Source organism: Streptomyces sp. NPDC052109 (assembly GCF_040680195.1).
GTDB lineage: Bacteria > Actinomycetota > Actinomycetes > Streptomycetales > Streptomycetaceae > Streptomyces.
This window is the reverse complement of sequence record NZ_JBFAWF010000001.1, coordinates 846,564-900,639: the sequence shown is the minus strand read 5'-3', so window position 1 is coordinate 900,639 and position 54,076 is coordinate 846,564. Positions and strand designations below refer to the sequence as shown.

Here is a 54,076-nt window from a genome sequence, read left to right as displayed (position 1 = left end):
ACGACGACGTGTCCAGCTTCACACGAGCAGCCACCGGCAGGTGGTCGCTGCCGGTGCGCGGCAGCGTCCAGGAGCTCTCCGGCTCGATGCCCCGGACCATGATCTGGTCGATCCGCGCCATCGGGAACGAGGCCGGCCAGCTGAACCCGAAGCCGCTGCCCACCGCGCCCTGCGTGGAGCGCATCTGGGAGGTGACCGCGTTCAGCGAACGGTCGTTCATCGTACCGTTCAGGTCGCCGAGCAGGACGACCCGCTTCAGGGGCTCGTCGGCGATGGCCTCACCGAGCGCGTCGGCGCTCGTGTCGCGCTGCCGTGCGGTGAAGCCGGCCTCCATCTTCACCCGCACGGAGGGCATGTGGGCGACGTACACCGCGATCGGGCCCTCGGGGGTCGTCAGGGTGGCGCGCATCGCCCGCTTCCAGCCGAGCTTGATGTCGACGGCCTCGACGTCGCTCATCGGGTACTTGCTCCACAGGCCGACCGTGCCGACGACCGCGTGGTACCTGTACGTCGGCGCGAGCGCCTTCTCGTAGACCGCGACGGCGGTGCCCGGGACCTCCTCCAGCGCGAGGACGTCGGCCCCGGAGGCGGCCACGTCGCGGGCGGTCCCGGCCGGGTCGGGGTTCTCGGCGTTGACGTTGTGGGTCGCGACCATCAGGTCACCGCCCGCGCCCGTCTTGTCGGTGAGCAGCCCGCCGAAGAGGTTCAGCCACACGGTCGCCGGGAGGAGCACGGCGATCAGCGCGGTCGCCGACCTGCGCAGCAGACCGAGAAGCAGCAGCACCGGGATCGCGAGGCCCAGCCAGGGCAGGAACGTCTCGGTGAGGCTGCCGAGGTTGCCCACCTGGTTCGGGATGCGCGAGTGCAGCAGCATCACCAGGGCCAGGAGCAGAGCCAGCACCGCCAGGACGATGCCGCGGCGCCAGATACGGGGATCGCCGCGCCACCCGGCGAAGAGCCGGTGCAGCAGGCGCCGAAGCCGGGATCCAGGTCGCTCGGGCCCCGAGCCGCCGTCCGCCGTCTCCGTCATGTACGCCTGCTGCGCCATACCGTCTGCCTCACTGCCTGCCGTGCACACCGTCGTTCCCCCGTGTTCTTCCGACCCTAGGGGATGATCGGTCCTGTTCCCGCCGTCCCATGACGGCCGTACGGAAGACGAGGACGAACGGGGCAGGGCGGCGAGTTCCGTCCACCCCGGGACGCGTGGGGTCTGTGACAAAACGCGCACATGAGTGCTACGAGGCTGTCGAGCTGACGGGTCGTAGGCCTTCCAGGACCGTGTCGACGATCTGTTCCGCCAGGTCCTCGGGCAGATCGGCGTCGGGGCGCATGATGCTGCGCACGAGCATGGGGCCGACGAACATGTCGTTGGCCAGGTCCAGGTCGACGTCCGGCCGCAGTTCGCCGTTCTCACGCGCCCGGCGCAGCACCTCCATGGCGAGGGCGCGGCGGGGCGCGACGACGCTGGCGTGGTACTCCGACCAGATCCTGGGGCTGTGCTTCATCTGTGCGTACACGTTGTGCAGGATCGCCGAGGAGCGGCTGGCGAGACCGCGCTGGCGAAGGGACTCCAGCAACACGACGAGGTCGTCGCGCAGGGAGGTGCCGGGGAGCTCGGGGTCGGGGGGTTCGGCGGCGCGTACGACGTCGACGAACAGCTCCTCCTTGCCGCTCCAGCGGCGGTAGATGGTGGCCTTGCCGACTCCGGCCGTGCGCGCGACGCGCTCGATGGAGAGTTCGGCGAGCGGTACGCCGTCCTCCAGGAGCTTCATCACGCCTTCCAGAATGGCCCGTTCCACGGCCTCGCTGCGGGGTCGCCCCCGCGCGGGCCCGTCCGGTCGCGGCCGGCTTTCGGCAAGGCTCACGTCGTTCCGTCCTCTCACTGCGCTGCGGGCATTGTCCCGCAGCGACCTCCTTCCCCCGTGCGGCCGCGGTCGGTTCGCGTCAGTCCGCGACCGCGACCAACTCCGTTTCCTTCTCGCCCCCCTGGGCGGCCGGCGGCCTGCCCGGCAGGAACAGGGCCGTCACCACGGCGCCGATGAGCGCGATGCCCACCCCGCACAGGGCGGTGACGTGCATGGCGTGCAGGAACGCGTCGTTGGCGGGGGTGACCAGGGCCTTGCCCCGGGGGCCGAGCCTGCCGGCGATGCCGAGGGTGGCCTCGATGGACTCGGCGGCCTTGTCGCGCAGCGCGGGCGGCAGCATGCCGAGCTTGTCCTGGATGCCGTTGCGGTACGAGGTGGCGAGCACCGAGCCGAGCACGGCGATGCCGAGCGCGCCGCCGACCTGGCGGAAGGTGTTGCTGAGCGCGGAGGCGGAGCCGGCCTTCTCGCGCGGCAGCGCCTGCATGATGACGACCGAGGTCGGCGTCATGATGTGCGCCATTCCGGTGCCCATGAGGAAGAAGACGACCTCGAGGATCCAGATCGGCGTGTCGGCCTCGAAGGTGGCGAACGCGGCCAGCGTGGCGGCGATCAGCACCAGGCCGGCGGTGGTGGTGGCCTTGTTGCCGAACCGGTCGACCAGCAGCCGGGCGCGCGGCGCGAAGATCAGCTGGGCCAGGGCGAGCGGCAGCATCAGCACACCGGACTCCAGCGGGGAGTACCCGCGCACGCTCTGGGTGTAGAAGACGCCGAAGAACGTGACGCCCATCAGCGCGAAGAAGACCAGCGCGATGGCGCTCATGGCGGCCGAGAAGACCTTGTTCTTGAAGTAGGTGACGTCCAGCGAGGGGTGGTCGCTGCGCCGCTCGAAGACGACGAAACCGGCGAGGACCACGAGACCGGCGATGATGGTCGCCAGCACCTTGGCGTCGGTGAAGTCGGCCAGTTCGCCGCCCTTGATGATGCCGTAGACCAGCAGAACGAGGCCGACGACGGACAGGACGACGCCGACGGGGTCGAGGCGGCCGGGCCGGGGGTCGCGGGAGTCGGGCACCAGCCAGGCCATCAGGACCAGCGCGACGATCACGATCGGCACGTTGACGAAGAAGACCGAGCCCCACCAGAAGTGGTCGAGGAGCGCGCCGCCGGTGATCGGCCCGATGGCGATGGCGAGGCCGACGCCGCCCGCCCAGATACCGATGGCCTTGGGCTGCTCCTCGCGCTCGAAGACGTTCATCAGGACGGCGAGGGTGGCCGGCATGACGAACGCGGCACCGAGGGCCATCAGGGCGCGGTAGGCGATCAGCTGCCCGGGCGAGCCGGACTCGGCGGCCAGGGCGGAGCCGATGCCGAACACGGCGATGCCGCCGAGCAGCACCTTCTTGCGGCCGAGGCGGTCGCCCACGAGGCCGGCGGTGAACAGCAGGCCGGCGAAGACGAGGGTGTAGGCGTTGATCGCCCACTCGATCTGGCCCTGGCTGGCACCGAGGCCGACGGGCGCCGGGGTGGAGATGGTCTTGATGGCGACGTTCAGGATCGAGTTGTCGAGCACCACGATGAGCAGGCTCAGCATCAACACACCGAGGATCGCCCAGCGGCGGCGGTCCACCGCTTCCGGTATCCGGGGGGCAGGGACGGGACTTGTCATGTGTTCGATCGTATGGTCATTTCAATACGGAACCGTCTCGTATCTGAATTCCTTTACCGAGGCCTTACACAGCTCGGTCTCAGCCAGGTAGGTGGATCACAGGGGGTACCCCTGGCCCTGAATGGCACGAGGTGCCACCATGGAGGCGATCCGGGGACGCCGTCAGGGCGCCTCGAGATGACTTGAAGGAGCCGTTGCCATGACGCAGCTTCCGGCTGCCCAGACTGTGCAGAACGGGCCCTCCGACGGCAGCAAGGCGCTGTACGGGGGGAAGGGCACCCGCCGCATCACCGTCCGCGACATCACCCTCGCCAAGGACCGGGGCGAGAAGTGGCCCATGCTCACCGCCTACGACGCGATGACCGCGTCCGTCTTCGACGAGGCCGGGATCCCGGTGATCCTGGTCGGCGATTCGGCGGGCAACTGCCATCTCGGGTACGAGACGACCGTGCCCGTCACCCTCGACGAGATGACCATGCTGTCGGCGGCCGTGGTCCGCGGCACGCAGCGCGCCCTGATCGTCGGTGACCTCCCCTTCGGCTCCTACCAGGAGGGCCCGGTGCAGGCGCTGCGCTCGGCGACCCGGCTGGTGAAGGAGGCCGGGGTCGGCGCGGTCAAGCTGGAGGGCGGCGAGCGGTCGCACGAGCAGATCCGGCTGCTGGTCGAGTCCGGCATCCCGGTCATGGCCCACATCGGCCTGACCCCCCAGTCCGTCAACGCGATGGGCTACCGCGTGCAGGGGCGCGGCGAGGAGGCGGCCCAGCAGCTGCTGCGCGACGCGAAGGCCGTGCAGGACGCGGGTGCCTTCGCCGTCGTCCTGGAACTGGTCCCGGCGGAGCTGGCGGCCGAGGTGACACGGGTGCTGCACATCCCGACGGTGGGGATCGGCGCCGGTCCGGAGACGGACGCGCAGGTGCTGGTCTGGACCGACATGCTGGGGCTGACCTCGGGCCGGGTCCCGAAGTTCGTCAAGAAGTACGCGAACCTGCGTGAGGTCATGGGCAACGCGGTGAAGGAGTTCGCCCAGGACGTGGTCGGCGGAACGTTCCCGCTGGAGGAGCACTCCGTCCACTGAGCCATTGCGGCAACACCGGGCAGCCCGCCGATCTTCCCCCGTCGGCGGGCTGCCGCTTTGTGTGGGCTGCCGCCCCTGCGGGCTTCGTCCCCCAGCGGCGTCGGTATGGCGTCGGTGGGCTGTCGGTGGCTTGTCGGTGGTTTGTCGGCAGCCCCTGGCACTGTCTTCGGCATGACGCGAATCGATGACATCCCCACCGGCGCGAGCCACGCCGTGACGGTACGGGGACTGGTCAAGCACTACGGCGAGACCAAGGCGCTGGACGGCGTCGACCTGGACGTGCGCGAGGGCACCGTGATGGGTGTGCTCGGGCCGAACGGCGCCGGCAAGACCACCCTCGTACGGATCCTGTCCACCCTGATCACCCCGGACGCCGGCCGGGCCACCGTGGCCGGCTACGACGTGGTGCGCCAGCCCCGGCAGCTGCGCCGGGTGATAGGCCTCACCGGGCAGTACGCCTCGGTCGACGAGAAGCTCCCCGGCTGGGAGAACCTGTACATGATCGGCCGGCTGCTGGACCTGCCCCGCAAGGACGCCCGCGCCCGCGCCGACGAACTGCTGGAGCGGTTCTCCCTCACGGAGGCGGCCAAGCGGCCCGCGAGCACGTACTCCGGCGGTATGCGGCGGCGGCTCGACCTCGCCGCCTCGATGATCGGCCGCCCGGCCGTGCTGTACCTCGACGAGCCGACCACGGGGCTGGACCCCCGTACCCGCAACGAGGTGTGGGACGAGGTGGAGGCGATGGTCGGCGACGGCGTGACCGTGCTGCTGACCACCCAGTACATGGAGGAGGCCGAGCAGCTCGCCTCCGAGCTGACCGTGGTGGACCGCGGCAAGGTCATCGCCACCGGCGGCATCGACGAGCTGAAGGCCCGCGTCGGCGGGCGCACGCTCCGGGTCCGGCCGCTGGATCCGATGCAGCTGCGCCCGCTCGCCGCGATGCTGGACGAGCTCGGCATCACCGGGCTCGCGAGCACGACCGTGGACCCCGACTCCGGGACGCTGCTGGTGCCGATCCTCAGCGACGAGCAGCTGACCGCCGTGGTCGGCGCGGTCATCGCGCGCGGCATCACGATCTCCTCCATCACCACCGAACTGCCCAGCCTGGACGAGGTGTTCCTGTCCCTCACCGGCCACCGCGCCGGTGCCCCGCAGGACACCTCGCCCGCCGACGCCCGCCAGGAGGTCGCCGCATGAGCGCCACCACCCTCGCCGCCCCCGTGTCCGCCGACGCCGACGTCCGTATCCCGCTGCGCGGGCACCTGCGGCACACCGGCGCGCTCATCCGCCGCAACCTGCTCTGGATCCGCCAGGACCCGGAGTCGATGTTCGACGCGCTGCTGATGCCGATCGTCTTCACGCTGCTGTTCGTGTACGTCTTCGGCGGCTCGATCGGCCAGGCCCTGGGCGGCGGCCAGGAGAAGTACGTCCAGTACGTCATCCCCGGCATGCTGGCGATGATGAGCATGACCCTCTCGCAGGGCGTCGGCACCGGCTTCAGCCAGGACTTCAACAGCGGTGTCATGGACCGGTTCCGGTCGCTGCCGATCGGCCGCGGGTCGGTGCTGTTCGCGAAGATCGCCGTCGAGCTGGGGCGGATGCTGTTCGCCACGGTCATCCTGATGGTCGTCGCCGTCCTGGTCGGGTTCCACATCCACCACTGGGGCGGGCTGTTCGCGACCGTGGGCCTGTCCGCGCTGTTCGCCTCCTCGATCATGTGGGTGTTCCTCACCCTCGGGGTGATGCTGAAGAGCGCGCAGTCGGTGCAGGGGGTGGGCTTCCTGGTGCTGTTCCCGCTGCAGTTCGGGTCGTCGATCTTCGCGCCGACCAAGTCGATGCCGGGCTGGCTGCAGCACTTCACCGACTACAACCCGCTGTCGACCCTGGCGGACGCGGCCCGCGGCCTGATGATCGGCGGGCCGGTGGCGCACGACCTGTGGGTGACCGTGGCCTGGTCGGTGGCGATCACGGCGGTCATGGGACCGGTCGCGATCCACAAGTTCCGCACGAAGAGCTGACGTTCGCCGTGCGTCAGAGCAGGGCGGTGGCCTCCGCGAGGGAGAGGCCACCGCCCTCGGCGTACGCGGCCCGGTAGGCCGGCCCGTCCAGGGACTCCTGAATCCTTTCCTCGGCCATGTCGTGGCACCGGCGCTCGACACCGGAGAGGATGTGCCCGGGCGGCAGCAGGGCGTGGGCGGCGCCCAGGCAGCGGGCCGCGTCGGCGGCACGGCTGCCGCCGTCGAGGCGGGCGAGGGCCATCGCGGCGGCGTAGAGGCAGACGGAACCCAGGTGCGGGGCCACGGCCTTGGACAGCGGGTCCTCGGCGAGGCGCAGCGCACTCCGCGTCCGGTCCAGTGCGTCCGCCGCACGGCCGTCCAGGGCGTCCAGCCAGGCCTCCTGGGTGAGGATCATGGAGTCGAAGACGACGAAGTGCGCGATCTTGAACTCCTCGCGCAGCTGCCGCAGTTGTTCCCGGGCCTCGGCGGTGCGGAAGGTCAGACCGAGCCAGCAGGCGAGGAACAGCCGGGCGGCGGGCATGGCTTCGTTGTGGGAGCCGTCCCTGCTGGCGATGACGTCCCGGAGCAGCTGCTCGCCACGCTCCATCTCCCCCGCCTCCATGAGCACGCTGCCGAGGCGGGCGCGCAGGACGGCCATCTGACCGCGGGCGCCGAGGCGTTCGGCGTGCGCGATGGCCGCCTGGTAGTCGGCGGCGGCCTCGCGGTTGGCGCCCTGGCGTTCATGGGCCTCGCCGCGCGCGGACAGCGCCTCGGCGGTGCCCCAGGCGTCACCGAGGCGGCGGAAGATCTCCAGGGCCTCCTCGGCGTCACGGGCGGCGTTGCCCGCCCAGGCGGTGCGGTTGGCGAGCAGGCCGGCGCGCATCTGCAGGGCACCGGCCAGCTCCCACTCGAAGCCGGGGGTGTTCCGGCAGGTCTCCACGGTGGCGTCCATGATCGTGCGCAGCCGGTCCATGCCGCCGGTCAGTATCTCGGCGAAGAACCACAGCATGCCCGGGGCCCGGCAGGTCTGCGGCAGACCGGGCTCGTACACCTCGGTGACGGCCCGCAGTTTGGCCTGCGCCTTGGGGGTCTGCCAGGCCTCCAACTCGGTTTCCATGCAGGCGAGATGGGCCAGATGGACACCGCGCCTGGCCTCAGCGAGGACCTCCCCGGCGTACGGGGGCGGGGCGTCGGTGCAGCGCTGCCGGACCGGGCGGGCCGGGCGGATCGGTGCGGCGAACGGGTCGGGGCCGAGCCCCATGACCTCCCGGCACCAGGTGCGGGTCTCGATGCGCTGGTCGCGCATCTGCCAGAACCACAGCAGGGACAGCACCAGGCACAGCGCCTCCTGCTCGTCGTGGCCGGCGACGGCGTGCCGCAGGGCGGTGCGCAGGTTCTCGTACTCCGCCTCGAACCGGTCGATGGCGGTGCGCTGTTCGGGCCCGCGCAGCAACGGGTCGGTGGTGCGGGCGAGTTCGCGGTAGTACGTCAGATGGGCGCGCTCGGCCGCGGCGCGGTCCCCGGTCTCGTCCAGCCGTTCGCCCGCGTACTCGGCGACGGTCTCCAGGAGCCGGTAGCGCATCCCGCCGGCGGCCGAAGGGGCGGCCACCACCAGGGACTTGTCCACCAGGGAGCCGAGCGCGTCGAGGGCCACGGGGCCGCACACGGCCTCGGCGGCGGCCAGGTCGCAACCGCCCGCGAAGACCGACAGGCGGGCGAGGACGTCCCGTTCGTCCGCGTCGAGCAGCTCCCAGGACCAGTCCACGACGGCGCGGAGGGTCTGCTGGCGGGGAAGCACGGTGCGGCTGCCGGAGGTGAGCAGCCGGAAGCGGTCGTCGAGCCGGTCCGCTATCTGGCGCGCGGTCAGCATACGCAGCCGGGCGGCCGCCAGTTCGATCGCGAGCGGGAGGCCGTCGAGCCGCCGGCAGATCTCGGCGCACGCCTCCGGATCGTCCCCGGTACGGAACCCGGGCCGGGCCGCCGCGCCCCGCTCGGCGAGCAGCCGCAGCGCGACCGGCTCCGGCAGCGGCTCCACCGGCCGCAGCAACTCCCCCGGCACACCGAGCGGTTCACGGCTGGTGGCGAGGACGACCAGCCCCGGACAGCGCTCCAGCAGCCGGACGGCCAGCTCGGCCGCGGCCGCCACGACGTGCTCGCAGTTGTCGAGGATGATCAGCATCCGGCGCCGGGCGCAGTGCTCCACGATCCGTTCGAGGGGGTCGTCGTGCCGGTCGGTGACCGCGCGGATGCTCTCGGCGCCGGCGCCGTGCAGCACCGTCTCGCGGGCGCCGATCGCGGTGAGCACGGCCTGCGGTACGGCGTCGGGGTCGTCCACGGGGGCCAGCTCGGCCAGCCACACCCCGTCCGGGACGGTGTGCCGTACGGCCTCGGCGGCCTCCTGGGACAGCCGGGTCTTGCCGGCGCCCCCGGGGCCGAGCAGGGTGACCAGGCGGGCGGAGGTCAGGTCGGCACCGATGGCCTCGATGTCGGCTTCCCGGCCGACGAAAGAGGTGAGCCGGGCGGGCAGGTTGCCCACGGCCGGCCGAGTTTCCCGCGGCTGCTGCGGCTGCCGCGGCTCGGACCCCTGGGCGGTCAGCAACTCGGCGTGCAGGGCGCGCAGTTCGGACCCGGGGTCGGCGCCGAGCCGGTCCGCGAGCAGCCGCCGTACGTCCTCGTAGGCGGCGAGCGCCTGGGCCGGGCGGCCGGTGTCGCGCAGGGCGCGCAGCCGCAGCGCCTGCAGCGGCTCGTCCAGCGGGTGTTCGTCGCACAGGGCGGTCAGCTCGGGCAGGGACTGCTCGGCTTGGCCGAGGGCGAGGGCGGCGGTGTGCCGGGCGCGAACGGCGTCGCGGCGGCGGGTCTCCCAGCGGGCCGCCTCGGCGGTGTGCTCGGGCAGGTCGGCGAGGGCGGGGCCGCGCCACAGGGCGAGCGCGTCGTCGAGGACGGCGGCGGCCTTGGCCGGGTCGCCGTCGGCGAGCGCGGCGAGGCCGTCGCCGGTCAGCCGCTCGAAGCGGGTGAGGTCGACGTCGTCGGGCGCGGCGGTGAGCCGGTAGCCGCCGTCGGCGGAGGCGACGGCGTCCGCGCCGAGGGTGCGGCGCAGCCGGCCGACGAGCGCCTGGAGTGCCCCGGCGGCGTCGGCGGGCGGGTCGGCGCCCCACACCTCGTCGACGAGCACGCCCGCGGGCACGGTCCGTCCCGCCCGGAGCGCGAGCACGCCCAGCAGGGCACGCAGCCGCGCCCCGCCGACCGGGACGGCCGTACCGTCGGGGCGGAGTACCTGGGTGGTGCCGAGCAGCCGATAGCGCACGGGGACCATTGTCGCCGGTGCGGTCAGCGGAGGTCACCGGGATTGCCGTCGGGCACCTCCAGGGTGACGAGGGCGCCCGTGGTGCGACGGATACGGTGGGGTCCCCGGTCCCTGCCGGGTTCCTCCTTCCCGAACCACTTCGGGCAGGTGCCGACGGCCTCCAGGGTGTGCGCGCCGGCCACCGGTTCTCGGCGGTACGGGGACGGGAGGACGACCAGCCGCGGTGGTTCCGCGGCCGGCTCGAGGGCGCGGCCGACGCGCTCGAGGGCGCGCGGATCCGTGTGCACGAGGTACTCCTGGCGCACCAGCTCGATGGCGTGCACGCGGCCGGCGGTCGCCTCGTCCGGGCCGCCGTGGTTCTCCACCCACGCCTCGGCGCCGTATCCGCGCTCCTGCGGTACGTCCTCGGCGTCGTACGCCACCAGCGTCCAGGACACCTCGTCGCCGACCCTGAACGGCGTGCCGCAGCACTCCATCTGCCAGTCCTCGTAGAACACCCTCATCCGTGGCATTCCCCCAGGGTCCAGGAACCGGACGGCGAGCGCGAGACGTTTCCCCCACGAGTCCGCGGCCGGTACGGTCGCACTCCGACCCTCCCCGCCCCGCACAGGAGCCCGCCGATGACCACCGCCACCACCCGCCGCGGCGACCGCGGGGTCAGCCCCGTGTTCGTGGGGATCCTGACCGTGACGGCGGTGACCGGCTGGGCCACCTGGACGGGCTGGGCGGCGCGGCCGGGCGTCGCGGTGTTCGTGTTCGTGACGGCGGCCTGGATCGTCTCCCTGTGCCTGCACGAGTACGCGCACGCGCGCACGGCCCTGCACGGCGGTGACATCACGGTCGGCGCGAAGGGCTACCTCACGCTGAACCCGCTGAAGTACACGCACGCGCTGCTGAGCATCGTGCTCCCGGTGATCTTCGTGATCATGGGCGGGATCGGGCTGCCGGGCGGCGCGGTGTTCATCGAGCGGGGCCGGATCCGGGGCCGCTGGCGGCACAGCCTGATCTCAGCGGCAGGCCCGCTGACGAACGCGCTGTTCGCGGCCGTGTGCACCGCCCCGTTCTGGCTGCACGCCCTGGACGGCGTACCGGACGACTTCCGGTACGCGCTCGCCTTCCTGGCCCTGCTGCAGGTGACGGCCGCCGTGCTGAACTTCCTGCCGGTTCCCGGCCTGGACGGCTACGGCGTGCTCGAGCCCTGGCTGTCGTACAAGGTCAAGCGCCAGGTGGAGCCGTTCGCGCCGTTCGGCCTGCTGTTCGCGTTCGCGCTGCTGTGGGTGCCGTCGATCAACATCGCGTTCTTCCACATGATCGACGCGATCCTGAGCGGACTGGGAGTCAGCGTCCAGGACACCTCGTCCGGCTGGAGCCTCTACCGCTTCTGGGCCTAGGTGTGTCTAGGCCGCCCGGCCGCGCTTGATGTAGTACCAGGTCATGTTGGACGTCAGGCCCGCCAGCAGCACCCAGATGATCCCCAGCCAGCTGCCCTGGGCGAAGGAGACGACGGCGGCGGCCACGGCGAGGACGCAGACGACGAGGGTGTAGAGGGCGATGCGGGGCATGACGGGGGGCTCCTGTCGGGGACACTGCTCGGGACTGCTTCGCCGACCAGTGTCCCCCATGGGCTCAGACGTCAGTGACGCGGAGCCCGGCGTGTGCCTTGTAGCGGCGGTTGACGGAGATCAGGTTCGCCACCAGCGACTCGACCTGGTGGGCGTTGCGCAGCCGCCCGGCGAAGACGCCTCGCATGCCGGGGATGCGCCCGGCGAGGGCCTGCACGATCTCCACGTCGGCGCGCTCCTCGCCGAGCACCATCACGTCGGTGTCGATCTGCTCGATCTCCGGGTCCTGGAGCAGGACGGCCGACAGGTGGTGGAAGGCGGCCGCCACACGCGAGTCCGGCAGCAGGGCGGCGGCCTGCTCGGCGGCGCTGCCCTCCTCGGGCCTGAGGGCGTAGGCGCCCTTCTTGTCGAAGCCGAGCGGGTTGACGCAGTCCACGACGAGCTTGCCGGCCAGTTCCTCGCGCAGGGCCTTCAGCGTGTCGCCGTGGCCGTCCCACGGTACGGCGACGATCACGATGTCGCTGCGGCGCGCGGTCTCGGCGTTGGCGGCGCCCTCGACGCCGTGACCGAGCTCCTCGGCGGCGGCCTGGGCGCGCTCGGCCGCTCGCGAGCCGATGATCACCTTCTGGCCGGCCCGGGCGAGCCGGTAGGCGAGGCCCTTGCCCTGCGGTCCGGTGCCGCCGAGCACGCCGACGACGTACCCGGAGACGTCGGGCAGGTCCCAGGGGTCCTTGGCGGGGGCCTTCGCAGGGGTCTGTGCGCTGTCGGTAGAGGTCATGGGGCGACTCTACGTCGGTGACGGACACGGCACCGGTTCAGGCGAGCCGGTGCACCGGGATCCGGCGGAAGGTGATCGTCTCGTAGGCGGTGAAGTCCCCGGTCTCGTAGAGGAGTCCGACGGTGTCCGCGTCGACGCGGACCAGGTCGGAGTAGGCGGCGGGCAGCCCGTCGACGGTGAACGCGGTGTGCCAGGTGGTGCCGCCGTCGGTGGAGGCGCGGATCGTCATCAGTGCGCGGAAGGCGGGGTCGGCCGGGCCGGAGTAGAGCAGCAGGTCGGGGGCGCGGAGCTGGAGGACGGACGCCTCGCAGACGGGCGCGGCGAGCCCGGCCTGCGGCCGGAACGGCTTGACCAGGGACTTCCCGCCGTCCTCCGAGTGGGCGTCGGCGCGGTTGCCGGGCGCGGGCGAGTCGTTGCGGGTGTTGAAGTAGACGCGCCCGTCGGTGAGTTCGGCGGCGGTGGTCTCGTTGACGTTGACGTACCCGTCGGTGTTCTCGTCCAGGTAGCCGAGGTACCAGGTCTCCCCCCGGTCGTCGCTGAGCAGGCAGTGGCCACTGTTGTACCGCGGCTCGGCGCCGGTGTCGGTGCCGGTGGGCGGCAGAGTGTGGTTGGCCGGGACGAGGACGCGGCCACCGCCGAGCTGGACGGCGTGTCCGGGGGTGGTGGCGTACCAGCGCCAGCCGGGCTTCTTCACCTGCGCGGTGATCTCCGTGGGCGCGGACCAGCTGACGCCGTCGTCGTCGCTGTGCTGCACCCACACGCGCCGTCCGTCGGCGTCCTTGACCTGGCCGCGCAGGATGGCGGCCTCGGTGGCGCCGGCGGCGGCCCGGATGTGCACGAGCAGGATCCGGCCGGTGTCCAGGACGACGGGGGCCGGGTTGCCCGCGAGATCCGTGCCGTTGCTCGCGGCGACCTGGAGCGGCTCCCAGGTGCGGCCGCCGTCCGTGGACCGCTTGAGCACGATGTCGATGTGCCCGTGGTCGGCGGCGGAGTCGACCCGGCCCTCGCAGAAGGCGAGCAGGGTGCCCGCGCCGGTGGCCACGATCGCCGGGATCCGGAAGCTGGCGTAACCCTCGTGTCCGGCGCGGAAGGGGACGGTGACCTCGGTCATCGGGCGGCTCCTCGGGATGCGTACGGGACCGGTTCGCACGGGGACGTGTTCGCACCGTGACCGGTGAATGTCCCCGGGGTGGGCGAATTCCGGGTGAACTGCGCGTCACGAGTGGCCGGTTGCGGCAGGATGCGGACGCATGGACGCCGTACGGGTCGCGCTGCTGCGGGAAGTGCTCGCCGGGACCGAGTGGCTGGGGGCCACCCGTCGATTCGCGGGGGTGCTGCGCGGGTCGGTGGTGGCGCACGGGGGCGGGCTGCTGCTGGTGGGCACGCCGGAGGACGAGCCGTGGCATCTGGCCGCGCACCTGGTGGACGAGGCCGCGTGGTCCGGGACGCCGGAGCTGGCCCCGACTCTCGTACGCCATCACGCGCGCCCCGGCGCCCCGCCCCACCTGGCCGTCGGGCCGGGCCGCATCGAGGCGGCGCGGCGCGGTGAGACCCTGCTGGTCGTGGCGCCCAAGGAGCCGGAGCCGCTGCTGCAGCGGGTGCACGACGCCCGCCGGGCCGGGGTGACCGTGCTGGCTCTCGGCGCGGGCGGGGGCGAGCTCGCCGCCATGGCTCACGACACGCTGGCCGTGCCCGAGGACGCGGAGCTGGACCTGGACACCGTGCAGCATCTGGTCAGCGCGGCGGCCGGGGAGAACGCGGGCTCTTTGAGGGTTCGGCGGGGTTTCCGGGACCGGTTGGCCAGACTGGCGGAGGCTCTGACGGCACCGCCACCCGCCCCCTGGTGACGTCGTGGAAAAGCGGTTGCCTCCTGATCCCGCCCGGCCGAACATGCCTGAGGTGACCCGCGCCCTGCTCCCCGACCTCTCCCCCTGGAAGGCCTCCGCGGACTTCCGTCGCCTCTGGAAGTCCGGCCTTATCAGCAACTTCGGCAGTTTCCTCACCTTCGTCGCGCTGCCCGTCCAGCTGAAGGACATCACCGGCTCGGCGGCGGCCGTGGGCGCGGTCGGCGCCGTGGAGCTGCTGCCGCTCATCGTGTGCGGACTGTACGGCGGCGCCCTCGCCGACGCGTTCGACAAGCGGAAGCTCATCGTGTGGACGGAGGCCGGTCAGGGCCTGCTCAGCGCCGCCCTGCTGCTCAACGCCCTGTTCCCGCGCCCCGCGGTATGGCCCCTGTACGCCGTCGCCGCCCTCTCCTCCGCCCTGGTCTCCGTGCAGCGCCCGGCGCTCGACTCCCTGTGGCCGCGGATCGTCGCCCACGACGACATGCCCGCCGCGGCCTCGCTGAACTCGCTGCGCTGGACCGTCGGCGGAGTGGCGGGCCCGGCGGTCGCGGGCGTGGTCGTCGCCTACGCGGGCCTGGGCTGGGCGTACGCCGCCGACCTGCTGACCTTCGCGGTCTCGCTGGCGTACATCGTGCGGATCGCCCCCTCCCCCGCCTCCCACGAGGCGTCGAAGCCCTCGGCGGCCGCCGTCCTGGAGGGCGCCCGGTACGCCTGGAGCCGCAAGGAGCTGCTCGGCACCTACGTCGTCGACCTCGCGGCGATGTTCCTGGCCATGCCGGTCGCGGTGCTGCCGTTCCTCGCCGACGAGCTGCACGCCGACTGGGCGCTCGGTCTGATGTACGCCACCGTCCCGGCCGGGGCGATGCTGGTGAGCCTGACCAGCGGCTGGGCCTCCCGGATCCACCGGCACGGGCTGATGGTGGTGCTGGCGGCCACCGGCTGGGGCCTGGCCGTGGCGGCGGCCGGCGTGTGCGGGAACGTGTGGCTGGTCCTGGTCTTCCTGACCGTCGGCGGGGGCTTCGACATGGTCAGCGGGATCTTCCGGGCCGCCATGTGGAACCAGACGATCCCGGACGAGCTGCGCGGGCGGCTCGCCGGGATCGAGCTGCTGTCCTACTCGGTCGGCCCGCAGCTGGGTCAGGTCCGGGCGGGTGGCCTTGCCGCCTGGGCGGGCGTACGCACCTCCGTCGTCTCCGGCGGGCTGGCGTGCGCGGGCGCCATGGGGCTGCTCGCCCTCTGCCTGCCGGGACTCATGAGGTACGACGGCCGCACCAACGAACACGCGGTGCGGATGCGCGAGCGCCGCGCCGCCGTACCGCTCTGACCGGTGCGCTCACCGCTCCTGGCCCTCGCCCTTCGGCGCGTCGTGCCAGCGGGGGTCGTTCTCCCACTGGAGGTTGCGCTCGGCGGCGGTCTCCATCGCGCGCTGGGCCTCCTGAGGAGAGGTGTACGGCCCGAAGCGGTCCTTGCCCGGGCAGTCCGGGCCCTCCTCGACCTTCTTGTGTTCCAGGCAGTAGTACCACTCGCCCGGTTTGCCGACGGTGCGCTTCTTGAACAGGGGCATGGACAGCTCCTCTCGCCAACGACATGTTCCCCCATGTCCGCTCGATAGACTCGCTGGCATGTCTGGCCAGTCGCTGCTCGTACCAGGGGAACTGTCCCCCACCCGTTCGGTCCCCGGAAACATCCGCCGTCCCGAGTACGTCGGCAAACCCGCGCCGGCGCCGTACACCGGGCCGGAGGTGCAGACCCCGGAGACCATCGAGGCGATGCGGATCGCCGGCCGTATCGCCGCGCGGGCGATGGAGGAGGCCGCGAGAATCATCGCGCCCGGGGTCACCACGGACCAGCTGGACAAGGTCGCCCACGCGTACATGTGCGACCACGGCGCCTACCCGTCCACGCTCGGCTACCGCGGCTTCCCGAAGTCGCTGTGCACCTCCGTCAACGAGGTGATCTGCCACGGCATCCCGGACTCGACGGTCCTCAGGGACGGCGACATCGTCAACCTGGACGTGACGGCGTACATCGGCGGGGTGCACGGCGACAACAACGCCACCTACCTGGTCGGGGACGTGGACGAGGAGTCCCGGCTGCTGGTGGAGCGGACCCGGGAGTCCCTCAACCGCGCGATCAAGGCGGTCAGGCCGGGCCGGCAGATCAACATCATCGGCCGGGTCATCGAGTCCTACGCCAAGCGCTTCGGCTACGGAGTCGTCCGTGACTTCACCGGTCACGGCATCAACTCCTCCTTCCACTCCGGCCTGATCATCCCGCACTACGACAGCCCGCACGCGACGACGATCATGCAGCCGGGCATGACGTTCACGATCGAGCCGATGCTGACGCTGGGCACGCACGAGTACGACATGTGGGACGACGGCTGGACGGTCGTGACGAAGGACCGCAGGCGGACCGCCCAGTTCGAGCACACGCTGGTGGTGACGGAGACGGGTGCGGAGATCCTCACCCTGCCCTGACGCCGCCCACTCCCCCGGCCCGCTCTCTTCGGAGGGCGGGCCTTCCTCGTGCTCCGGATGTTTTCCCGACGCCCTGTCGGTAAACTTACCGACAGGGCGTCGGCAAACCGAGGAGTGTCCATGGAGTCGTTCTCGACCCTGATCCGCACCGCGTCCCACGAGCAGCACAGGGCCGCGGAGACGTCGTCGTTCATGACCGACCTGCTCGGCGGCCGGCTGGGCGTGGCCGCGTACGCGCGCTACACCGAGCAGCTGTGGTTCGTGTACGAGGCCCTGGAGAGCGGCGCCGGGCGGCTGGCGTCGGACCCGGTGGCGGGACCGTTCGTCCGGCCCGAGCTGTTCCGGCTGGCCGCGCTGGAGCGGGACCTGGCGCACCTGCGGGGGCCGGCGTGGCGCGCGGGCCTGTCCGCCCTGCCGGCCACCCGGGAGTACGCGGACCGGATCCGCGACTGCGCCGGACGCTGGACCGGCGGTTACGTCGCCCACCACTACACCCGCTATCTGGGCGACCTGTCCGGCGGCCAGATCATCCGCGACCGGGCCGAGAAGGCCTGGGGCTTCGCGAAGAAGGGCGACGGCGTCCGCTTCTACGTCTTCGAGGGCATCGCCAACCCGGCCGCCTTCAAACGGGGTTACCGCGAACTGCTGGACAGGGTGGAGGCGGACGACCTGGAGAAGCAGCGGATGGTCGCCGAGTGCAAGCGGGCGTTCGCCCTGAACGCGGCCGTCTTCCGGGCGTTGGGCGAGGAGTTCCCGTTGAGCGCCTAGCCAGGCCCTGTCGTCAGACTCCCTGGCGCTCCAGGAACACCCGCCCCCCGATCTCCACCCACCCGTGCGGCTGCGGTGCGGTCAGGATCTGGGAGCCCCGGCCCTGGGTGATGTTCAGGGCGCGGCCCAGCCGGTCGGTGAGGAGGAGCGCCGCCGCGCCGGTGGCCTCGTCCTCGTCGATGCCGTCGTTCCGTCCGGGGAAGGCGCGGGCGCGGACCCGGCCGGCCGCCTCGTCCTCCCAGGCCCAGGCGTAGATCCACTCCCCCGGTGGCGGCAGTTCGAGGGCGTCGACCTCGGCAGGGGTGCCGTACTGGCGCAGGGTGCGCGGTGGCGCCCACTCCGGCCGCGCCTCGATCCAGCTGAACTCCCCGTCCTGGCGGGCGCCGACGACCCCCGCGGGCGTGACCAGTTCGGGTACGTCCAGCAGCCAGGCGGTGCCGACGCAGGGGTGACCGGCGAAGGGCAGCCGCAGGGTGGGCGTGTAGATGTCGATGACGCCGCGCTCGGGGTCGTCCACGAACACGGTCTCGCTGAAGCCGAGTTTGGCCGCCAGTTCCTGCCGGTCGCTCCGCTCGGGCAGGACGGAGCCGTCGCGGACGACGCCGAGTTCGTTGCCGCAGCCGGCGTCCGGTCCGCAGAAGACGCGGAGTACGTCGTAATCAGTCACCGGGGAATTGAAACATCGCGGCACGGGCGAGGGCGTGCCGGGCGGGGGCGCCGTCGGTCAGGGGCCAGGTGCGGATGCCCGAGGAGTCGTACCGGAGCCCGGCCAGACTTCACCGGGGGCCTGCTCCAGGAACGCCCGCCGCCGACGTCCGGCGCGCCGTGCCACGCGCTGTCGATGCCCTCAGTGATCCGCCGGGCGCGCGTCCACCGCTTGTGCACGCCGGGCCAGTGGGCGAGCCCGCTGAGATCCGAATCACGACCCCGAAAGGTATGAGTGAGGTAAGGCTCAGGTAAGTTAGGGCAGCCTCACCACACCAGATTCGCCAGGAGCCTGCATGCGAGCCGTCCGACTGACCGTCACCGCCGCCACGACCGTGGCCGCCCTGACCGCCCTTTCGGCCTGCACCGCGAAGAGCGATGCCAAGGACGGCGACGCCATCCAGGTCACCGCGGCCGACTCGACGTGCGCCACCTCCGCGAAGTCGGTCCCGGCAGGCCAGGTCAGGCTGAGCATAGAGAACAAGGGCTCCAAGGCCACCGAGGTCGAGATCCTGTTCCCGGACGACCGGATCGTCTCCGAGAAGGAGAACATCGGACCGGGCACCCGGTACACGCTGACCGCCGAGGTGAAGGCCGGGTCGTACGAGATCGCCTGCCGGCCGGGCATGAGGGGCCACGGCGTCCGCCAGAAGCTCACCGTGACCGGTGGCGGTACGGCCGCGGAGCGGGACCCGGAGCTGGACCGGGCCGTCGCCCAGTACCGCACGTACGCCCAGGACCAGGCCGACGAGACGCTGCCCCGGGCCGTGACCTTCGTGAAGGCGATCAAGGCCGGCGACCTGGACGCGGCGAAGAAGGCCTACGGCCTCTCCCGCCTGGGCTGGGAGCGCACCGAGCCGGTCGCCGAGTCCTTCGGTGACATCGACCCGAAGGTCGACGTCCGCGAGGACGGCCTGGAGGACGGCCAGAAGTGGACCGGCTGGCACCGGCTGGAGAAGGCCCTCTGGCAGGACAAGCGGATCGGCGCCGCGGAGAAGGCCCTCGCCGACCAGCTGGTGAAGGACCTCGAGGACTGGCAGGGCCGGGTCGGCAAGGCCGAGATCACCCCGACCTCCATGGCCAACGGCGCCAAGGAGCTGCTGGACGAGGTCGCCACCGGCAAGGTCACCGGCGAGGAGGACCGCTACGCCCACACCGACCTGGTCGACTTCAAGGGCAACGTCGAGGGCGCCCGGAAGGCCTACGAGCTGCTGAAGCCGGTCGCCGCGAAGAACGACCCGGCGCTGACCGGGGAACTGGACGAGCAGTTCGCGTCGCTGAACGCGCTGCTCGACAAGTACCGCTCGGACAAGACCGGTTACGACTTCGTCTCCTACGACAAGGTCACCAAGGACCAGCGCAAGGAGCTCTCGGACGCGGTGAACGCGCTCGCCGAGCCGCTGTCCAAGCTGGCCGCAGCGGTGGTGAAGTGACGATGGCCGGGACAGACGGCAGCAGCGGTCCGTCGCGCCGGGCGCTGATCGGGTGGGGCGGCGCCGGGCTCGCGCTCGGGGCCGCCGCGGCCGGCGGGGCCGTGACGATGGCCAGGACCGGCGACGATGCGGGCCCGGCGGCCGCCGGGCCGGGCGGCGCGGTGGAGTTCCACGGCGCCCACCAGGCCGGCATCGCCACCCCGGTGCAGGACCGGCTGCACTTCGCCGCGTTCGACGTGAAGACCGACGACCGCGAAGAGTTCGTCCGGATGCTGAAGGACTGGACGGCGGCGGCCCGGCGGATGACCGCCGGAAAACCGGTCGGCGAGGGTGCCTTCGACGGGCTCGCCGAGGCCCCGCCGGACGACACCGGCGAGGCGATGGGCCTCAAGCCGTCCCGGCTGACGCTGACCATCGGGTTCGGACCGTCGCTGTTCGACAGGTTCGGGCTGAAGGACAGGCGGCCCGAAGCCCTGGTCGACCTGCCCAAGTTTCCCGGCGACAACCTGGAGAAGGCCCGCACCGGCGGTGACCTGTGCATCCAGGCCTGCGCGGACGACCCGCAGGTCGCCGTGCACGCCGTCCGCAACCTCGCCCGCATCGGCTTCGGCAAGGTCGCCGTGCGCTGGTCCCAGCTCGGCTTCGGCAAGACGTCCTCGACCACCCCGGGTGCCCAGACCCCGCGCAACCTCTTCGGGTTCAAGGACGGCACCCGCAACATCGCGGGCACCGAGACCGACCGGCTGAAGAAGTACGTGTGGGTCGGCGACGGGGACGATCAGGACTGGATGACCGGTGGGTCGTACCTCGTCGCCCGGCGCATCCGCATGAACATCGAGACCTGGGACCGTACCTCGCTGCAGGAGCAGGAGGACGTGTTCGGGCGGGACAAGCGCGAGGGCGCGCCCGTCGGCAGGGCCGAGGAGCACGACGCGCCGTTCCTGAAGGCGATGAAGCCGACCGCGCACGTCCGGCTCGCGCACCCGGACGCCAACGGCGGGATCACCATCCTGCGCCGGGGCTACTCCTTCACCGACGGCACCGACGGCCTCGGCCGCCTGGACGCCGGCCTGTTCTTCCTGGCCTACCAGCGGGACGTGCGCCAGGGGTTCGTCCCGCTGCAGCGCAAGCTGTCGGCGCAGGACGCCCTGGGTGAGTACATCCAGCACGTGGGATCGGCGGTGTTCGCCGTGCCGCCCGGCGTCCGGGACTCCGGCGACTGGTGGGGCCGCACGCTGTTCTCGAAGGAGGCGTAATCCGTGTTCTCCAACTACCTGATCGGCCTGCGCGAGGGACTGGAGGCGTCGCTCGTCGTCTGCATCCTGATCGCCTATCTCGTCAAGACCGGCCGCCGGGACGCCCTGAAGCCGATCTGGATCGGCATCGGCATCGCGATCGCCATCGCGATGGGCTTCGGCTGCGCCCTCGAATTCGGCTCCCAGGAGCTGACGTTCGAGGCGCAGGAGACGCTCGGCGGCTCGCTGTCGATCGTCGCCGTCGGCCTGGTGACCTGGATGGTGTTCTGGATGCGGCGCACCGCCCGGCACCTGAGGTCGGAGCTGCACGGCAAGCTGGACGCGGCCCTCGCCCTGGGCACGGGCGCGCTGGTCGCCACCGCGTTCCTGGCCGTCGGCCGGGAGGGCCTGGAGACCGCGCTGTTCGTGTGGGCGTCGGTGCACGCGGCGTCCGACGGCACACCGCGCCCCCTGATCGGCGTGGCGTTGGGCCTCGCCACCGCCGTCCTCCTGGGCTGGCTGTTCTACCGGGGCGCCCTGCGCATCAACCTGGCCAAGTTCTTCACCTGGACCGGCGGCATGCTGGTCGTGGTGGCGGCGGGCGTGCTGGCGTACGGCTTCCACGACCTGCAGGAGGCCGGCTGGGTCCCGGGCCTGACACACCTGGCCTTCGACATCAGCGGCACGATCCCGCCGGACAGCTGGTACGGCACCCTGCTGAAGGGCGTGTTCAACTTCCAGCCCGACCCGACCGCCCTCCAGGTCACGGTGTGGCTGCTGTACCTGGTCCCCACGCTCGCGATCTTCCTCGCCCCGGTAGGGTTCGCCTCCGGAAAGGGGAAGGTGAAGGGACCCGATGAGCAGGGATCGCAACCCGCGCAGGCTCCGCAGGCGTGACCGGAACGCACTCATAGCGGCCTCTCTGACCGCTTTGTCGCTGACGGCCGGTGGATGCGTGGTGGTGCACGGGGAGCGCGAGGTGCTCCCCGCCGCCACCCGCGCCGAGGCCGCCAAGGCGCTCACCGCGTTCACGACCGCGTACAACAAGGCCGACAAGGCCAATGACAACTCCCTGGACGCGCCCTATCTCACCGGCCCGTTCGGCGACATCACCGCGGCGCGGCTGAAGGCCGGGCACGCCACCAGCCCGTCGGGCAACCCGAACCACGTGCCGCTGAAGCTGTCGGACGTGAAGATCACGGTCCCGAAGAAGGCCGGCTGGCCGCGCTGGTTCATCGCCGACGCCAGGGCCAACAAGACCGGCAGCCAGCGCTGGCTGATGGTGTTCACCCGGGGCGACCTCGGCGAGCGCTGGCGGGTGGCGTACGTCACCCTCGTCGATCCCAGCCTGGTACCGGAGTTCGAGACCGACAAGGACGGCTGGGCCGAGACCGTACCGGCGGACTCCGGTCAACTCGCGGTCGCTCCGGGGAAGTTGAGCGCGGACTACGCGACCTACCTGAAGAAGGGCACGAAGACCTTCAACGAAGGGCGGTACACCAGCCGCGAGCGCGCCGACCGGGCCCAGCGGGCCCGCAGACCGGGCCTGGTCACGCAGTTCATCGACCGGCCGCTGACGAGCGGGGACTACGCGCCGCTGGCGCTGCGTACGGTGGGCGGCGGGGCGCTGGTGTTCTTCAGCACGCACCACTACGAGAAACAGACCGCCGCACCCGGCACCACCGTGCCGCCGCAGGGCAAGGACGTGCAGGCGCTGACCAAGGGCGAGGTCAACCAGTCCCTGACGATGGAGTTCGTGTCCGCCGAGGCCGCCCTGGACCCGCCGGGCGCCGGCCAGGTGTCGATCCTGAGCCGGGTACCGGGGCTCACATCGGCACAGGGGGCTTGATCAGCGCCGAAGGGGCCACGCGCTCTCGGCACCGGCGGCAGCGTGCCGAGCACACGCGTCGGTGAGTGCCTCCAGCAGGCTCAGCGGATCCGGCAACGCCTGCTCCGGACCCCGCACCCACCGCACCTGCTGGTCGTCGCCGGGCAGCCGGGCGGGTGGCACCAGCACGTACGACCCCCGGCAGTGCCAGCGCAGCCCCGGGTGCTCGTCCATGGTCTCGGGGTGGCAGTCCAGCGCGCACGGCCACCACTCGTCCTCGTCCTCGGGGGTGCCGCGGGTGAGGGTGAAGAACAGCATGCGGCCGTCGTCGCTCTCGGCGACCGGGCCGACCTCCACCCCGCTGCCGAGCAGCCGCTCCAGGGCCTCCCGGCCGGCCTCCAGGGGCACGTCCAGGACGTCGTGCACCATGCCGGTCGCGGTGATGAAGTTGGCCTGCGGCTGGTGCCGGGCCCAGCGCTCGATCTGGGCGCGGTCGGTGGTGGACTGCGTCTGCCAGGCGAACGACACCGGGTGCCGGGCCGGGGTGGGACAGCCGACGCGGTCGCAGGAGCAGCGGTAGCCGGGGGCGGGGTGCGCGGCGGGGGCGAGCGGCAGGCCCGCCGCGGCGGCGCCGAGCAGCAGGGCCTCACGGCCGCCGCCGTCGGCGGCCTCCTTCGGGCGGCGTCCACGCAGCCATTGGGAGAGTTTGCCCTGCCGGCCGGATCGGCCGCCGAACGTCGCGCTCATCTATCCCCTCGCCTCGCTGGTGTGCGGACAGTGTGCCTTATCGTCCCATCTTCGTGCGCTTCGGGGGGGGCGCCGCAGGCGGAGGCCGGCTGTGAGGGGCGCGCGGGTGGGCGCCTCAACGGGGCGCGATTCCATGCAGTGCGTACTCGACCAACGTGTCCGTGTAGGCGTACGAGATCGGCCCGGTCCGCTGCAGCCACCTCTGGGCGAGTGGCGAAACGAACAGTTCCAGGGCGATACGGGGATCGACATCACCCCGTACCGCCCCGCTGTCCTGCGCCGAGCGCAAGCGGGAGACGTACAGCTGGAGCTGGGGTTCGAGCAGCTTCGAGACGAACTCGCGGCCGACCTGCTCGTTGAAGACCCCCTCGGCGGCCAGCGCCCGCGCCGGCACCTCGAAGCGCGGGTCGAGGAGCTCGTCCACCGTGGCCCGCAGCACCGCCTTGAGGTCGGCGGCGAGATCGCCGGTGTCCGGTACGGCGTACGGCTCCTGCCCCGCCGCCCGCGCCGTCTGCTCGCCGAGGTCGAGGAAGGCCTCCAGCAGGACGTCCGCCTTGGCGGACCACCAGCGGTAGATCGTCTGCTTGCCCACCCCGGCCCGTGCCGCGATCCCCTCGACGGTGGTCTTGGGGTAGCCGACCTCGCCGACCAGGGCGAGGGCGGCGGCGTAGATCGCTCTGCGGGACTTCTCGCTGCGGCGGGCGGCGTCCGGGCCCGGCTTCTTGACCATGGGGCGACGCTAACAAGCCGCGGCGGCTACGCGGGCGGCTCCTGCGGCGGCCACGGGTCTCCCCAGTCGGCGTCCCGGGCGGCCTTGTACAGGTGGCCGTGGCGCTTGGTGACCGTCGTACGGGCCAGCCGTTCGTCGGCCTCGCACAGGTCCAGCAGCACCTGGCCCTTGCGGATCTGCGGGCGGCGGACCACGCGGGCGGGGGCGGGCTCGGCGGGCAGCCGGGTGGCGACGACGTACGAGAACTTCTCGTCCTCGTACGGCAGGGTGCCGCCCTTGACCTGGCGGTGCAGCGAGGAGCGGCTCACCCGGGCGGAGAAGTGGCACCAGTCCCGGCCGGGTTCGATGGGGCAGGCGGCGCTGTGCGGGCAGGGGGCGACGACGTGGAGTCCGGCACGGATCAGGCGGTCGCGGGCCTCGATGACGCGCTCGTAGCCGGCCGGGGTGCCGGCCTCCACGATCGCCACGACCTGGGCGGCGGCCGCGGCGGCGTCGACGAGGGCGGCGCGGTCGGGCCCGGAGAGTTCGTTGAGGACGTAGGACACCGTGACGAGATCGGTGTCGTCCAGGGCGAGGTCGGCGCCGATCCGGGCGCGCTGCCAGCGGGCGCCCCGCAGGTCCGGGTTGGCGGCGGCGATCTCCCGGCCGAGGGCGAGGGCGGGCTCGGCCCAGTCCAGCACGGTGACGCTGCGTCCGCCGGGCCAGGTCGCGGTGACGGCCCAGGTGGCGGCGCCGGTGCCGCCGCCGACGTCGACATGGCTGCCCGGCGTCCAGTCGGGGGCGGTCTCCGCGAACGCCTCCAGCACCGAGTGGACCGCCTCGAAGGTCGCGGGCATGCGGTAGGCGGCGTACGCGGCGACGTCGGCGCGGTCGCGGAGGATCGGGGCGTGCGTGGGGGTGTCGCCCCGGTAGTTGGCGATGAGCCTGTCGACGGCGCCGGCGGCCTGGGTGGGCGGGAGTCCGTCGAGCAGGTCGGCGAGGCTTCGGCGGAGGGCTTCGGCCGGTGGTACGGGGGCGTTCACCCGGAGATTCTACGGCGCCCTGCGCGGGTGCCGGCCCTGCTGGGGGCTGCGCCGCCGCACCACCGGCCCGTGCCCGTCCGCCACCCGTCCCGGCCGGCCGGAAGGACACCGCCACGGAATCCGGCTCGGCCGTCCGGAGCAGCGCCGTCACCCGGTCCGCTCGGCCGACCGGACCAGCGCCGTCACCCCGCCCTGCTCGGCCGACCGGACCAGCGCCGTCACCCGACCCCGTCGGCCGGGTGGCGGAGCCTCGTCAGCCGGTCCCGATCGGCCGGATGGAGCAACGGCCGTCGTCCCGATCCGCTCGCCCGACGTGAACCAGAGTCGCCACCCCACCCCGGCCCGGCCACCGGGACCAGCATCACCACTTAGCCCCGCCCGGCCGCCGGGAGGAGCCTCGTCGTCCGACCCCGTCGGCCTAGGTGTGGCGGAGCCTCGTCACGGGATCACCGCCCGCGCCAGTCGCGTCGCCAGTGCCGCTCTCGGCCCGCTGTCCGGTGTCCTGCGCCTCGGGTGGACCGTGTTGGCCAGCAGCACCAGGAACGTGTCCGTCCTCGGGTCGAGGACGAGTGAGGTCCCGGTGAAGCCGGTGTGGCCCGCCGCCCCGTGGCCCGCCAGTTCGCCCATGAACCACGGCTGGTCGACGGCGAAGCCCAGCCCGGGCGGGGTGAGCAGCAGCTCGACGAAGTCGGGGCCGAGGATGCGGGCGGGGCCGTAGGAACCGCCGGCAAGCAGCGCGCGGCAGAAGACGGCCAGGTCGCGGGCGGTGGAGAACAGGCCCGCGTGCCCGGCGACACCGCCGAGCGCGAAGGCGTTCTCGTCGTGGACCACGCCCCGAAGCATCCCGCGGTCCGCCTTGGCCCAGGGCCTCCGCTGGTCCTCGGTGGCGGCCGCGCCGGGGCACGGCCCGAAGCAGGTCGCCATCATGCCGAGCGGGCGGGTGATGCCGTCCTGGACGAGGACGTCGAGGGTCCGGCCGGTGATGCGCTCGAGCACGGACTGCAGCAGGAGCATGTTCAGGTCGGAGTACAGATACCGGCCGGGTTCGCTCGTCGGGGTCTCCGCGCGGAGCAGGGAGAGCCGGGTGGCGTCGTCGGGGCAGTCGTACAGCGGCAGTTCGGGCCGCAGCCCGGACGTGTGGGTGAGCAGCTGGCGGACGGTGATGCCATGGGCGGCCGCGGCGTGGAAGTCGGGCAGGTAGTCGCCGACCCGGGCGTCCATGCCGAGGGTGCCGCGCTCGATCTGCTGCACGGCTGCGACGGAGGTGAACAGCTTGGTGAGGGAGGCCAGGTCGAAGGGCGTGTCGACGGTGACCGGTGTCCGGGCGGCGGGCGGCAGTTCGACACCGTTGTCGGTCTCGGGGTCGTAGGCGGCGTAGCGCACGGCCCAGCCCGTGGCCTCGGCCACGGCGATCACGGGTCCGCGGCCGGCCAGCACGACGGCGCCGGCCGCCCAGGGGCGGTCTCCGGCGGTGAGGGCGTGCACCTCGCCGACCAGGTGCCCGAGTTCGACCGGGTCCAGCCCGGCCCGTTCCGGTGTGTCGGCGCGCAGTCTCGGTGCGCTCAGTTCTCGTCTCCCTCTGATCCCGCACGTGTGTTCCCACGTGCCTTCCACGGACGGCACAGTCCCACGAAGCAGGCCACCGCGACCAGTGCCCCCGCCAGTTGGACCATCGCCATGGGTACGGCGGTGTGCTCCCCGGCGACGCCGACGAGCGGTGAGGCGACCGCTCCGACGAGGAAGGAGGAGGCGCCGAGCAGCGCGGAGGCCGAGCCGGCGGCGTGCCGGGTGCGCAGCAGGGCGAGGGACTGGGCGTTGGGAAGCGTGATGCCCATGGCGGACATCAGGACGAAGAGCGCGGCGGCGACGGGGGCGAGACCGACCTCGCCGAGGGCGCCGGTGGACATCAGCAGCAGGGCGGACGCGGCGAGCACGATCACCGTGAGACCGCAGGCCAGCACCTTCTCCAGGCTCGCCCGGCCGACCAGAAGCTTGCCGTTGACCTGCCCGGAGATCACCAGCCCGACCGAGTTGAGGCCGAACAGCAGGCTGAAGGTCTGCGGGGAGGCGCCGTAGATCTCCTGGATCACGAACGGGGACGCCGAGACGTACGCGAACAGCGCGGCGAAGGCGAAGCCGCCGGCCAGCGTGTAGCCGGTGAAGGGCGGGTCGGCGAGCAGGCCGCGCATCGAGCGCAGGGCCTCCCCCACTCCCCCCGAGTGCCGCTCGCTCGGCGGCAGCGTCTCCGGCAGCCGCAGCCAGACGACGGCGGTGAGGACGGCTCCGACGACCGTGAGGACGACGAACACGCCCCGCCAGTCGGTCACCCGGAGGATCTGTCCGCCGATCAGCGGCGCCACGATCGGGGCGGCCCCCGATATCAGCATCAGGGTGGAGAAGAAGCGGGCCATGGCCACGCCGTCGTAGAGGTCGCGTACGACGGCTCGTGCCACGACGACTCCCGCTGCACCGGCGAGGCCCTGCGCCAGGCGGAAGGCGACCAGGGTCTCGACGTTCGGCGCGAAGGCACACAGAGCGGTCGCGAGCAGATAGACGGCGAGTCCGGTCAGCAGCGGGCGGCGCCGGCCCCAGCGGTCGCTCATCGGGCCCACGACCAGCTGCCCGAGCGCGAGCCCCGCCATGCAGGCGGTGAGGGTGAGCTGGACGGAGACGGCGGGGGCGTGCAGGGAGCGGGTGACCTCCGGCAGGGACGGGAGGTACATGTCCATCGCGAGCGGGGTCGTCGCCGTGAGGCCGCCGAGGAGGAGGGTGACGAGGGGTCCGGTGCGGCGGGGGGTGGGGGCGGGCGAGGTGGCCTCGGCGGCCGGTGGTGCCGGTGGTGTCGGTGCCGCCGTGTGCTCGTGCATGTGCCCCTCCCCTGTTCGAAGTCCCCTGTCGGACGCGACCGGCACCTATGCTCTCAGCTCGTACGGACTGCCGGGGCACACATGAGCGAGGGCGGGGCGATGGTGGAGCAGAAGGTGCGCTGGGGGATCCTGGCGACGGGCGGGATCGCGGCGGCGTTCGCGGCGGACCTCGTCGATCTGCCGGACGCGGAGATCACAGCGGTGGCCTCGCGGCGACCGGAGTCGGCCGAGGCGTTCGCGGAGCGGTTCGGAGCGGCGCGGGCGTACGGCGACTGGGAGTCGCTGGCGGCGGACGCGGACATCGATGTCGTGTACGTCGCCACTCCGCACGCGGCGCACCGGGCGGCGGCCGGGCTGTGCCTGGAGGCCGGGCGGAACGTGCTGTGCGAGAAGCCGTTCACGCTCAACGTGCGCGAGACGGAGGAGCTCGTCGCGCTGGCGCGGGAACACGACCGCTTCCTGATGGAGGCGATGTGGATGTACTGCAACCCGCTGGTCCGGCGGCTGAAGGCGCTGGTGGACGACGGGGCCGTCGGCGAGGTGCGCACGGTGCAGGCCGACTTCGGCCTCGCCGGCCCCTTCCCGCCCGCGCACCGGCTGCGGGATCCGGCGCTGGGCGGCGGGGCGCTGCTGGACCTCGGCGTGTACCCGGTGTCGTTCGCGCAGCTGCTGCTGGGCGAGCCGGACGCGGTCGCCGGAAGCGCCCTGCTGTCGCCGGAGGGGGTCGATCTGCAGACGGGTGCGGTGCTGTCCTGGGAGAGCGGGGCGATGGCCGCGCTGCACTGCTCGATCGTCGGCGGTACGGGCGGCACGGCCTCGGTGACCGGTTCGCGCGGCCGGATCGACGTGCCGTCGGGTTTCTTCCACCCCGAGCGGTTCGTGCTGCACCGCGACGGCCGCGACCCGGAGGAGTTCGCCGCCGACCCGGGCGACGGGCCGCGCTCCACCCTGCGGCACGAGGCGGTCGAGGTGATGCGGGCGCTGCGGGCGGGCGAGGAGGAGTCGCCGCTGGTGCCGCTGGAGGGCTCGCTGGCGGTGATGCGGACGCTGGACGCGCTGCGGGAGCGGATCGGCGTGCGGTATCCCGGTGAGGTGGTTCCCGTCGCCGTCGGCTAACCGTATGGCGGACATGGCATTCCGCATGGCGGATTTGCCGCCTACCCTGCGGAGCCATGACTGACAGGCAATCGAAGATCGCGGTGGTGACCGGGGCCGGCTCGGGCATCGGACGGGCCGTCGCCGTGGAGCTGCTGCGGGCCGGCTGGTCGGTGGCGCTCGCCGGCCGGCGCGCCGAGACGCTGGAGGAGACGGCGGCGCTGGTGCCGGAGGCCCCCTCCCTCGCCGTACGCACCGACGTGTCCCGGCCCGAGGACGTGACTGCGCTGTTCGCGGCGACGGTGGAGCGGTTCGGCCGGGTGGACCTGCTGTTCAACAACGCGGGGACGTTCGGGCCCGGCGGGGTCCCCGTCGAGGAGCTGTCCTACGACGCCTGGCGGCACGTGGTGGACACCAACCTCAACGGGGCGTTCCTGTGCGCGCAGGCGGCGTACCGGCGGATGAAGGAGCAGGATCCGCAGGGCGGCCGGATCATCAACAACGGCTCCATCTCGGCCCACACACCCCGCCCGCTCTCGGTCGCCTACACGGCGACCAAGCACGCGCTGACCGGCCTGACGAAGTCACTGTCGCTGGACGGGCGGCCGTACGGCATCGCCGTCGGGCAGATCGACATCGGCAACGCGGCGACCGACATGACGGCCCGGATGGAGACCGGTGCGCTCCAGGCGAACGGCGAGGTGGCGCCGGAGCCGGTGATGGACGTGGCCGATGTGGCGCGCACCGTGCGGCACATGGCCGAGCTGCCGCCGGCGGCGAACGTGCAGTTCGCGACGGTACTGGCGACAGCGATGCCGTACATCGGGCGGGGCTGACGTCACGCAGACAAGCGGAATTTGAACATCCGCGGTATTGCGGCCGGTCGAGCACATATGCTCAACTCTCCTCCACAAGAGCTTCACAGTTGGAGCACATGGATTCCGTGGCCACACCGAGGGGGGAGGCGGCGGCCGTTCCATCGGGCCGGAGTTGGGGGTGGACCTCGCGCGGGACGCGGAGGTACACGCCGGTCGGCGGAACGGCCGCCGCACGTTTTCAGCGCCGGTGCCGGCCGCTCGGCTCCGGCGTCTCGGCGGCCTCCTCGAACGCCGCCGCCGCGACCGCCCTGCGGCGCCGTTTCACCACCGCGGCCACCCCCGCCGCCAGCAGCAGCGCGGTGAGCCCCGCGCCCTCCGCCACCCGGCCGGTCGAGGGGCCACCCGAGGCCGGCTCGCCGGCCGCCGCCTGCGCCGCCTTCCGCCCGGGCGCCGCACCCGCCTTCGCCCCGCCCTCACTGAGCGGATCGACCAGCACGCCCACGGGCTGCGCCGAACGGCCGCGCCCGAAGCCCCAGTCGAGCAGCGCGGCGGTCTGCTCGTAGACGGCGTTGCTGCCGGTGGCCGGGTGCATCACGGTGACCAGCAGGGTGCGCCCGCCCCGGGTGGCCGCGCCGGTGAAGGTGTTGCCGGCGTTGCTGGTGTAGCCGTTCTTGACGCCGATCAGGCCGTCGTACGTCTTCAGGCCCCACGCCCCGGTCAGCAGGCGGTCGGTGTTCTGGATCTGGAAGGTCTTCTTGCCGCCCGCCGGGAAGTCGGCGGTCCGCGTGCCGCAGTAGCCGCGGAAGTCGGCGTCCTTCAGGCCGTGCCGGGCGAACAGCGTGAGGTCGTACGCCGAGGAGATCTGGCCCGGGTGGTCGAAGCCGTCGGGGCTGACCACATGGGTGTCCAGGGCCTGCAGGTCCTGGGCCTTGGCCTGCATCTCGGCAACCGTCTTGGCGACGCCGCCGTTCATGTGGGCGAGCACGTGCACGGCGTCGTTGCCGGAGCGCAGGAACACGCCCTGCCACAACTGCTCGACGGTGTAGGTGATGCCGGGCCTGATGCCGACCAGGCTGGAGCCGGCCGGGACGTCGGCGAGGTCGGCGTCGGTGACCCGGTAGCGCTCGGTGCGGTCGAACTTCTTCAGCACGGTGTCCGCGAACAGCATCTTCAGCGTGGACGCGGGCGCGAGCCGCCGGTGGGCGTTGAACGAGGCCAGCACCTCGCCGCTCTCGCAGTCGGCGATCAGCCAGGAGCGGGCCGTGAGCTTGTCGGGCGGTCCGGAGGCACCGCTCACCTGGACGCCGGTACGGGCCAGCCGCTCACCCCCGATGACGGTGGTCGCGGCGGCCTCGGTGGCCGTGGACAGCGGAAGAGCGGCGGCCGTCAGTCCGAGGAGGGCACGCCGACTGAGCCGGGAACATTCACGCACCCCGGGACCGTACACCGCGCCCAGCAGGCAACTCCTCGAGCGAGGGCCGGAACGCCTCGGAATTTGCCGCCTTATGAAAATACGATGAGTTACTGCGGTTTCTCAGCCCTTACACATCCTTTACAGAGGGTGGCTCAAAGGTTCCTGCCTAGCTTGTGGCCGCGCCCACACCGGGCGCCAAGAACCTTCGAGGAACGAGATGTTTGGCATCTATCTCAGGCGCGAGCTGAGCCGCCGCAAAAAGGCCGCCCTGGTCATCGCGATGGGTCTGGCGCTCGGTATCGCGCTGGTCATCACCGTGAACTCGGTGTCGGCCGGCATGACACAGGCGCAGGACAAGGTCCTGAAATCGCTCTACGGCCTCGGCACCGACATGACCGTCACCAAGGCCCGGTCGGCGCCCAAGGCGGGCAGCTCCCAGGGTCCGAACTTCAAGTTCGACGCGAAGTCCAGCAGCAGGACCAGCCAGAGTTCGGACCGGGTGATGACGCAGGGCGGTCAGGCCCTGAAGTCCTCCCTGGTCCAGCAGGTCGCCGCGCAGAAGGGCGTGGCCTCGGCGGTCGGCGCCCTCTCGCTGAACGTGATCAAGGTGAACGGCTCCTTCACCCAGGGCAGGGCACAGTCGTCCGGCTCCGGCGCGCAGCAGGGCCGCCCCGGTGGCGGCAGCGGCCAGCCGCAGGTACAGGGCGGCGGCGCCAACTTCGACGTCAACAACTACTCGGTCGCCGGCGTCGACGTCACCGACCAGGCCCTCGGCCCGCTGGCCGCCATGAAGATCACCTCCGGGAAGACCTTCACCTCGGCGCAGACGGACGCGAAGGTCGCGGTGGTCGGCAAGTCGTACGCCAAGGAGAAGTCGTACAAGGTCGGCTCGACCCTCACGATCTCCGGCACCAAGTACACCGTCATCGGCATCGCCACCCCCGACAGCAGCGAGTCCAGCACCGATGTCTACGTGCCGCTCAAGCAGGCCCAGTCACTCGGTGACGCCAAGAACGAGGTCACCACGATCTATGTCAAGGCCACCGACTCGAAGCAGATCTCGGCGGTGAAGAAGACCATCCAGAGCAACATCTCCGGCACCACGGTCACGACCTCCTCCGATCTCGCCTCCACGGTCTCCGGCTCGCTGTCCACCGCCTCCAGCCTGGCCACGAGCGTCGGCAAGTGGCTGTCCGTCGCGGTGCTCGCCGCCGCGTTCCTGGTGGCCGCGCTGCTCACCTCCTCGGCCGTCTCCCGGCGGGTGCGCGAGTTCGGCACGCTGAAGGCGCTCGGCTGGCCGAGCCGCAAGGTCACCCGGCAGGTGGTCGGCGAGTCCGTCGTCAACGGCCTGATGGGCGGCGCCCTCGGCATCGCCCTGGGCCTCGCGGCGGCCTACACGGTCACCGCGATCAGCCCGAAGCTCACCGCACAGCTCGGCAGCACGGGCGGCGGCATGCGCGGCGGCATGGGCGGCGGCCCCGGACAGCAGTCGGCCCAGAACACCCTGGAGATCGCGCTGTCCGCCCCCGTGTCCGCGACGACCATCGCGCTCGCCGTCGGACTCGCGGTCGCCGGCGGTCTGATCGCCGGCGCCATGGGCGGCTGGCGTGCCTCCCGGATGCGCCCGGCCGACGCCCTGCGCAGCGTCTCGTAGCACCCCCTCGAGCTGGGGCGCCGCCTCCGACTTCCCCCCGGACGCGGCGCCCCGCCCCAGACCTTGTGGAGAACCCATGTACAGACTCACCGGCGTCACCAAGCGCTACACGCGGGGCAAGGAGACGGTGGAGGCGCTGCACGGCGTCGACCTCATCATCGCCGACGGCGACCAGCTGGTCATCCAGGGCCCGACGGGCGGCGGCAAGTCCACCCTGCTGCAGATGATCGGCGGCCTGGACCGCCCCTCCTCCGGCAGCGTCGAACTGGACGGCGTCGACCTGGCCACGATCGGCGAGGCCCGGCTGACCCGGCTGCGGGCCGAGAAGATCGGCATCATCTTCCAGGCGTTCAACCTGATCCCGACCCTCACCGCCCAGGAGAACGTCGAGACGGCCCTGGTCCCGCTCGGCGTGAAGCCCGCCGAGCGCCGCGAGCGGGCGGCGGAGGCCCTGCGCTCCGTGGGCCTCGGCGAACGCCTGGCCCACGTCCCCTCGGAGATGTCGGGCGGCCAGCAGCAGCGCGTCGCGATCGCCCGCGCCCTGGTGAAGAAGCCGAAGGTGCTGCTCGCCGACGAGCCCACCGGCAACCTCGACGAGGGCACGCGCGACGACATCATGGCCCTGCTGGAGGGTCTGTGGCGGGAGCACGGCCTGACGTTCGTCATGGTCACCCACGACTCCTCCATCGCCCGCCGCGCCCCGCGCCTGGCCACGATCAGGGCCGGGCAGATCACGCTCACCGAACAGGGAAGGCGGCATCCGGGACAGGGCGGGCACGGGGCGCCTGAGCAGCCGTACCCCCAGCAGCGGCCCCGGTACGGGGAGCCGTACGAGCAGCAGCAGTACGGCCGGCCGTACGAGCCCTACGCCCAGCAGCGGTACGGCGGCCAGGACCACTGATCCGCTCCGGCGGGCGGGCCGCTCACCTCCCGAGGATCCGGTCGATCTCGGCCAGCTGTCCCGGGGTGAGCGGCCCCTTCGCCATCGCCCCCGCGTTCTGCTCGGCCTGCGCGACCGACCGGAAGCCCGGGATCGGCACCGTGCGCGGGCTGCGCGCCCACAGCCAGGCGAGGGCGCCCTGGGCGAGGGTGCGGCCACCGCTGGTGAGGACGTCCCGCAGGGCGTCGATCCGGGTCAGCCAGTCGGCATCGGCGCCGGAGCCGTCACCGTCGAACCCCCGCATCCAGGCCGGCGGCCTGCTGCGGATGTCCCCGGTCTCCAGCGGTTCGCTCCGCCGTCCGGCCAGCAACCCCATGGCCAGCGGACTCCGGTTGATGCTGGCGAGCTCCAACCGCTCGCACAGTTCGAGGAGTTGAGGCGCGTCCTGGAGGACGTTGAGGGCATGCTGCACGGCCGTGCAGTGCGGCCCCTCGGCGAAGACGGCGGCACGCTCGGGGTCGTCGGTGCTCCAGGCGTAGGCGCGGATGAGGCCTTCCGCGACCAACTCCTCGCACACATCCCGCAGTTCGGTGGCGCGCGCCGGATCGGCGTCGGACAGGTGGAACTGGTACAGGTCGATGTGATCGGTGCCGAGGCGGCGCAGGGAGGCGGTGAGGGCGCGGCGGACGTACGCCGGGGTGTCGTCGCTGCCGGTGCGGGTGTGGGTGTCCGGGTCGAAGACGTTGCCCCACTTGGTGGCGAGCACGACGTCGTCGCGCCGCTTGCCGAGGGCGCGGCCGAGGACGGTCTCGCTGTGGCCGGTGCCGTAGACGTCGGCGGTGTCGAAGAAGGTGACACCGAGGTCCAGGGCGCGGTGGACCGCCCGTACGGACTCCTCGTCGTCCACCTTCCCCCAGCCGAGCGGCTGCCCGTCGGCCGACTGCCACTCACCGCCGATGGCCCAGCACCCGAAACCGAGAGCGCTGACTTCGATCCCGCTGCGTCCCAGAGTTCTCTTCGTCATGCCGAGGACGGTAGGAGTTGAAGTGCACGCGAAGACAAGGTCCCCGGCGGCCTTTCGTGTCTGCTCACGCCTGTCCGGTCTCGAAGCGGGAGATCCGGCCGTCGTCCTCGACGGTGAAGGCCCACCGGGTGCGCATCTCGCCCCAGGTGTCGTTGCGGTAGCGGGCGAGCAGGGCCCGGCCGCCGGAGGACTCGTTGTCGACCTCCATATGGCCGTGGGAGGAGAAGATCTCCTGGTCGATCCACTCGGCGAGGTCCCGGTCCGAGCCGTCGTCGGACATGGTCGCGCCCGGGGCGAGCAGCGTCATGAAGCCTTCCCTGTCATGGGAGTTGACGGCGTTCACGAAGGCCCGTACGGCGGGATCGCTGAGCTTGGCTGGCTGAATCGTCATGGCGCCAGATTCACACCGCTGCCCCGGACCCGCCACCCGAACGCACTCCACGACGGGCCCCCATGTGTCACACCTGCGACGGTGGACGCAAGAGCCCCTCTGCCTCTGCCTCTCCCTCTCTCCGTCTCTCCGTCTCTCCGCTTGGGAGTCACCGTGAGCTGTTACGACCGACGTGATCTGGGCCTGATGCTGCTCCGGCTGGGGACCGGCGGCGTCCTGGCCGCGCACGGCGCGCAGAAGCTGTTCGGCTGGTTCGGGGGACACGGCCTGGAGGGCACGGGCCAGTTCATGGAGTCCGTCGGCTACGCACCCGGCAGGGCGAGCGCGACGGCGGCCGGCCTCGCGGAAGCCGGCGGCGGCGCCCTCCTCGCCCTGGGCCTGGCCACCCCGGCGGCGGGCGCGGCGGCGGCCGGCGCGATGGCGGGGGCGGCGGCGGTGCACACGCCCAACGGCTTCTTCGCCCAGGAGGGCGGATACGAGTACGCGGCGAGCCTCGGTCTCGCGGCGGCGGGCCTGGCCGTCACCGGCCCGGGCCGTCTCTCCCTGGACCACGCCTTCGGCCATGTCTTCGACCGGGGCTGGATGGTGCCGTTGGCCCTGGGGGTCACGGCGGCGGGGGCGGCCCTTGTGGTGGGGGCGCGGAACAGGCGGGTGCGGATGAAGGCGGAGGGGGAGCAGGAGGTGTTGTTCGAGGAGTAGGCGGTACGGCGCGGTGCCGAGGCGTGGGAAGCTGCCCGGCATGACGGATCAGGACACCACTGACACGACCGACGCGGCCGGCACCGGCGCCGCCCTCTGGCCGGCCATCGACGACCTCTGGTCCCGACTGGAGGCCACCCGCGAGCACCCGGGTCAGGAGGGCCTCCTCCTCCGCGTCCTGAAGCTGTCGGAGGAGGTCGGCGAGGTCGCCGGGGCGATCATCGGCACGACCGGCCAGAACCCCCGCAAGGGCGTCACCCACACCTGGGAGGACGTCCAGGCGGAACTGTGCGACGTGGCGATCACGGCGCTGGTGGCGTTGCGGACGCTGACACCCCGGGCGCGTGAGGTGTTCGAGGGGCACCTGAGAGGTGTCCGGGATCGGCCGCTGGGCCCCACGGGCTGAAAGCCGCGCCCCGCGCACATGGTTGCCGCACATCCGCAGGCGGCGGCAGACGAGTCGGGCTGTACGCCGGGTTCTGTTCCCCGGGCTCCTCGCGGAACCCGGGGCGACGGCCATCCATCTAGGGTCGGCGTTGCCGCCGGCCTCGTGCGGTCTACCCGCGGACTCGGGCGGGCAGCCCTCGGTCGTCCGCGCAGAAACACCGGAGTGTTTCCTTTTGACCTTGCTCCGGGTGGGGTTTACCTAGCTGCCCAGGTCACCCTGGGCACTGGTGGTCTCTTACACCACCGTTTCACCCTTACCAGGGGCCGAAGCCCCGGGCGGTCTGCTTTCTGTGGCACTGTCCCGCGGGTCACCCCGGGTGGCCGTTAGCCACCACCCTGCCCTGTGGAGCCCGGACGTTCCTCGGGAAGCCCCCTAGGGGGACTCCACGCGGCCGTCCGCCCGGCTCGTCTGCCGTGTCGACCATGGTACCGGGCGGCGGGAGCGGCGCGGACCCGCAGTCGCCGTCGCCAGCACCGAGCCCGCCAGGATCAGCGCGAAGGCCACCAGGACCGTGGGAGTCAGCGGCTCGGCAAGGAAGACCGCACCCGCCGCCACCGCCACCGCCGGGTTGACGTAGGTGATCACCGTCGCCCGCGTCGGGCCCGCTTCCCTGATCAGCTCGAGGAACGCCACGAAGGCCACCGCCGTGCACAGCACCCCCAGACCGGCCAGGGCCGCCAGGGCGGAGGAGGAGGGGATGGACGTGGGCCGGGTGGCTGTCGCGAGCGGGGCGTAGACCACGGCCGCCAGGGTCAGGCAGGCCGCTGTCAGGTGGAGTGACGGGACGTCCTTCATGCGGCGCGCCGCGATCAAAGGAGCGGTCGCGTATCCGACGACCGTCACCAGCACCTCGGCCAGCGATCGGGCGTCGCCGCCGGTCAGATGGGGCAGGGTCAGGACCGTCACGCCGGCGAGGCCGAGGGCCAGGCCGGTCAGGCGCCGGGCTCCCAGGCGTTCCGCGTCGCCCAGGAGACGGGCGACGAGCACACCCACGATCGGCACCCCCGCGATCAGCAGACCCGACGTCGAGCTGGACAGGTGCCGTTCCGCGTCGGTGAGGGTGAACCAGGGGATCATGATCTCCAGAACCGCGAAGGCCAGCATGGGGCGCCAGTGGGCGCGTACGGACCGGGGCAGGCCGCCCTGGCGCAGGGCGAAGGGGAGCAGCAGGATCGCGCCGAGCGCGCAGCGGGTGAACACGACCACCGGTGGGGACACCTCGCCCACCGCCACCTTGATCATCAGATAGGGGATGCCCCAGATCACTCCCATGAGGGAGAACAGGAACCAGCCTCGTGCAGTCATGCGACGAGTTTCCGCCGCGTCCTCACGGGGTGTCTTGAACGCTGTTGCGCCACCCCTCCGAGGTGGCACCGTGGCGGTACCCCGCCGAGGCGACACTGTCGCGGTACGCCGCCGGCGTCACCCCGAGCACCCGGCGGAACCAGCGGGTCAGGTGCGCCTGGTCGGCGAAGCCCACCAGCCCCGCCACCTCCGCCGGGCGCAGGCCCGCCTCCAGCAGCCCCCGTGCCCTGCTCACCCGGTGCTGGGCCAGCCAGGCGTACGGGGGTATGCCCATCGTCGAACGGAAGGCCCGTAGCAGCTGGTAGCGGGACAGACCTAGGTCGGCGGCGAGGCCGGCGAGCGGGGGCGGGGCCGTGAGTTCGTCGGCCAGCCGGTCACGGACCGTCCGGGCGATCGCACCCGCGCCGGGGATCATGTCCGACGCGGGCCGGGCCGTGGAGTGACGGCGAGCCAGTGCCGTCAGCAGCCAGGGCAGCCGGGACTCGGCCTCCAACGGGTCGGGGCAGGCGCTGAGTTCGGTGTGGACGCGGCGCAGGGCCGCGGCCAGCTCCGGGTCGTCGAGGACGGGCTCGCGGAAGTGCGGCAGGCCGCCGAGGATGCCGTCGGTCACCAGGGACGGCTCGGCGTACAGGGCGCGGTAGGCGTAGCCGTCGGTGGCGTTGCCGGGGCCGCCGGTGTGCATCTCACCGGGGTCGAGGACGACGATGGTGCCGGGGCCGGTGCGGATGTGGCCGCCCCGGTAGTCGATGACCTCGCTGCCGCCGACGCAGACCCCGATCGTGTACTCCTCGTGGGCGTGCGGGGCGTAGGTGTGCCGGCGGAAGTCCGCTGTCAGGAGGTCGAGCGGGGGTCCGTCGTGGCCCAGTCGGGCACGCGTCCACAGCGCCCGTTCCACCATGGAAAACCCCCTTGCCGTACCGTCCCCCGCCAGGCCCTAGGGTGCAACGCCTTCAGGCCCCGCTTCCATGCCGTGTCCAGGTCCGCGTGCACGGGAAAGCGGCCGTGGATCTCCAGGATGACCATGCCGTGGGCGAAGGCCCAGGTGGCGCGGGCCAGGTCCAGGGTCTGCCGGAAGCGCTGGAGCGGTGGCTCGGCGCGCCGCGCGCCGGCCACTGACCGCCTCCTCGGTCCCCGGTCGCCGCTTGACCATGCCGCGACGTCAACGTCTGTACTGGTCCCATGCGGATCGGAGAACTCGCCGCCACCGTCGGCGTCACGACGCGTACCGTGCGGCACTACCACCACCTGGGCCTGCTGCCCGAGCCCGAGCGAAAGCCGAACGGCTATCGGCAGTACACGCTCCGGCACGCCGTCGTCCTCGCCCGGATCCGGCGGCTGACCGAGCTGGGGCTGGGTCTGACCGAGGTGCGGGACGTGCTCGCCGACGACGCCGGCAAGGACCTGGTCGAGGTGCTCACCGAGCTCGACGAGGACCTGGCCCGGCAGGAGACGGAGATCCGGGCGCGCCGGCAGCGGCTGCGGTCGATGCTGGACGCCGGGGAGCTGCCCGCCGAGGGGCCGGTCTCGCCCCAGCTGGCCGGGCTGCTGGCCGCGCTGCCCGGCGACGGCTCCCCCATGGCCGTCAAGGACCGCGAGGTGCTCGCCCTGATCGACACCGGGGCGGCGCCCGAGGAGCGGGAGCGGATGATGTCCGCGCTGCGCGGCGCCCTGGACGATCCGGACGCCCTCGCCCGGGCCCGGGAGGTGTACGCGCTGCTCGACGCGCTCGCGGACGCGGAAGCGGACGATCCGCGCGTGGCCGAGGCCGCGCGTGCCCTGGCCGCCTGCGTCCCGGCGGACCTGCTGCCGGCCGGTCCGCCCTACGCCGACCACGCCCTCCTGCGCGCGCTGTACGCCGACTTCGCGCCCGCCCAGGCGGAGGCGATCCGCCGCGCGCTCAACATCATGATCATGGAGGGGAGATGAGCGTGGTGGAGACGGTGGGACGGCTGGCACGGCACGAGGCCCGGCTCTTCGCCAGCCTGGCGCTGTGGCTGGCCCGGCGCACCCAAGGCACCGCCGGCGGGCGGGGGTTCGGGTACACACGCGGACAGGGCGCCACGACGGCGGGGCTGGTCTTCGTGTGCGTGGTCGAGACGATCGGGGTTTCCGTGATGCTCCGCGACACGGCCGCCGCGCACGACGTCCTGCTGGTGCTGGACATCTACACCGTGCTCTTCGTCGTCGGCCTGCACGCGGCCTGTGTGGTCCGCCCGCACGTGCTGACCTCCCAAGCCCTGCGGGTGCGCTACGGCGCCCATGTGGACCTGCGGATCCCGCTGGACGCGATCGCCGCCGTACGCCGGGCGACGCGGATGACGCACGAGCCCGCGGAGGGCGTGCTGAACCTCGCGGTCGGGTCGCAGACGTCGGTCGAGCTGGAACTGGCCGAACCCGTGACCCACCGGTCGTTCCTCGGCCGCCCCCGGCAGGTGAGCGTGGTGCGGCTGCACGCCGACGACCCCGCCGGCCTCGTGCGGTGCCTCATGCCACGGTAAAGAGGATCTTCGTCGTCCCCGGCTCGGCCCGGCTGAGCCGGACCCGCAGGCGTTCGCCGAGCGGCAGCCGGTCGCCCTCGATCCGGCCGATGACCGCCGGCTCGTCCACCTGGACGGTCCCCACGGTCGGCCGGTGCTCGTCGACGTCCACCACACAGCCTTCGAAGACGTCCCCGACCCGGCCCTCGAGCAGGGCCGCCTCCACGATGTCCACGCACTCCCGCTCGACCGTGCCCGCGATGCGGGAACCGTCGGCCATCCGCCGGGGCAGCGGGTCGAGCGCGGCGAGCACCCAGTCCGGCGGGGCCTGGCCGGCGACGGCGGCCAGGCAGATCTCCGCGGCGTAGCGGTCGGCCAGGCGGCGCAGCGGGGCGGTGCAGTGGGCGTACGGGGCGGCGACGGCGGCGTGCGTGGTGATCGCGGGCAGGACGCCGTCCCGGAAGACGGTGTAGCCGGCGCCGCGCAGCAGTGCGGTGCACTCCTGGAGGAAGGCCGCGTGGTGGGTGTTGTGCGGGTCGAGGGTGCGGATCAGGGCCGCGTACGACACATGGTGCGGCCAGTCGATGTGCAGCGCGGTCGCCGTGCGGTGCAGCCGGGAGACCGCGCCGTCGGGGGCGGCGGGGAGGGTGCGCAGCACACCGGTGCCCTGGGCGAGCATCAGGTCGGCGGCGGCCATGCCGGCGAGCAGGGACAGCTGGGCGTTCCAGCCCGCGGCGGGCAGCGGAACCCGGTAGCCGAGGACGTAGGTGTGGTCCTGTTCGGTGATCTCCTGCTCGGGCACGTTGAGGGAGATGCCGCCGCGCTCGGTCTCCTGCCGCTCCCGGGCCTCGCCGATCTCCTTGAGCAGCGCGACCGGCTCCTCGGCGGTTCCGGTGTCGATCTCCTTCTGCACGCGCGCGTAGTCCAGCTTGGCGCGGCTGCGCACGAGAGCGCGGCGCACGTCGACGGCGACCGTCCGGCCGTCCGCGTCCAGGTCGATCGTCCACAGCACGGCCGGGCGGACCCGGTCCGGCAGCAGACTGGCGGCGCCCTCGCTGAGCACGGTGGGGTGCAGGGGGATCTTCTCGTCGGGGAAGTACAGGGTGTTCACCCGCCGGTGCGCCTCCGCGTCCAGCACCCCGCCGGGCACGACGAAGGCGGCGACGTCGGCGATCGCGTACCGGACCCGGTAGCCGGTGCCCTGCCGCGAGAGATGGGCCGCCTGGTCGAGGTCGGTGGAGGCGGGCGGGTCGACGGTGAAGAAGGGGATGTCCGTGGCGTCGTACGACGGCGGGACGGGCGCCTTCGCCGCACGCTCGGCCTCGGCCTGGGCCTCCGGCGGGAAGTCCTCCGGAAGCCCGAGTTCGGCGCGCAGCGCGGCGAGGGCGGCCCGCAACGGGGCTTCGGGGGCACCGGTCACGCGGATCCTGCGGCGGGGCATACAGCGAGCGTAGGTCGGGGTCGCTGCGGCGGCACGCCGTACCCTGTCGCGGAGGTCTACGTGAGGAGTACGTGTTGCTGGTCCTGCTGCCGCCGTCGGAAGGCAAGGCGAACCCGGGCGGGGGCGCCCCGCTGGAGGTTGCGTCGCTGTCCCTGCCGGGGCTGACCGCCGCGCGGGAGGCCGTGCTCACCGAGCTGGTCGAGCTGTGCACCGGTGACGAGGAGAAGGCGCGCGAGGTGCTCGGGCTGAGTGAGGGCCTGCGCGGTGAGGTCGCGAAGAACGCCGGGCTGCTCACGGCCGGCGCCCGACCCGCCGGGGAGATCTACACCGGTGTCCTGTACGACGCCCTCGGCCTGGCCACGCTGGACGCGGCGGCACGGCGGCGTGCGACGGAATCGTTGCTGGTGTTCTCCGGTCTGTGGGGCGCGGTGGGCGTGGCCGACCGGATCCCCTCCTACCGCTGCTCGATGGGCGTGAAGCTGCCGGGGCTCGGCGCGCTGGCCGGGCACTGGCGGGCGCCGATGGCCGAGGCGCTGCCCGAGGCGGCCGGGGACGGCCTGGTGCTGGATCTGCGCTCCTCGGCGTACGCGGCGGCCTGGAGGCCGAAGGGCGAGCTCGCGGGGCGTACGGCGAGCGTGCGGGTGCTGCACGCCCCGACCCGGAAGGTGGTCAGCCACTTCAACAAGGCGACCAAGGGCCGGATGGTACGGAGCCTGCTCACGGCCGGTGCCGCGCCGAAGGACCCCGCCGAGCTGGTCGGGGCGCTGCGGGAGCTGGGGTACGTCGTGGAGGCGGAGGCGCCCGGGAAGGCGGGCAGGGCGTGGTTGCTGGACGTGCTGGTGGACGAGATCCACTGACGGGCACCGGGCGGGCGGCGGCCATTGCAACATGTGCAACGCTCATTGCGCGAGCTGCAGTCTGCTGGGCACCATGAGGGCATGACCCCACCGCTGCCCTCCCCCTCCGCTGCCTCCGTACTGGATCTCGCACCCGTCGTGCCGGTGGTGGTGGTCTCCGACGCCGCCGACGCCGTACCGCTCGCGCGGGCGCTCGTGGCGGGGGGACTGCCGGCGATCGAGGTGACGCTCAGGACGCCGGCGGCGCCGGACGCGATCCGGGCGATCGCCGCCGAGGTGCCCGACGCCGTGGTCGGCGCGGGCACGGTGATCACGCCGGAGCAGGTCGGGGCGTGTGTCACGGCGGGGGCGCGGTTCCTGGTCAGCCCGGGGTGGACGGACGCGCTGCTGGAGGCGATGCGCGGGTCCGGACTGCCGTGTCTGCCAGGGGTGTCGACCACCTCGGAGGTCGTGGCGCTGCTGGAGCGCGGGGTGCGGGAGATGAAGTTCTTCCCGGCACAGGCCGCGGGCGGTACGGCCTACCTGAGGTCACTGGCCGGGCCGTTGCCGCAAGCTCGTTTCTGCCCCACGGGCGGGATCGGCCCGGCGAACGCTCCGGAGTACCTTTCCCTGCCCAACGTCGGCTGCGTGGGCGGCAGTTGGATGATCCCGGCGGACGCGGTGGCCGCGGGGGACTGGGGGCGGATCGAGGAGCTGGCGCGGGGGGCGGCGCGGCTCGCGGGGCTCAGGGACGCAGATGGGACGTGTCGTTGAAGAGCCGTACGCTCGCGTTGCCGTCCGCGTAGTACGCCACCGCCGACAGGGAGGCCGCCGAGAGTTCCATGCGGAACAGCGACTCGGGCGGGGCGCCGAGGGCGAGGCGGACGAAGGTCTTGATCGGGGTCACATGGCTGACCAGCAGGACCGTGCGGCCCGCGTGGGTGGCGACCAGCTTGTCGCGGGTGGCGGCGATCCGGGTGGCCGTCTCGGCGAAGCTCTCGCCGCCGCCGGTCGGGTGGGCCTCCGGGTCGGCGAGCCAGGCGTTCAGGTCGTCGGGGTGGCGGTCGCGGACCTCGCCGAAGGTCAGGCCCTCCCAGGCGCCGAAGTCCGTTTCGCGCAGGCCGTCTTCGATCGTCAGGTCCAGGCCGAGGCGGGTGGCGACGATGGTGGCGGTTTCGCGGGTGCGGGTGAGGGGGGAGGCGATGACGGACTGGATGGTTCCGCGCTCGGCCAGTGCCTCGGCGGCGCGGTGGGCCTGTTCGCGGCCGGCTTCGGAGAGGGAGGGGTCGGTGCCGCCGCTGCCGGAGAAGCGCTTCTGGGGTGTCAGCGGGGTCTCGCCGTGACGGAGGAGGACGAAGGTGGCGGGGGCGCCGAGGTCGGGGGCACTGCTCCAGCCCGGCGCCGAGACCCGCTGCTCACCGGGGGCTTGCGGGCGCCGCTCACCGGAAGGTGCCGCTCTCCGCGGGACGGGCGCCGCGGCGGTGGCCGGCGGCGGAGCGTTCAGCGCTGCCGTCGACTCGGCGGGCGACCACTGCTGCCCCTTCGCCCCCGCGTCCATCGCCTCGTTCGCCAAGCGGTCCGCGTGTTTGTTCTGTTCGCGGGGGATCCACTCGTAGGTGACCTGGTCGGGAGGGAGGACCGATCTGGCCTGGGCCGCCAGCGGCTTCATGTCGGGGTGTTTGATCTTCCAGCGGCCCGACATCTGCTCGACGACCAGCTTGGAGTCCATGCGGACGTGCACCGCCGCGGTCGGGTCGAGGGCGTGGGCGGCACGCAGGCCGGCCAGCAGGCCCCGGTACTCGGCCACGTTGTTGGTGGCGATGCCGATGTACTCCGCGGCCTCCGTCAGAGGCTCGCCCGAGGCCGCGTCCCGGACGACCGCCCCGTAGCCCGCCGGCCCCGGGTTGCCCCGGGACCCGCCGTCGGCCTCGACGATGAACTCCCTCACCGGTCCAGCCCTCTACAGACCCGACTCGGCCGTACGCACCAGGATGCGGCGGCAGTTCTCGCAGCGCACCACGGTGTCCGGCGCCGCCGAGCGGATCTCGTTCAGCTCGGTGATGGCCAGTTCCTGACGGCAGCCCTGGCAGGTGCGGGCGTACAGCTTGGCCGCGCCGATGCCGCCCTGCTGACCGCGCAGCTTGTCGTAGAGCTTGAGGAGGTCCGCGGGGACGGCGCCGGCGACGACCTCGCGCTCCTTCGTCACCGTCGCGGCCTCGCCGTCGATCTCCTCGTAGGCCGCGTCCCGGCGCGCGGTGGCGTCGTCGATCTTCGACTGCACCGACGCGACCCGCTCGGTCAGCTCGTTCACCCGCTCCTGCGCGGCCTCACGGCGCTCCATGACCTCCAGCACCACGTCCTCCAGGTCGCCCTGCCGCTTGGCGAGGGAGACGATCTCGTGCTGGAGGTTGGCCAGGTCCTTCGGCGAGGTGACCGCGCCGGAGTCCAGGCGCTGCTGGTCACGGGCGGCGCGCTGGCGCACCTGGTCCACGTCCTGTTCGGCCTTCGTCTGCTCGCGGGCGGTGTCGCTCTCCTCGGTCTGCGCCGCGACGAGCAGGTCCCGCAACTGGGTGAGGTCCTTGTTCAGCGAGTCGATCTCGGCGTGCTCGGGCAGGGACCTCCGCCTGTGCGCGAGCTGCTGCAGGCGGACGTCGAGGGCCTGGACGTCGAGGAGTCGGATCTGGTCGGCGGGCGCGGCGTTCAGTTGGGGGCTCCTGTTGGCTACTTAGAGGTGGTGGACGCCGCGTGGGCGGTCCAGGGGTCGGTGACCGTCTGGGAGACGTGGACCCGCAGGTCCCAGCCGTGGCGGTCGGAGATCTCGTCGAGCTGGCTCGCGGCCAGCTCGCACCAGGGCCACTCGGTGGCCCAGTGCGCCGCGTCGAGCAGCGCGAGGGGGCTGTGGGCGACGGCCTCGCTGGCCGGGTGGTGGCGCAGGTCGGCGGTCAGGAAGGCGTCGACGCCGGCCGCGCGGACCTGGTCGAAGAGGCTGTCGCCGGAGCCGCCGCTGACGGCGACCGTGCGCACGACGGCCTCGGGGTCGCCGGCCACCCGGATGCCCTGCGCGGTGGCGGGCAGCCGTTCGGCGGCGCGGGCGGCCAGCTCGCGGACCGTGAGGGGGTGGTCCAGCTCGCACACGCGGCCGAGGCCCCGGCAGCCCTGCGGGTCGGTCGGGTCCGGGACCAGGGGCCGTACGACCCTGAGGTCCAGCGCGCCCGCGAGCGCGTCCGAGACGCCCGGATCCGCCGTGTCGGCGTTGGTGTGGGCGACGTGCAGGGCGATGTCGTGCTTGATCAGCGTGTGCACGACACGGCCCTTGAAGTGGGTCGCCGCGACCGTGGTCGTGCCCCGCAGATAGAGCGGGTGGTGGGTGACCAGCAGGTCGGCGCCGAGCTTCACCGCCTCGTCGACGATCTCCTGCACGGGGTCGACGGCGAACAGGACCCGGGTGACCTCCTGGTCGGGGTCGCCCACGACGGTGCCGACCGCGTCCCAGGACTCGGCCCGCTCGGCGGGCCACAGGTCCTCCAGCGCGGCGATGACTTCAGACAGACGGGGCACGTAGGAAAGGCTACCTGGCTGGCCTGCGCGGCCGTACCGCATCCGACTGCTCTGACCCCCCTCAGCACAAAGGTCCCGTTTTCCTCAGGTGAATCGCTTCTGCGCCACCCGTATGTGTGAAGCGGGGTCGGCCGGTCCCCCGCCTGTGCGTACGAAAACTAGCTTCGTCGCCGGAGGTGACCGAACGATGACGGCCTGTGCGATCGAACCCCCCGCCACGGGCGGGGCCGACGGAGCGCCGGGAACGGCGTTCGCGGTGACGGCGGACGGCGCGTACGCGGCCCGGCTGGCGCCGGCCGGTGACTGCTGGTTCCCGGAGCGCTGGACGCTGGACGGCCCGGAGCCGTACGCGGTGCCGCTGCCCGGCAACCAGCCGGAGGAGCCCGGCACCGAGGTGCAGCCCCTGTCCGACGGCCGGGTGCTGATCCACCGGCTGGTCGAGCACCGGCACGCCTTCTCGCTGCTGTACCCGACCGGTCCCGGCACCGGCGAGCTGCCGCTCGGCGTGGTGGAGTGCCCCGAGCCCGGCATCCGGCTCGCCCTGCTGCCGCCCGCCCCGGGAGGCTCGCGGGCTTACGCCCTCGCCGTCGGGCCGCGGTCGAGCGTGGTGTGGCTGGTCGCGGGCGGGGCCTTCGGGCCCGAGTGGCTCGCCGAGGTGCCGGGGCGCTGCTCGGGCGGGGTGTGGCTGGACCGCGCCGGGCGGATGCTGGCGCTGGACCGGGAGCTGGGCGGGACGGTCAAGACGGTCGTGGTGGACCTGGAGCGCGCCGAGGTCTCGCCGCTGCTGCAGATCGCGGCGGGCAGCGACGACCGGCTGCTGCTCGCCGACCCCGACAGCGGGTTGCTGCTCATCTCCTCCGACGCGCCCTCGCCGGGGGAGGAACGATTGGGCTGGGGCGTGCTCGGCAGCACGCTGCCGGTGCGCTTCCCGGAGAGCCTGCGGGTGCCGGACTGTGCGGTGACGCCGTTCGCGATCCAGCCCGGGCAGGTGCTGATGCCGGAGAACTGCGCGGTGGCGCTGCGCGTCGACGGGCCGTTCGGCAACAGCTGGACGGGCATCTGGCGGCCGGCCGGGCGGCGGGTGAGCCATCTCCCGGCGCCCGAGGGGTGGCTGGCCGGGGCCGGGCTGTGGACACGGGACGGGGTGCTGCGGCTGCCGTACGCCACGGAGGAGACTCCGTGCGGCGTGGCGGAGCTGACGGTGCCGGCGGGGGAGGCCGGGGGAACGGGGGGGCTGGGGGGACCGGGGGACGCGGGTCCGGAGGGTCCGGTCCGGGACGGCACGGCCGACGGGGCGCACGGCGCGTCACGGCAGTCGGCGGACCCGGATCCTCCGGAGCCTGTGGAACCGGAGCTTCCGGAGCCGGTGGTGGCACGTCCGGTGCCGTTGCAGCAGGCGCCTCTGGGACGTCTTGTAACGAACTAGTGCCGGTTGGCGTGTGCGCCTGGATTCGGCCCGTGGTGTGCCGGTTACACTCGCCCGGCTGTACGAAAGATCATGTTGACGGGGTGAATACTTCCGATGAGCGACACCAGCACGACGGGGCAGCTGTCTGCCGACTCTCAGGAGGCTGCCGGCCACGGCCGGCACCGGGGCCCGGTCGCGGCCCAGGAGAGCGAGACGGCCGCGCACGGCCGGCACCGCAAGCCCGCCGAGGAGACCACCGAGGCGGCTGCCTGAAGGTCGTAACGGAGGAGGGGGCGCCCACCGGGCGCCCCCTCCTCCCTTTTCCCTCCACCGTTTCCCGTTGTCCCACCCGCGTGTGCGTCGCCTCAGCCGCGCTTGAGTCCGAGCACCTCCGCCGCCGCGAAGGTCTCCCCCGGCGGCCGGCCCGCGTAGTGCGGGGTGAGCAGGGCGTCGAGTTCGTCGTAGGTGAACGTCTCCTGCTTGCTGTCGAACTTCGTCCGCACGCGCGGCCGTTCCACGATCGCGACCATGCCGCCGTGCACGACGAGCAGCTGGCCGTTGATCGCGGCGGCGGCCGGTCCGGCCAGGTAGCCGACGAGCGGGGCGACATGCTCGGGGGCCAGCGGGTCCAGGCCCTCGTCCGGCCGCTGGAAGCCGGCGAACACGTCCTCGGTCATCCGGGTCCGGGCGCGCGGGCAGACGGCGTTGGCCGTGACGCCGTACTTGGCGAGAGCGAGGGCCGTGGAGGTGGTCAGCCCGACGATTCCGCCCTTCGCGGCCGCGTAGTTGGGCTGTCCGGCGGAGCCCGCGAGGAACGCCTCCGAGGAGGTGTTCACGATCCGCCCGTGGACCTTCGCTCCCCCGGCCGCCTTGGACCGCTCCCGCCAGTGCGCGGCGGCGAAGCGGGTGGTGTTGAAGTGGCCCTTGAGGTGGACACGGATCACCGAGTCCCATTCGTCCTCGGTCATGGAGAAGACCATGCGGTCGCGCAGGATGCCCGCGTTGTTGACGAGGATGTCCAGCTTGCCGTACTCGGTGATCGCCAGGTCGATGAGCTCGCGGGCCTGCCGGAAGTCGGCGACGTCGCCGGTGTGGGCGCGGGCGCGGCCGCCCTGGTCGCGTATCCCCGCGGCGACATCTTCGGCCGGACCGGCCGAGGCCGCTCCGGAGCCGTCCCGCCCGGGTTGCCCGTAGTCGTTGACGACCACGGCCGCACCGAGCCGGGCGAGTTCCAGGGCCTCGGCCCGGCCGAGCCCGCGTCCGGCGCCGGTGACGACGGCGGACAGTCCCTCCAGTGGCAGTGACATGCGCCGCGTCCTCAGATCTCGATGCACGTACGCAGGGCGGTCCCGGTGCGCATCTGGTCCAGTGCCTCGTTGATCTCCGCCAGGCGCACACGGTGGGTGATGAGGCCCGCCAGGTCGATACGGCCGGCCCGCCACAGGGCGATCGCGCGCTCGTAGGAGCGCAGCACGTCACCGCCGCCGTACATGGACGGCAGGATGCGCTTCTCGTCGAAGAACAGCTCGAACATGTTGAGCTGCAGGAAGTCGTCCATGGCGCCGGCGCCGACGACGACGAGGGTGCCGCCGCGCCGGGTGTTCTCGTAGGCGGTGCGTGCGGTGGAGGACCTGCCGACGACCTCGAAGACGTAGTCGAAGCCCTCGCCGCCGGTGACCTCCTGCTTGGCGCCCGCCAGTTCGTCGGGCGGGACGGCCCGGGTGGCACCGAACCCGAGGGCCGAGTCCCGGCGGGAGGCGACCGGGTCGACGGCTACGATCTCGGCGGCGCCCTTGAGCCGCGCCCCCTGGATCGCCGAGATCCCGACCCCGCCGCAGCCGATGACGGCGACCGAGGAACCCGCCTCCACGTCGGCGGTGTTGAGGGCCGCACCGAGTCCGGTGGTGACTCCGCAGCCGATCAGCGCGGCGATGTCGAAGGGCACGTCGTCGGGGATCGGCACCGCGCAGCCGGCGTCGACGACGACCTCCTCGGCGAAGGTGCCGGTGCCGGCGAAGCCGAACACCTCACCGCCGGGACGCCGGAAGTTCGGGGTGCCGGCGTTCATGAACCCGGCCAGGCACAGCTCGGTCTGCCCGCGCCTGCAGGCGGGACAGGCACCGCAGGCCGGCAGCCAGCAGACGACCACCCGGTCACCGGGCTTCACCCGGGTGACGCCCTCCCCCACCTCCAGGACCTCGCCCGCGCCCTCGTGCCCGGGCACGAACGGCGCCGGCTGCGGCAGCACCCCGCTCATCGCCGACAGGTCCGAGTGGCACAGCCCCGTGGCGCGCACCCGTATCCGCACCCTCCCGGGACCGGACCCCACCGCCTCGACGTCGTCGAGGACCTCCAGCTTCTCCTGGCCGATCTCGTGCAGTACGGCTGCGCGCATGGTGCGGCTCCCCTCAACTGACTACCGGATCAAAAGAGTTCGACGACCGTGTCGGCGAGGACGGGCGCGTCGTCGCGCTCGACGGCACTCACCGCGACCCGCACCCTGCCGTCCCCCCGCCACATGCGGATGCGCAACGTCTCCCCCGGGAACACCACCCCGGCGAACCGGGTCGCGTACGACCGCACCCGGCTCACGTCCCCGCCGAGCAGCGTGTCCACGACCGCCTTGAGCGTCATGCCGTAGGTACACAGCCCGTGCAGGATGGGCCGGTCGAAGCCGGCGCGCTTGGCGAACTCCGGGTCGGCGTGCAGCGGGTTCCAGTCGCCGGAGAGGCGGTACAGGAGGGCCTGGTCCTCGCGGATCGGGCGTTCGACGGTGCGGTCGGGCTCACCGGTGGGAGGGTCGAGGCGTGTGGACGGGCCGCGGTCACCGCCCCAGCCGCCCTCGCCGCGTACGAAGATCTGTGCGTCGTTGGTCCACAGCGGGCCGTCGGCGTCGGCGACCTCGGTGCGCAGGACCAGAACGGCGGCCTTGCCCTTGTCGTATACGGCGGCGAGCCGGTTGGTCGCCCTCGCCGTGCCCTCGGCCGGGAGGGCGCGGTGGATCTCCAGCGTCTGGCCGCCGTGCAGGACCTTCGCGAGCTCGACCTCCACACCGGGCATGGACAGGCCGCTGATCACGCCGGGCGCGCCCGAGCCCGCGACCGTGGCGAAGCTCGGCAGGACGTGCAGCCGGGACTCCAGGGTGTAGCGCAGCTCGTCGGGGTCGGTGGCGGGGATGCCGGCGCCGATACCGAGGTGGTAGAGCTGGACGTCCTTGGTCGTCCAGGAGATCGCGCCGGTCCGGGGTTCGGCCGCGAGGGCTTTCGCTGCGTCGATGGGCATACGGCTCCTGACACTGGCGGTTCAAGACCCCGGCGCGGACGTCCGCACCGTCGGCCGCACCGAGGTCGCTACGGGCCGACCTAGAACGCGTTCCAGTCCGGCGCCCTCTGTATAGCCCAGCGCTCCACACTTGTGAAGACTCCTGACTCTGTGTCAGCTGCGCCGGAGCGGTGACATATGTACTGCCCGAGTCCGTACATGCGCATCTGCCGGAGCCGGGGGCGGATTCGTAGCGTCGTAGGCATGACGCAACGGGGAAGCGCCGTCTCCTTCACGGGGGCGGTCAAGGCATACGGCGCGGTGCGCGCCGTGGACGGTGTCGACCTGCGGATCGGCTGCGGGGAGACCGTGGCCCTGCTGGGCCGCAACGGAGCCGGCAAGTCGACCGCGATCGGGCTGCTGCTCGGCCTGCACGAGCCCGACGCCGGCGCGGTGGAGGTGTTCGGCGCGGCGCCCGGGCGGTCGGTGCGCGCGGGGCGGGTGGGCGCGATGCTCCAGGACGCGCGGCCCGTGCCCCGGGTCACCGTGGACGAACTGGTCACCTTCGTGGCCTCGCGCTATCCGACGCCGATGCCGGTGACGCGGGCGCTGGAGCTGGCGGGGATCGCGGACCTGGCCGGACGGCGGGTGGACCGGCTGTCCGGCGGGCAGGTGCAGCGGGTGCGGTTCGCCGTCGCGCTCGCCGGTGACCCGGCGCTGCTGGTGCTGGACGAGCCGACGGCGGCGCTGGACGTGGAGGCCCGGCACGCCTTCTGGGACTCCATGCGGGCCTACGCCCGCCGTGGCCACACCGTTCTGTTCTCCACCCACTATCTGCAGGAGGCGGACGCCTACGCCGACCGGATCGTGGTGATCGACCGGGGCCGGATCGTCGCCGACGGCACGGGCGAGGAACTGCGGCGCACGGCGGGGGGCAACCTGGTCGCCGTGGACCTCGCGGGCCGGGAGCCGGAGGCGTTGGCCCTGCTGCCCGGCGTCCGCTCGGTGGAGGTGCGGGGCCGCCGGGCCCGCCTGCGCACCGACGACTCGGACGCGACGGTGACCGCCCTGGCGGAACTGGGGGCGATCAGGGGGCTGGAGGTGACTCCGGCGTCCTTGGACGACGCGTTCCTCGCCGTGACGGCCGAGGGAGGCGCTCGCGCCCCGAAGCAGCGCGGGGTGGTGTCCGACATGCGGCTACCACCGCGTGGGCGCGACCAGCCGCAGACGACCGACACCCGAAGGACGGCCGTGTGATGCTCGCCTACGTACGACTGGAGATCCACCGCACCCTGCGCGACACGGGCTTCGTCGTCGGGGGCGTCGCCATGCCCGTGATGATGTACCTCCTGTTCACCAACCTCGGCGAGAACGACGGAAGCTGGAAAACCGCGGCCATGGTCGGCATGGCCGCCTACGGCGCCCTCGGCTCGGCCCTGAACACCGGAGGTGCCGTCGCCGAGGACCGCGCCGTCGGCTGGCTACGGCAGCTGCGGGTGACCCCTATGCCCCCGCGGGAGGTGGTGACCGGGCGGGCCCTGACCGGTGTGGTGACCGTACTTCCCTCGATCGTCGCGGTGCTGGCGGCCGGCGGCCTGGTCAACGGGGTGCGGCTGGCGGCCTGGCAGTGGGCGGCGATCGCGCTGCTGCTGTGGGCGGGCTCGGTCCCCTTCACCCTGCTCGGCCTCGGCAACGGCTACCGGCTGACCGGGCCGTCCACCGGGGTGGTGAACATGGCGTGCAACCTGGGCCTCGCGGTGCTCGGCGGCCTGTGGTTCCCGATCAGCCTCTTTCCCGGCTGGCTGCGCGCTCTGTCGCCGTACACCCCCACCCGCCGGTTCGCCCAGCTGGGCACCGCCGTATCGCAGGGGCAGGCCCCGGGCGCCGGTGCCATCATCGTCCTGACGGCTTGGCTCGTTCTGTTCGGTTCGTACGCTGTGCTGTCGTACCGCCGTCGGGCGGGGACCATCTGACCGGGGGAAACACAGACATGAATTGGGTACGGGGAGTGCGGTGCCAGATACGGGCGCTGCAGGCCGAGCGGCGCCGGTGGAAGGCCGAGCACGAGCGGTTCAAGGACGCGCAACGGGCCGCCCGGCAGCGGGGCGAGGAGCCGGACGTCGACCATCCGGGTCCGCCACCGACCGGTTTCGCCCTGCTTCCCTGGCTGCTGATGGGGATGGGGTCGTTCTCCAACCTCCTGCAGGGCAAGACCCCGAACCCGTGGATCGGCGGCCTCGGCCTGTTGGCCTTCAACTCGCTCTACATCTATGTCACCTTCCGCTCCTTCGACCGCGCGAGGCGGGAGGCGGCCTCCACTCGGCTGGCGCTGCTCCTGATGGGCCTGGTGACCACGGGTCTGGCGCTCGGCTACGGCGGCAACTGGCTGATGTTCTTCCCGTTGCTCGGCCTCGCCGTGGGTGCCGCCCTGCGCGGGCCGTGGCTGGGTCGCACAGGTCTGCTGCTGACGGTGTACGCGGCCTGCGTCTCCGCCGTCCGCGGCGGCTGGGGGGACGCGACGAACATCGGCTATGCCACCTTTCTGTCCAGCATGGTGACCGCCGCGATCCTCGGGCTGTCCGAGGCGGTGCGGGAGCTGCGCGCCGCCCGCGAGGAGCTGGCCCGGCGTGCGGTGGAGAAGGAGCGCCTGCGCTTCTCGCGGGATCTGCACGACCTGCTCGGGCACACGCTGTCGGTGATCGTGGTGAAGTCGGAGGCGGCCCGGCGGCTGGCCCCGCGCGACATGGACGCGGCGCTGGGCCAGATCACCGACATCGAGTCGGTGGGCCGGCAGGCGCTCACCGAGATCCGCGAGGCGGTGACCGGCTACCGGGAGGGCAGCCTGGCCACCGAGCTGACCCGGGCCCGCTCGGCGCTGTCGGCGGCGAGCATCGAGCCGGTGGTACGGCAGTCGGGGGCGCCGCTGGAGCCGCGGACGGAGGCCCTGCTGAGCTGGGTGGTGCGCGAGGCGGTGACCAATGTGGTCCGGCACAGCGACGCCCCCCGCTGTGAGATCACCGTGGAGAGCGGCGCCGAACGGGCCCGGCTGACCGTGACGGACAACGGCAGCGGCACCCCCGTGAGCCGGCCCCAGCAGGGCATCGGCGGCACGGGCCTGAAGGGGCTGACCGAGCGCCTCGCGGCGGCGGGCGGCTCGCTCACGGCCGGCCCGTCGCCGCGCGGCGGTTTCACGGTGACCGCCGAACTCCCGGTGGAGTCCGCGCGGTTGGCGGACGCGGGGGCTACGGCGCCCAGGGCGAGCTGACCACCCAGCTGACGTCGTCGGTCCAGGACGTGCTGCTGTCGAAGTCGTTGGACCCGCCGTCGCTCGCGACGTACAGGTTGTAGTCGTAGTGGCGCAGGTATCTCGTCGGGTAGTTGTACGAGGCGAACGAGGTGCCGGTGCCGCTCTTGCCGGTCTGCGGGCAGAACGTGGCGTCGGCCCGGAACAGGGCGGTGCC

General features: G+C 72.6%; 53 protein-coding genes, 1 other RNA gene and 3 pseudogenes (2 of these 57 only partly in view). 27 read left to right on the top strand and 30 right to left on the bottom strand.

Annotated elements, in window-relative coordinates; all coding sequences use genetic code 11:
* The 3 genes from AB0L59_RS04110 to AB0L59_RS04100 form a co-directional block, all read right to left on the bottom strand.
* A protein-coding gene (locus tag AB0L59_RS04110) for an endonuclease/exonuclease/phosphatase family protein (RefSeq protein ID WP_365578932.1) crosses the window boundary here: on the bottom strand, positions 1–1,048 show its 5' portion. 2 nt of this gene lie to the left of the window's left edge; 1,048 of the gene's 1,050 nt are visible here — the first part of the coding sequence; the start codon lies at positions 1,046–1,048; only part of the stop codon is in view: it crosses the left edge, with 1 base visible at position 1.
* A gap of 187 nt (positions 1,049–1,235) precedes the next feature.
* Positions 1,236–1,865 (bottom strand): TetR/AcrR family transcriptional regulator, encoded by a 630-nt coding sequence (locus tag AB0L59_RS04105; RefSeq protein ID WP_365578930.1) that lies wholly within the window; start codon positions 1,863–1,865, stop codon positions 1,236–1,238.
* A gap of 79 nt (positions 1,866–1,944) precedes the next feature.
* Positions 1,945–3,531, bottom strand: a complete 1,587-nt coding sequence (locus AB0L59_RS04100) for an MFS transporter (RefSeq protein WP_365578928.1) — start codon at positions 3,529–3,531, stop codon at positions 1,945–1,947.
* Positions 3,532–3,730: 199 nt separating this feature from the next.
* Here AB0L59_RS04100 and panB point away from each other — a divergent pair, with 199 nt between their 5' ends.
* The 3 genes from panB to AB0L59_RS04085 all read left to right on the top strand — a co-directional run bounded on the left by panB (position 3,731) and on the right by AB0L59_RS04085 (position 6,624).
* Complete coding sequence (gene panB / locus AB0L59_RS04095) at positions 3,731–4,606, top strand: 3-methyl-2-oxobutanoate hydroxymethyltransferase (protein WP_365578926.1); 876 nt, start codon at positions 3,731–3,733, stop codon at positions 4,604–4,606.
* A 171-nt stretch (positions 4,607–4,777) separates the two neighbouring features.
* Positions 4,778–5,803: an ATP-binding cassette domain-containing protein gene (locus AB0L59_RS04090; protein WP_365578924.1), complete on the top strand. Its 1,026-nt coding sequence runs from the start codon at positions 4,778–4,780 to the stop codon at positions 5,801–5,803.
* On the top strand, positions 5,800–6,624 hold the full coding sequence (locus tag AB0L59_RS04085; protein WP_365578922.1) for an ABC transporter permease: 825 nt from the start codon (positions 5,800–5,802) through the stop codon (positions 6,622–6,624). Before AB0L59_RS04090 ends, AB0L59_RS04085 begins: the two co-directional genes overlap by 4 nt.
* Positions 6,625–6,637: 13 nt before the next feature.
* On the opposite strand, the gene AB0L59_RS04080 is transcribed toward AB0L59_RS04085, so the two are convergent.
* Positions 6,638–9,916: a BTAD domain-containing putative transcriptional regulator gene (locus AB0L59_RS04080; protein ID WP_365578920.1), complete on the bottom strand. Its 3,279-nt coding sequence runs from the start codon at positions 9,914–9,916 to the stop codon at positions 6,638–6,640.
* Positions 9,917–9,930: 14 nt separating this feature from the next.
* On the bottom strand, positions 9,931–10,410 hold the full coding sequence (locus AB0L59_RS04075) for a DUF6578 domain-containing protein (protein WP_365578918.1): 480 nt from the start codon (positions 10,408–10,410) through the stop codon (positions 9,931–9,933).
* A 117-nt stretch (positions 10,411–10,527) separates the two neighbouring features.
* On the opposite strand from AB0L59_RS04075, the gene AB0L59_RS04070 reads away from it, so the two are divergent.
* Entirely contained in the window at positions 10,528–11,298 is a 771-nt protein-coding gene (locus AB0L59_RS04070) for a site-2 protease family protein (RefSeq protein WP_365578916.1), read from the top strand.
* Positions 11,299–11,304: 6 nt separating this feature from the next.
* On the opposite strand, the gene AB0L59_RS04065 is transcribed toward AB0L59_RS04070, so the two are convergent.
* From AB0L59_RS04065 to AB0L59_RS04055, 3 genes are read right to left on the bottom strand one after another with little or no spacing between them, the layout of a single operon-like run.
* Positions 11,305–11,529, bottom strand: coding sequence for a hypothetical protein (locus tag AB0L59_RS04065; protein WP_365578914.1), 225 nt, complete (start codon positions 11,527–11,529; stop codon positions 11,305–11,307).
* 4 nt (positions 11,530–11,533) lie between these two features.
* The gene (npdG, locus tag AB0L59_RS04060) at positions 11,534–12,247 is read right to left on the bottom strand and encodes an NADPH-dependent F420 reductase (protein ID WP_365578912.1); all 714 of its coding nucleotides are present in this window, start codon (positions 12,245–12,247) and stop codon (positions 11,534–11,536) included.
* 37 nt (positions 12,248–12,284) lie between these two features.
* Positions 12,285–13,358 carry a sialidase family protein gene (locus AB0L59_RS04055; protein WP_365578911.1) on the bottom strand — a complete coding sequence of 358 codons (1,074 nt, stop codon included), beginning with the start codon at positions 13,356–13,358 and terminating at the stop codon, positions 12,285–12,287.
* Between the two features lie 139 nt (positions 13,359–13,497).
* On the opposite strand from AB0L59_RS04055, the gene AB0L59_RS04050 reads away from it, so the two are divergent.
* Positions 13,498–14,094, top strand: coding sequence for a hypothetical protein (locus tag AB0L59_RS04050; RefSeq protein WP_365578909.1), 597 nt, complete (start codon positions 13,498–13,500; stop codon positions 14,092–14,094).
* A gap of 52 nt (positions 14,095–14,146) precedes the next feature.
* Complete coding sequence (locus AB0L59_RS04045; RefSeq protein WP_365578907.1) at positions 14,147–15,415, top strand: MFS transporter; 1,269 nt, start codon at positions 14,147–14,149, stop codon at positions 15,413–15,415.
* Positions 15,416–15,424: 9 nt separating this feature from the next.
* Here AB0L59_RS04045 and AB0L59_RS04040 read toward each other — a convergent pair whose 3' ends face one another.
* Entirely contained in the window at positions 15,425–15,655 is a 231-nt protein-coding gene (locus tag AB0L59_RS04040) for a hypothetical protein (RefSeq protein WP_365578905.1), read from the bottom strand.
* A 58-nt stretch (positions 15,656–15,713) separates the two neighbouring features.
* On the opposite strand from AB0L59_RS04040, the gene map reads away from it, so the two are divergent.
* Positions 15,714–16,571: a type I methionyl aminopeptidase gene (gene map, locus AB0L59_RS04035; RefSeq protein WP_365578903.1), complete on the top strand. Its 858-nt coding sequence runs from the start codon at positions 15,714–15,716 to the stop codon at positions 16,569–16,571.
* Between the two features lie 120 nt (positions 16,572–16,691).
* Positions 16,692–17,339 carry a biliverdin-producing heme oxygenase gene (locus AB0L59_RS04030; RefSeq protein WP_365578901.1) on the top strand — a complete coding sequence of 216 codons (648 nt, stop codon included), beginning with the start codon at positions 16,692–16,694 and terminating at the stop codon, positions 17,337–17,339.
* Between the two features lie 13 nt (positions 17,340–17,352).
* Here the strand turns inward: AB0L59_RS04030 and AB0L59_RS04025 are convergent, their stop codons facing one another.
* Positions 17,353–18,006, bottom strand: a complete 654-nt coding sequence (locus AB0L59_RS04025; RefSeq protein WP_365578899.1) for a PhzF family phenazine biosynthesis protein — start codon at positions 18,004–18,006, stop codon at positions 17,353–17,355.
* 334 nt (positions 18,007–18,340) lie between these two features.
* Between AB0L59_RS04025 and efeO the strand changes: the two genes are divergently transcribed.
* Genes efeO through AB0L59_RS04005 form a run of 4 tightly spaced genes read left to right on the top strand, consistent with a single transcriptional unit; the run spans position 18,341 to position 22,561 of the window.
* Positions 18,341–19,477: an iron uptake system protein EfeO gene (gene efeO / locus AB0L59_RS04020; protein ID WP_365578897.1), complete on the top strand. Its 1,137-nt coding sequence runs from the start codon at positions 18,341–18,343 to the stop codon at positions 19,475–19,477.
* A gap of 2 nt (positions 19,478–19,479) precedes the next feature.
* Positions 19,480–20,733 (top strand): iron uptake transporter deferrochelatase/peroxidase subunit, encoded by a 1,254-nt coding sequence (gene efeB, locus AB0L59_RS04015; protein ID WP_365578895.1) that lies wholly within the window; start codon positions 19,480–19,482, stop codon positions 20,731–20,733.
* A gap of 3 nt (positions 20,734–20,736) precedes the next feature.
* The gene (gene efeU / locus AB0L59_RS04010; protein ID WP_365578893.1) at positions 20,737–21,609 is read left to right on the top strand and encodes an iron uptake transporter permease EfeU; all 873 of its coding nucleotides are present in this window, start codon (positions 20,737–20,739) and stop codon (positions 21,607–21,609) included.
* Positions 21,569–22,561 (top strand): hypothetical protein, encoded by a 993-nt coding sequence (locus AB0L59_RS04005; protein WP_365578891.1) that lies wholly within the window; start codon positions 21,569–21,571, stop codon positions 22,559–22,561. Before efeU ends, AB0L59_RS04005 begins: the two co-directional genes overlap by 41 nt.
* Here AB0L59_RS04005 and AB0L59_RS04000 read toward each other — a convergent pair whose 3' ends face one another.
* The 5 genes from AB0L59_RS04000 to AB0L59_RS03980 form a co-directional block, all read right to left on the bottom strand.
* Positions 22,562–23,287 (bottom strand): bifunctional DNA primase/polymerase, encoded by a 726-nt coding sequence (locus AB0L59_RS04000; RefSeq protein ID WP_365578889.1) that lies wholly within the window; start codon positions 23,285–23,287, stop codon positions 22,562–22,564.
* A 115-nt stretch (positions 23,288–23,402) separates the two neighbouring features.
* Positions 23,403–24,017: a TetR/AcrR family transcriptional regulator gene (locus tag AB0L59_RS03995; protein ID WP_365578887.1), complete on the bottom strand. Its 615-nt coding sequence runs from the start codon at positions 24,015–24,017 to the stop codon at positions 23,403–23,405.
* 26 nt (positions 24,018–24,043) lie between these two features.
* Entirely contained in the window at positions 24,044–25,039 is a 996-nt protein-coding gene (locus tag AB0L59_RS03990) for a small ribosomal subunit Rsm22 family protein (protein ID WP_365578885.1), read from the bottom strand.
* Between the two features lie 438 nt (positions 25,040–25,477).
* Positions 25,478–26,662, bottom strand: a complete 1,185-nt coding sequence (locus tag AB0L59_RS03985) for a serine hydrolase domain-containing protein (RefSeq protein WP_365578883.1) — start codon at positions 26,660–26,662, stop codon at positions 25,478–25,480.
* Positions 26,602–27,906, bottom strand: a complete 1,305-nt coding sequence (locus AB0L59_RS03980; protein ID WP_365578881.1) for a multidrug effflux MFS transporter — start codon at positions 27,904–27,906, stop codon at positions 26,602–26,604. The genes AB0L59_RS03985 and AB0L59_RS03980 overlap by 61 nt, the downstream gene beginning before the upstream one ends.
* 99 nt (positions 27,907–28,005) lie before the next feature.
* Here AB0L59_RS03980 and AB0L59_RS03975 point away from each other — a divergent pair, with 99 nt between their 5' ends.
* Complete coding sequence (locus AB0L59_RS03975; protein ID WP_365579509.1) at positions 28,006–29,022, top strand: Gfo/Idh/MocA family oxidoreductase; 1,017 nt, start codon at positions 28,006–28,008, stop codon at positions 29,020–29,022.
* Between the two features lie 56 nt (positions 29,023–29,078).
* Entirely contained in the window at positions 29,079–29,837 is a 759-nt protein-coding gene (locus tag AB0L59_RS03970; protein WP_365578879.1) for an SDR family oxidoreductase, read from the top strand.
* Between the two features lie 220 nt (positions 29,838–30,057).
* Here the strand turns inward: AB0L59_RS03970 and AB0L59_RS03965 are convergent, their stop codons facing one another.
* On the bottom strand, positions 30,058–31,251 hold the full coding sequence (locus AB0L59_RS03965; RefSeq protein WP_365578877.1) for a serine hydrolase: 1,194 nt from the start codon (positions 31,249–31,251) through the stop codon (positions 30,058–30,060).
* A 199-nt stretch (positions 31,252–31,450) separates the two neighbouring features.
* Here AB0L59_RS03965 and AB0L59_RS03960 point away from each other — a divergent pair, with 199 nt between their 5' ends.
* Together AB0L59_RS03960 and AB0L59_RS03955 are read left to right on the top strand one after the other, a co-directional pair.
* Complete coding sequence (locus tag AB0L59_RS03960) at positions 31,451–32,887, top strand: ABC transporter permease (protein WP_365578875.1); 1,437 nt, start codon at positions 31,451–31,453, stop codon at positions 32,885–32,887.
* A 76-nt stretch (positions 32,888–32,963) separates the two neighbouring features.
* Positions 32,964–33,635: pseudogene (locus AB0L59_RS03955) on the top strand (ABC transporter ATP-binding protein); the annotation flags it as partial.
* Positions 33,636–33,810: 175 nt separating this feature from the next.
* On the opposite strand, the gene AB0L59_RS03950 reads toward AB0L59_RS03955, so the two are convergent.
* A complete protein-coding gene (locus AB0L59_RS03950; protein WP_365578873.1) occupies positions 33,811–34,791 on the bottom strand; it encodes an aldo/keto reductase in 981 nt (326 codons plus the stop codon).
* Between the two features lie 64 nt (positions 34,792–34,855).
* A complete protein-coding gene (locus AB0L59_RS03945) occupies positions 34,856–35,182 on the bottom strand; it encodes a nuclear transport factor 2 family protein (RefSeq protein ID WP_365578871.1) in 327 nt (108 codons plus the stop codon).
* Positions 35,183–35,335: 153 nt separating this feature from the next.
* Between AB0L59_RS03945 and AB0L59_RS03940 the strand changes: the two genes are divergently transcribed.
* Together AB0L59_RS03940 and AB0L59_RS03935 are read left to right on the top strand one after the other, a co-directional pair.
* The gene (locus AB0L59_RS03940; protein ID WP_365578869.1) at positions 35,336–35,881 is read left to right on the top strand and encodes a DoxX family membrane protein; all 546 of its coding nucleotides are present in this window, start codon (positions 35,336–35,338) and stop codon (positions 35,879–35,881) included.
* A 40-nt stretch (positions 35,882–35,921) separates the two neighbouring features.
* A complete protein-coding gene (locus AB0L59_RS03935) occupies positions 35,922–36,287 on the top strand; it encodes a MazG-like family protein (RefSeq protein WP_365578867.1) in 366 nt (121 codons plus the stop codon).
* Between the two features lie 46 nt (positions 36,288–36,333).
* Here the strand turns inward: AB0L59_RS03935 and rnpB are convergent.
* The 4 genes and pseudogenes from rnpB to AB0L59_RS03915 all read right to left on the bottom strand — a co-directional run.
* Positions 36,334–36,736, bottom strand: an RNA gene (gene rnpB / locus AB0L59_RS03930) — RNase P RNA component class A.
* A 118-nt stretch (positions 36,737–36,854) separates the two neighbouring features.
* Positions 36,855–37,571 (bottom strand): annotated as a pseudogene (locus AB0L59_RS03925) (DMT family transporter); the annotation flags it as partial.
* Positions 37,572–37,656: 85 nt separating this feature from the next.
* Positions 37,657–38,532, bottom strand: a complete 876-nt coding sequence (locus tag AB0L59_RS03920) for an AraC family transcriptional regulator (protein WP_365578865.1) — start codon at positions 38,530–38,532, stop codon at positions 37,657–37,659.
* A gap of 47 nt (positions 38,533–38,579) precedes the next feature.
* Positions 38,580–38,696, bottom strand: a pseudogene (locus AB0L59_RS03915) (TetR-like C-terminal domain-containing protein); the annotation flags it as partial.
* 117 nt (positions 38,697–38,813) lie between these two features.
* Between AB0L59_RS03915 and AB0L59_RS03910 the strand changes: the two are divergent.
* Complete coding sequence (locus tag AB0L59_RS03910) at positions 38,814–39,560, top strand: MerR family transcriptional regulator (RefSeq protein WP_365578863.1); 747 nt, start codon at positions 38,814–38,816, stop codon at positions 39,558–39,560.
* Positions 39,557–40,132, top strand: coding sequence for a hypothetical protein (locus AB0L59_RS03905; protein ID WP_365578861.1), 576 nt, complete (start codon positions 39,557–39,559; stop codon positions 40,130–40,132). The genes AB0L59_RS03910 and AB0L59_RS03905 overlap by 4 nt, the downstream gene beginning before the upstream one ends.
* Here AB0L59_RS03905 and AB0L59_RS03900 read toward each other — a convergent pair.
* Positions 40,119–41,552 (bottom strand): RNB domain-containing ribonuclease, encoded by a 1,434-nt coding sequence (locus AB0L59_RS03900; protein ID WP_365578859.1) that lies wholly within the window; start codon positions 41,550–41,552, stop codon positions 40,119–40,121. The two genes, AB0L59_RS03905 and AB0L59_RS03900, sit on opposite strands and share 14 nt — an antisense overlap.
* A 74-nt stretch (positions 41,553–41,626) precedes the next feature.
* Here AB0L59_RS03900 and yaaA point away from each other — a divergent pair, with 74 nt between their 5' ends.
* Both yaaA and eda read left to right on the top strand, forming a co-directional pair.
* Entirely contained in the window at positions 41,627–42,409 is a 783-nt protein-coding gene (gene yaaA / locus AB0L59_RS03895; RefSeq protein ID WP_365578857.1) for a peroxide stress protein YaaA, read from the top strand.
* Between the two features lie 81 nt (positions 42,410–42,490).
* The gene (gene eda / locus AB0L59_RS03890; RefSeq protein ID WP_365578855.1) at positions 42,491–43,162 is read left to right on the top strand and encodes a bifunctional 4-hydroxy-2-oxoglutarate aldolase/2-dehydro-3-deoxy-phosphogluconate aldolase; all 672 of its coding nucleotides are present in this window, start codon (positions 42,491–42,493) and stop codon (positions 43,160–43,162) included.
* On the opposite strand, the gene AB0L59_RS03885 is transcribed toward eda, so the two are convergent.
* Genes AB0L59_RS03885 through AB0L59_RS03875 form a run of 3 tightly spaced genes read right to left on the bottom strand, consistent with a single transcriptional unit; the run spans position 43,134 to position 45,946 of the window.
* Positions 43,134–44,336: a bifunctional RNase H/acid phosphatase gene (locus tag AB0L59_RS03885; RefSeq protein WP_365578853.1), complete on the bottom strand. Its 1,203-nt coding sequence runs from the start codon at positions 44,334–44,336 to the stop codon at positions 43,134–43,136. The genes eda and AB0L59_RS03885 overlap by 29 nt on opposite strands.
* 12 nt (positions 44,337–44,348) lie before the next feature.
* Positions 44,349–45,092 (bottom strand): C4-type zinc ribbon domain-containing protein, encoded by a 744-nt coding sequence (locus AB0L59_RS03880; RefSeq protein ID WP_365579507.1) that lies wholly within the window; start codon positions 45,090–45,092, stop codon positions 44,349–44,351.
* Positions 45,093–45,109: 17 nt separating this feature from the next.
* The gene (locus AB0L59_RS03875; RefSeq protein ID WP_365578851.1) at positions 45,110–45,946 is read right to left on the bottom strand and encodes a Nif3-like dinuclear metal center hexameric protein; all 837 of its coding nucleotides are present in this window, start codon (positions 45,944–45,946) and stop codon (positions 45,110–45,112) included.
* A 187-nt stretch (positions 45,947–46,133) separates the two neighbouring features.
* Here AB0L59_RS03875 and AB0L59_RS03870 point away from each other — a divergent pair, with 187 nt between their 5' ends.
* Positions 46,134–47,372, top strand: coding sequence for a hypothetical protein (locus AB0L59_RS03870; protein WP_365578849.1), 1,239 nt, complete (start codon positions 46,134–46,136; stop codon positions 47,370–47,372).
* A 96-nt stretch (positions 47,373–47,468) separates the two neighbouring features.
* On the top strand, positions 47,469–47,627 hold the full coding sequence (locus AB0L59_RS03865) for a hypothetical protein (protein WP_365578847.1): 159 nt from the start codon (positions 47,469–47,471) through the stop codon (positions 47,625–47,627).
* A 92-nt stretch (positions 47,628–47,719) separates the two neighbouring features.
* Here AB0L59_RS03865 and AB0L59_RS03860 read toward each other — a convergent pair whose 3' ends face one another.
* From AB0L59_RS03860 to AB0L59_RS03850, 3 genes are read right to left on the bottom strand one after another with little or no spacing between them, the layout of a single operon-like run.
* Positions 47,720–48,661: a 3-oxoacyl-ACP reductase gene (locus AB0L59_RS03860; protein WP_365578845.1), complete on the bottom strand. Its 942-nt coding sequence runs from the start codon at positions 48,659–48,661 to the stop codon at positions 47,720–47,722.
* A gap of 11 nt (positions 48,662–48,672) precedes the next feature.
* A complete protein-coding gene (locus tag AB0L59_RS03855; RefSeq protein ID WP_365578843.1) occupies positions 48,673–49,749 on the bottom strand; it encodes a Zn-dependent alcohol dehydrogenase in 1,077 nt (358 codons plus the stop codon).
* 29 nt (positions 49,750–49,778) lie between these two features.
* Positions 49,779–50,636 (bottom strand): MaoC/PaaZ C-terminal domain-containing protein, encoded by an 858-nt coding sequence (locus AB0L59_RS03850; RefSeq protein ID WP_365578841.1) that lies wholly within the window; start codon positions 50,634–50,636, stop codon positions 49,779–49,781.
* 243 nt (positions 50,637–50,879) lie between these two features.
* On the opposite strand from AB0L59_RS03850, the gene AB0L59_RS03845 reads away from it, so the two are divergent.
* From AB0L59_RS03845 to AB0L59_RS03835, 3 genes are read left to right on the top strand one after another with little or no spacing between them, the layout of a single operon-like run.
* Positions 50,880–51,872 carry an ABC transporter ATP-binding protein gene (locus AB0L59_RS03845; protein WP_365578839.1) on the top strand — a complete coding sequence of 331 codons (993 nt, stop codon included), beginning with the start codon at positions 50,880–50,882 and terminating at the stop codon, positions 51,870–51,872.
* Entirely contained in the window at positions 51,872–52,588 is a 717-nt protein-coding gene (locus AB0L59_RS03840; protein WP_365579505.1) for an ABC transporter permease, read from the top strand. Before AB0L59_RS03845 ends, AB0L59_RS03840 begins: the two co-directional genes overlap by 1 nt.
* Before the next feature lie 17 nt (positions 52,589–52,605).
* Positions 52,606–53,880 carry a sensor histidine kinase gene (locus tag AB0L59_RS03835; protein ID WP_365578837.1) on the top strand — a complete coding sequence of 425 codons (1,275 nt, stop codon included), beginning with the start codon at positions 52,606–52,608 and terminating at the stop codon, positions 53,878–53,880.
* Here the strand turns inward: AB0L59_RS03835 and AB0L59_RS03830 are convergent.
* Positions 53,858–54,076: the final stretch of an alpha-L-arabinofuranosidase B gene (locus AB0L59_RS03830; RefSeq protein WP_365578835.1), read on the bottom strand. 1,350 nt of this gene lie beyond the right edge of the window; 219 of the gene's 1,569 nt are visible here — the last part of the coding sequence; its start codon lies beyond the right edge, outside the window — the gene reads right to left on this strand; the stop codon is at positions 53,858–53,860. The genes AB0L59_RS03835 and AB0L59_RS03830 overlap by 23 nt on opposite strands.

What these genes read in the sequence shown, in the direction of transcription:
- AB0L59_RS04100 (WP_365578928.1), bottom strand. Translation starts at nt 3,531, where the DNA reads ATGACAAGTCCCGTCCCTGCCCCCCGGATACCGGAAGCGGTGGACCGC.
- panB (WP_365578926.1), top strand. Translation starts at nt 3,731, where the DNA reads ATGACGCAGCTTCCGGCTGCCCAGACTGTGCAGAACGGGCCCTCCGAC.
- AB0L59_RS04090 (WP_365578924.1), top strand. Translation starts at nt 4,778, where the DNA reads ATGACGCGAATCGATGACATCCCCACCGGCGCGAGCCACGCCGTGACG.
- AB0L59_RS04085 (WP_365578922.1), top strand. Translation starts at nt 5,800, where the DNA reads ATGAGCGCCACCACCCTCGCCGCCCCCGTGTCCGCCGACGCCGACGTC.
- AB0L59_RS04080 (WP_365578920.1), bottom strand. Translation starts at nt 9,916, where the DNA reads ATGGTCCCCGTGCGCTATCGGCTGCTCGGCACCACCCAGGTACTCCGC.
- AB0L59_RS04075 (WP_365578918.1), bottom strand. Translation starts at nt 10,410, where the DNA reads ATGAGGGTGTTCTACGAGGACTGGCAGATGGAGTGCTGCGGCACGCCG.
- AB0L59_RS04070 (WP_365578916.1), top strand. Translation starts at nt 10,528, where the DNA reads ATGACCACCGCCACCACCCGCCGCGGCGACCGCGGGGTCAGCCCCGTG.
- AB0L59_RS04065 (WP_365578914.1), bottom strand. Translation starts at nt 11,529, where the DNA reads ATGGGGGACACTGGTCGGCGAAGCAGTCCCGAGCAGTGTCCCCGACAG.
- npdG (WP_365578912.1), bottom strand. Translation starts at nt 12,247, where the DNA reads ATGACCTCTACCGACAGCGCACAGACCCCTGCGAAGGCCCCCGCCAAG.
- AB0L59_RS04055 (WP_365578911.1), bottom strand. Translation starts at nt 13,358, where the DNA reads ATGACCGAGGTCACCGTCCCCTTCCGCGCCGGACACGAGGGTTACGCC.
- AB0L59_RS04050 (WP_365578909.1), top strand. Translation starts at nt 13,498, where the DNA reads ATGGACGCCGTACGGGTCGCGCTGCTGCGGGAAGTGCTCGCCGGGACC.
- AB0L59_RS04040 (WP_365578905.1), bottom strand. Translation starts at nt 15,655, where the DNA reads ATGCCCCTGTTCAAGAAGCGCACCGTCGGCAAACCGGGCGAGTGGTAC.
- map (WP_365578903.1), top strand. Translation starts at nt 15,714, where the DNA reads ATGTCTGGCCAGTCGCTGCTCGTACCAGGGGAACTGTCCCCCACCCGT.
- AB0L59_RS04030 (WP_365578901.1), top strand. Translation starts at nt 16,692, where the DNA reads ATGGAGTCGTTCTCGACCCTGATCCGCACCGCGTCCCACGAGCAGCAC.
- efeO (WP_365578897.1), top strand. Translation starts at nt 18,341, where the DNA reads ATGCGAGCCGTCCGACTGACCGTCACCGCCGCCACGACCGTGGCCGCC.
- efeB (WP_365578895.1), top strand. Translation starts at nt 19,480, where the DNA reads ATGGCCGGGACAGACGGCAGCAGCGGTCCGTCGCGCCGGGCGCTGATC.
- AB0L59_RS04005 (WP_365578891.1), top strand. Translation starts at nt 21,569, where the DNA reads ATGAGCAGGGATCGCAACCCGCGCAGGCTCCGCAGGCGTGACCGGAAC.
- AB0L59_RS04000 (WP_365578889.1), bottom strand. Translation starts at nt 23,287, where the DNA reads ATGAGCGCGACGTTCGGCGGCCGATCCGGCCGGCAGGGCAAACTCTCC.
- AB0L59_RS03995 (WP_365578887.1), bottom strand. Translation starts at nt 24,017, where the DNA reads ATGGTCAAGAAGCCGGGCCCGGACGCCGCCCGCCGCAGCGAGAAGTCC.
- AB0L59_RS03980 (WP_365578881.1), bottom strand. Translation starts at nt 27,906, where the DNA reads ATGCACGAGCACACGGCGGCACCGACACCACCGGCACCACCGGCCGCC.
- AB0L59_RS03975 (WP_365579509.1), top strand. Translation starts at nt 28,006, where the DNA reads ATGGTGGAGCAGAAGGTGCGCTGGGGGATCCTGGCGACGGGCGGGATC.
- AB0L59_RS03970 (WP_365578879.1), top strand. Translation starts at nt 29,079, where the DNA reads ATGACTGACAGGCAATCGAAGATCGCGGTGGTGACCGGGGCCGGCTCG.
- AB0L59_RS03960 (WP_365578875.1), top strand. Translation starts at nt 31,451, where the DNA reads ATGTTTGGCATCTATCTCAGGCGCGAGCTGAGCCGCCGCAAAAAGGCC.
- AB0L59_RS03950 (WP_365578873.1), bottom strand. Translation starts at nt 34,791, where the DNA reads ATGACGAAGAGAACTCTGGGACGCAGCGGGATCGAAGTCAGCGCTCTC.
- AB0L59_RS03945 (WP_365578871.1), bottom strand. Translation starts at nt 35,182, where the DNA reads ATGACGATTCAGCCAGCCAAGCTCAGCGATCCCGCCGTACGGGCCTTC.
- AB0L59_RS03935 (WP_365578867.1), top strand. Translation starts at nt 35,922, where the DNA reads ATGACGGATCAGGACACCACTGACACGACCGACGCGGCCGGCACCGGC.
- AB0L59_RS03920 (WP_365578865.1), bottom strand. Translation starts at nt 38,532, where the DNA reads ATGGTGGAACGGGCGCTGTGGACGCGTGCCCGACTGGGCCACGACGGA.
- AB0L59_RS03910 (WP_365578863.1), top strand. Translation starts at nt 38,814, where the DNA reads ATGCGGATCGGAGAACTCGCCGCCACCGTCGGCGTCACGACGCGTACC.
- AB0L59_RS03905 (WP_365578861.1), top strand. Translation starts at nt 39,557, where the DNA reads ATGAGCGTGGTGGAGACGGTGGGACGGCTGGCACGGCACGAGGCCCGG.
- AB0L59_RS03900 (WP_365578859.1), bottom strand. Translation starts at nt 41,552, where the DNA reads ATGCCCCGCCGCAGGATCCGCGTGACCGGTGCCCCCGAAGCCCCGTTG.
- eda (WP_365578855.1), top strand. Translation starts at nt 42,491, where the DNA reads ATGACCCCACCGCTGCCCTCCCCCTCCGCTGCCTCCGTACTGGATCTC.
- AB0L59_RS03870 (WP_365578849.1), top strand. Translation starts at nt 46,134, where the DNA reads ATGACGGCCTGTGCGATCGAACCCCCCGCCACGGGCGGGGCCGACGGA.
- AB0L59_RS03865 (WP_365578847.1), top strand. Translation starts at nt 47,469, where the DNA reads ATGAGCGACACCAGCACGACGGGGCAGCTGTCTGCCGACTCTCAGGAG.
- AB0L59_RS03860 (WP_365578845.1), bottom strand. Translation starts at nt 48,661, where the DNA reads ATGTCACTGCCACTGGAGGGACTGTCCGCCGTCGTCACCGGCGCCGGA.
- AB0L59_RS03855 (WP_365578843.1), bottom strand. Translation starts at nt 49,749, where the DNA reads ATGCGCGCAGCCGTACTGCACGAGATCGGCCAGGAGAAGCTGGAGGTC.
- AB0L59_RS03850 (WP_365578841.1), bottom strand. Translation starts at nt 50,636, where the DNA reads ATGCCCATCGACGCAGCGAAAGCCCTCGCGGCCGAACCCCGGACCGGC.
- AB0L59_RS03845 (WP_365578839.1), top strand. Translation starts at nt 50,880, where the DNA reads ATGACGCAACGGGGAAGCGCCGTCTCCTTCACGGGGGCGGTCAAGGCA.
- AB0L59_RS03840 (WP_365579505.1), top strand. Translation starts at nt 51,872, where the DNA reads ATGCTCGCCTACGTACGACTGGAGATCCACCGCACCCTGCGCGACACG.
- AB0L59_RS03835 (WP_365578837.1), top strand. Translation starts at nt 52,606, where the DNA reads ATGAATTGGGTACGGGGAGTGCGGTGCCAGATACGGGCGCTGCAGGCC.